Below are 52,208 nucleotides of genomic sequence, written 5' to 3' on the forward strand. Positions count from 1 at the left end.
TGGTGGATGTCCGGAAAGTGCGGGTGCTTGTGGACCAGCGCCTCGTGGCGGTGCCGATGTTCATGTGGATCGTCACTGTTCCAGGCGAAGTCGTGTTCGTGCTGGTGGTGTTCGTCATGGATGTGCCGATGGCCATGCTCCATCGGCTCATGCGTGTGCTCGTGCTCGTGGTGCTCGGTGAGGTGTAGCCACACCCCCCAGCCCATCAGGGCTGCCGCAATCCAGAATGAGATCGAGGTCGACTCGCCGAGCAGGACCAGCGACACCGCAGCGCCGATAAACGGCGCAGTCGAGAAGTAGGCGCCGGTGCGCGCCGTCCCCAGTCCGCGCAGCGCAAGCACGAAGAGCACCAGGCTGATGCCATAGCCGAACAACCCGACGACCATGGTGCCGAGCAGGACCGGGCCGTCCGGCAGACTCGCGCCGAGCGCAAACGCCAGCCCGACGTTGACCGTGCCCGCCACCGCACCTTTCGTGGCCGCAATGAAGAGCGCATCCGAGGCCGAGACCCGTCGCGTCAGGTTGTTGTCGATCGCCCAGCACAGATAGCCGGCGGCGATGGCGAGCGGGCCGACCCAATCGCTCGCGCCCCCTTCGCCACCCGGCCAGGACAGCACGACACCGCCTGCCACGATCGCGAGCATGCCGAGCACGATGCGGCGGTCGGCGTTCTCCTTGAAGACGACCCAGGCGATGACGGCGGTCAGGACCGCTTCGAGGTTGAGCAGCAGCGACGCTGCCGCGCCCGTGGTGCGCGTGAGGCCGAACATCAGCGCAAGCGGCCCGAGCACGCCGCCGAACACGATCGCGCCCAGCAGCCATGGCCATTCACCCTTGGCCAGGCCCGAAGGCGTCCAGCCGCGATCGCGGATCAGGCGCGCCGCAGCCAGCCCGAGCCCGCTTCCAAGATAGAGCAGCCCGGCCAAAAGCCAGGGTGACATCTCGCCGACGAGCAGCTTGGCGAACGGCGTGCTCGCGCCGAACAAGGCCGCAGCGAGCAGCGCATGGATCACATAGATGTTGTTCATTGCCCTTGCCAGAACGGTGTGGCCGCAATCCGCTGAGAACGAATGGTCGGAAACGCCCCCACCCCGGCGGGATGGGGGCGCTGCGCTTACAGCACGCGCTCGATTTTGGCGTAATCGTCTTGGGTCTTGAGCGTCACCGTGACGTCATAGCCGGAGCGGTTGCGCCAGAACCAGCCGTGCTTGCCGTCGAACGCCGCGACCAGTTCTCCCTTGCTGCCGAGCTCATTACGCCCCTTGCCGTAGCCGTGATAGAAGTTTTTCGGCGCGTCGTAGGGGTCGCCATGGGTATCGAAGTTCACCGGGCCACCGGCGCTCGCCCACTCATAGCGGACACGGCCGTCCTTGTTCATTGCGAGCTTGACCTCGGCGCCCTGGCCGGGCTTGAGCGTGACGGTCATCGTGTCCTGGCGTCCGGCGGCGGCCTCGGGCGCGACCGCTGCGGGCGTCGATGCGGCAACCGCGACCGGCGCAGGTGCCGGTGCGGGGACAGGCGCCGCTTCGGCACGAACCGAAGGTGCGACGGCTACAAGTTGTGCGGGCGCCGTTTCTGTGGCAACGCGCTCTTCTGCGCGGGCCTCGGCCGCGAGCGAGATCTTGATTTCGCCCATCGGCGTGAGTCCCAGGGCACGACCGATGCCCGAGGGGTCGATGCCGTACTCGGCGGGCAGTACAGTGGTGACGAGGAGCCCGCCGGCGATCAGTGCAGCCAGGGCGGTCGAGCGCAGCAGCTTGCCGGTGCTCGGCAGTTCGGCACGGCGGGGAAGATCGGTGTTGTACATGGTGGATGATTCCTTCAATCTCAGGATACGAACAGGCCGGTAAGCTGATAACCGATCAGCATGAAACCGGCGCACATCATGGCAACGTTGGCGGTATAGGCGTGCTGGAAAAAGCCGGCGGTACGGCGCCAGAAGCCCATCGCGATCAGGATCGCGCCGAGCGCGAGCAACTGGCCGATCTCCACGCCGACATTGAACGCCAGCAGGTTGGGCAGCAGGCCATCGCGGGCGATCTCGAACTCCTGGATCTTGGCCGCCAGGCCAAAGCCGTGGAACAGGCCGAAGACCAGGGTCGCCACCTTGGTGTTCGGCTGCACGCCGAACCAGCGCTGGAAGGCACCGAGGTTGTCGAGGGCCTTGTACACCACCGACAGGCCGATGATCGCGTCGATCAGGTAGGCATTGACGTTCACCCCGGCATAGACACCGTACAACATGGTGACCGAGTGCCCGATCGCGAACAGGCTGACGTAGAGCGCGATGTCCTTGAGCTTGTAGAGAAAGAAGATCACCCCTGCCAGGAACAGCAGATGGTCGTAACCGGTGACCATGTGCTTGGCGCCGAGGTAGGTGAAGGGCAGCAGGTGCGTGCCCGAGATCTCCTGGATGTAGCCCTTGTCGCCCTCGGCCACGCCATGGGCGTGCGCAAGCGCGGTAAAAAGCAGGTAGAGCAGCACGCCAGTGAAAGCGTGCAGCAGCGGCCCGGAGCGTGGCAGCACGGCTGCCCGCCCCTGGCTGGGGAAGGAATGGGTCATGGATGTCTTCCGATGAGGTTTGCTGGGTGATCCCGGCGCTTCAAGCGCGCGGGACTCGACAGGTCAAACGATCAGGAGACGTTTTGGCGGGCGCTCGAGCGTGGCGCAGGGCGCGGGATAGACGGAGCGACGGTCGTCGGCGACCCACTGGTCAGAAAGCGGTGGGATACCCATCGCGTGCGCCGGCGGGACGTTTGGCTTGTCGTGGCTGTGGTCGGCCGCGTTGTGACCGTGTTGGTGGGGGCCGCCCTCGTCCTCAAAGTCATCATGGCTGTGGCCATGATCGTCTTGACCCAAGTCTGCAGCGGCAAAGGCATGCACGTGCGTGGTTGCACGCAAGGGGTCGTGAGACAGGGAGATCGCGCTCGAGAACGCGAACAGCGCATGCGAGAGCATCAGCAGCCCGACCAAGCCCCTCGCCAACGCGCGGGCGATCTTTTGCGAGAAGAGGGAGGGGGCGGCAAACACGGTCATGTCGGGTCGGTTTCGCGAGGGCTGGGCGCCTTCGGCGATCCGTGGGCCGTTTTATACAGGAGTCCGGCTTGTTGCGGGAAATTCGAAACAATCGGAAACGTCGGGGCTGTGGCGAGAATTGCCCCGCCCACGCATGGGTGCAACGCCGCTGCCGCCACCGACCCTGGGGGCGAGGCAAGGCGCACAGCCAGTGGACCTGTGGCCCGATCGGCCATCATTCCGATGCGGTTTGCGAGGTCGCCCAGGAGGGATAGGCTGCGGATATTGGTAATAATTGAAACTGCGCGTTACAGTTCAAACATTCATTAGTTTGAGGAGCCCGGTATTGAGCTATCTCGCCCTTTTCGTCAGCCTGCCCACCAAGGCCTCGACCGGCCGCATGCGCGTCTGGCGCTCGGTCAAGGCCCTGGGCTGCGCGACGCTGCGCGACGGGGTGTATCTGCTACCGGACTCGGCCGACAGCGCTGCGGTGCTGGACGAGGTGGCCGGGCAAGCGGTGGAGGCCGGGGGGAGCGGCGAGATTTACCGTCTGTCGGGGTGCGACGAGGCAAGAGAAGACGCGCTGCGCGCCCTGTTCGACCGGGGCGAGGAGTACGCCAACATCGCCGGGGAGATCAAGGACCTCGGGCGGATCCAGGCATCGCTCGACGGCGCCGTCGCAGCGCGTAAGCTCCAGGCGCTCGTGCGCCGCTTCGAGCAATTGACGCACATCGATTTCTTCCCCGGCGAGGCGCAGCGGCAGACCCTGAGCCTGCTCGACGATCTGCGCGATACGCTCATCCGCCGCATGGCTCCCGACGAACCGACTGCCCGCCAGGCCGACATTCCAAGACGCGCACGCGCCGACTATCAGGGCCGCATCTGGGCCACGCGCGCACGTCCGTGGGTGGACCGGCTGGCCACGGCCTGGCTCATCCGCCGCTTCATCGACCCGAAGGCCCGCATCGTCTGGCTGGCGAGTCCCCGCGACTGCCAGGCCGACTGGCTCGGCTTCGATTTCGACGGTGCGACGTTCAGCCATGTTGGCGCCCGGGTCACCTTCGAGACCTTGCTGGCCAGCTTCGGGCTGGAGGCGGACCCCGCGCTGCTGCGGCTGGGCGAGCTGGTGCATTGCCTGGACGCGGGCGGGCTGCCGGTGCCGGAGGCGCCAGGCATCGAAGCGCTGCTCGCCGGCTTGCGGGCATCCGAGCCCGACGACGACGTGCTGCTCGGCCGTGCGTGCGAGGTCTTCGACTGGCTGCTGCAGAACTACAAGGACAAGACCACGTGAACACCTCGCCCCCAACCCAGGCGCGACCCGCCCACCCCTCTTTCCGCGAGGCCTTCCTCTACTGGCTCAAGCTCGGCTTCATCAGCTTCGGCGGTCCCGCCGGGCAGATCGCGATCATGCACCAAGAGCTGGTGGAAAAACGGCGCTGGATTTCCGAGCACCGTTTCCTGCATGCGCTCAATTACTGCATGCTGCTGCCCGGTCCCGAGGCGCAGCAGCTCGCCATCTACATCGGCTGGCTGCTGCATCGCACCTGGGGCGGCATCGTCGCCGGCGTCCTGTTCGTGCTGCCCTCGCTCTTCATCCTCGCGGCGCTCACCTACGTCTATCTGGCCTTCGGCAACCTGACCTTCGTGCAGGGGGTGTTCAACGGCATCAAGCCGGCGGTGGTGGCCATCGTCGTCTTCGCCGCCTGGCGCATCGGCTCGCGGGCATTGAAGAACAATGTGCTTTGGGCGCTGGCGGCAGCGTCCTTCGTCGCCATCTTTGTCTTCGGCGTCCCCTTCCCCTACATCGTGCTCGTGGCCGGCATCCTGGGCTACATCGGCGGCCGGGTGATGCCGGACAAGTTCCGGGTGGGCGGCGGGCACGGGGCCAGCGACAAGGACTACGGCCCGGCGCTCATCGACGACGACACCCCGCCGATGGCCCACACCCGGTTCCGCTGGTCCTACCTCGTCACGCTGCTGATCGCGGCCCTGGCACTCTGGGTCGGGGCCATGGCGATGCTGGAGGATCCCGTACTGCGCGACATGGGCGAGTTCTTCACCAAGGCGGCGCTGCTGACCTTCGGCGGCGCCTATGCCGTGCTGCCCTACGTCTATCAGGGCGGCGTGGAGACCTACGGCTGGCTGACCGGCACGCAGATGATCGACGGCCTGGCGCTCGGCGAGACCACGCCGGGACCGCTGATCATGGTGGTGTCCTTCGTCGGCTTCGTCGGCGCCTGGACCAAGGAAATCTTCGGGCCGGATGCGCTGGCGCTCGCCGGCATGGCGGGCGCCACGGTCGCCACCTTCTTCACCTTCCTGCCCAGTTTCGTGTTCATCCTGGCCGGGGCGCCGCTGGTGGAATCCACCCACGGCGACCTGAAGTTCACTGCGCCGCTCACCGGCATCACCGCCGCCGTGGTGGGCGTGGTGCTCAACCTGGCCCTGTTCTTCGGCTGGCACGTCATCTTGCCGAGGGCGACCGAAGCCGCGCCGTTCGCCGGTGGCTTCGAGTGGTTCTACGCGCTGATCTCCTTGGCGGCCTTCATCGCGCTGTGGAAGTACAAGCAGGACATCATGAAGGTGATTGCCGTCTGCGCCGCCATCGGCCTTGTCTTCACCTATCTGCGCTGACGGCTTCAGCGACTTCCCAAGGCTGGAGGACGGACAGTGATGCTGCTCCCCGCCAGCGCCGCGCCCGAGGCGCGCCTGTTACTGCTGGGGCGGGGGCTGCGGGCGTTCACCGACGGCTTCGTCGCCATCCTGCTGCCGGTCTATCTGCTCGCGCTCGGGCTCGGCAAGTGGGAAGTCGGGCTGATCAGTTCGGCCACCTTGCTCGGATCCGCGCTCGCGACCCTGGCGGTCGGGCACTGGGGCCATCGCTTCACCCAGCGCCGCTTGTTGCTGGCTGCTGCCGGACTGATGACGGCGACCGGTCTCCTTCTGGCCGGCCTCGGTGGCATGGATGGCATTGGTGCATTCTGGCCGCTGCTGATCGTTGCCTTCGTCGGCACGATGAACCCCAGCTCCGGCGACGTCAGCGTGTTCCTGCCGCTGGAGCACGCCCGGCTGGCGGCGTCGGCGCAGGGCGAGGCGCGCACCTTCCTCTTCGCACGCTACACCTTCGTTGGCGCATGCTGTGCGGCGCTGGGGTCGCTGGCGACGGCTTTCCCCGAGGTCCTGACGACGGCCGGCGTATCCCAGCTCGACGCGCTGCGCCTCATGTTCGTCGCCTACGGGCTCGCCGGCGTGGCGATCTTCTTCCTGTATCGCGCATTGCCGGATTCATCCGGACAAGACCAGGCTGGACCGCCCGCAGCCCTGGGGCCGTCGCGCGGCGTCGTGATTAAGCTGGCGGCACTGTTCTCGGTTGACGCCTTCGCCGGCGGCTTGATCGTCAATACCTTGCTCGCGCTCTGGCTGTTCGAGCGCTTCGAGCTTTCGCTCGCCGCCGCTGGCCAGTTCTTCTTCTGGGCGGGGCTGCTTTCGGCGGCCTCGCAACTGGCCGCGCCCTGGGTGGCACGCCACATCGGCCTGATCAACACGATGGTCTTCACCCACATCCCGTCGAGCGTCTGCCTGATTCTGGCGGCCTTCGCCGAGAGCCTGCCGACGGCGCTCGCGCTGCTGTTCGTGCGCAGCGCCCTGTCGCAGATGGACGTGCCGACGCGCTCGGCCTTCGTCATGGCTGTCGTCACACCGCAGGAGCGCGCTGCGGCCGCAAGCTTCACTGCCGTGCCCAGGAGTCTCGCGGCTGCGGCGAGCCCGGCGATCGGTGGCGCGCTTTTCGACGCCGGATGGCTTGCGACACCGCTGGTGGCCTGCGGGCTGCTCAAGATCGCCTATGACCTGATGCTGTGGCGTACGTTTCGGCGATCCGAGGCAGCGTCCCGCGAGGGCAAACACGACCAAGGAGCTCTCTAGCCTGTCGCAGCACGGACCGAACGACGGGCGTCGAGCTCAGTCATGCCCCAGACGGGTTGCGTCTCTTTCATCTGCGATATACCCTACCCCCCTATTGTATTTAGCGAAAAGCCATGAGCCATACCGTTCGTGACAAATCGAAGCTGCTCGCGCGGGTCCGCCGCATGAGCGGGCAGATGGAGGCGCTCGAGCGCGCGCTCCAGGCCGAGAAGGGGTGCGCCGAGATCCTGCACCAGATTGCTGCGGTACGCGGCGCCATCAACGGACTGATGGCGGAAGTCCTCGAGGAGCACGTCCGCACTCACGTCGCCGACCCCGCGATCACCAGCGACGCAGCGCGGATGCTGGGGGCCGAGGAACTGATCGCCGTGCTGCGCACCTACATCAAATGAGAACCGCCATGCATCTGGAGAACCTGTCCAACTGGACTCATGAGCACGTCTTCGATAACGGCAACGCTGCTGCCGAACGCAGTACGTGGCTCGTGATGTGGATCACTGCGGTGACGATGGTGATCGAGATCGGTGCGGGCTGGTGGTTCAACTCCATGGCCTTGCTGGCCGATGGTTGGCACATGAGTTCGCACGCCTTCGCGATCGGCGCCTCCGCGCTGGCCTACGCTGCCGCCCGGCGTTACGCGACCGATCCACGCTTCGCGTTCGGCACCTGGAAGATCGAGATCCTGGGCGGCTTCGCAAGCGCCATCTTCCTGCTCGGCGTCGCGGTGATGATGGTGGTCGGGTCGGTAGAGCGCATCTTCTCGCCGCAACCCATCCAGTACCGCGAGGCGATCCTGGTCGCCATCCTCGGGCTGGCGGTGAATGTGGTGTGCGCACTGATTCTCGGCAAGGCGCACCATCACGATCACGGTCATTCGCACGACCAGGGTCAGGACCACGCACATGATCACGACGATCATCACGATCTCAACCTGAAATCCGCCTATCTTCATGTCATCGCCGATGCGGCGACTTCGATACTGGCCATCGTCGCCCTGCTCGGCGGCTGGATGTACGGCTGGGGATGGCTGGATCCGGCCATGGGGATCGTCGGTGCGGTGCTGGTCGCCATCTGGGCCAAAGGCCTGATCATCGCCACCAGCAAGGTGCTGCTCGACCGCGAGATGGATCACCCGGTGGTCGACGAGATCCGTGACGTCGTCGAGGGCGCGAGCGCTTCAGGCGATACCCGGCTCGTCGACCTGCACGTCTGGCGGGTCGGCAAGCAGTCGTATTCGTGTGCGCTGTCGGTGGTGACTCGCGACCCGACGCTCACGCCAGAGCGCGTGCGGCGCCGTTTGTCGGTGCACGAGGAAATCGCCCATTCGACGATCGAGATCCATCTCTATCCCGACGAACCCGTTCCCTCGCGAGCGGACCCGCTATCTGGCTGACCCCGCGCTGTTGCCCGTTGGCTGCCGCAGGAGAATTTTCGCGACGGTAAGCGCGATAACCCGCAGATGGTCATTGGCCTATTGTGTGCGAGTGACGGGGCCCGATCGCAGTCGAGGTCCTTCCGAGCCACACGGCCGATCCAGCAGCGCCGTCGTCATCCTGGCGTCGCCCAATGCACTGCACCATTCCGAGCTTCGGGCTGCGCGAAAAATGCCTTCACGAATCCGAGCGGCTTGGGGACGAAGGCACGACCCCTGGCCAAAGTGGATCATCGGGCGGCCGGGGGGAACACCGAGCGCGCGTATTCGCTTACCGCCCGCGCCGCGGGATGCGACAGGCGCCGTTCGGCGGAGATCAGAAAGAAGCGCTCGCGAATCTCGGCCGTCTCGCCGACGTAATCAAGGCGATAGTGCTCAATCACATCGGCGACGCCGGAAGCAGGCACAGGGAAAACCCCTGCACCAGCCTCTCCAAAGGCCTTCATCAAGGCGCTGTCAGCGAACTCGCCGACGACATGAACGCGAAGCCCTTGCCGCTCGAGCCAGCGTGGCAAGGCCACGTGAAGCGCGCTGTCCCGCCCCGGAAGCAACAGAGGCGCGCCATCGAGGCTTTTCGGAAAGCCTGGGGCAAGTTCCGCCGCAAGGGCGGGTGCGGCGAGGAAGGCGACCCCCGACTCACCGAGCGGGTGACTGAAGCCCCGAATCTCCGTTCCCGGAGGCATCGGACGGTCGGCCAGCACGATATCGAGACGATGAATCGCCAACTCGGCCAGCAAGCGATCGAGCCGATCCTCCTCGCACACGAGTCGGACTGGCTCCGGCAGCGACAACACCGGAGACAGGAAGCGGTAAGCCGCGAACTTCGGCACCACATCAGAAATACCCACCCGAAAGGTGATGAAACGCTCCTCCGCACCACCCTTGAGCAAATCTTCGAGTTCACTGCCAGCCTGAAAAATCTCCTCCGCATAAGACAGGGCGAGACGCCCCGTCTTCGTCAGTTCTAAGCGGCGCCCAACCCGATTAAACAGGGTAATCCCGAGACGCGCCTCGAACTGCGAAAGCTGCCCGGAAAGTGTCTGCGGAGTCAAATGTAAGCGCTCGGCGGCACGAACGACACTTCCAGCGCGCGCAACGCACTGAAAATAATGAAGATGTTTGTAGTTAAGCACTCTTATGCCATATTCTAGATCGTAGATTTTTTCGATGATAAGCCAGATCTTTATCTGCTTGTCGCGATTATTTGCAGGCCTCACACTTGCTCTGACAATTTACCTGACGGAGGCTTCATGAACATTCAGATCCATGCCAAAGACTTCTCCCTGACCGAAGCGCTGCGCGCGCATGTGACTCGGCGTCTGGCGTACGCGTTGAATCACGGCCAAGATGTTGTATCGCGCACATCGGTACGCCTCACAGATGTGAATGGTTTGCGTGGAGGCGTAGACAAGAGTTGCGCGATTGAAGTACGAATGAAAGGTGCAGCAGACCTGATCGTCGAGGACGTGCAGGATGACATCTACGTCGCCATTGACCGCGCATCAGAGCGCATTGGCCGACTGTTGGACCGCAGGCTCGCCCAGCTACGTGAGCACGCGGGCGTGGCACGCCGCGACCGCGAGTCGCTCGTGGTTGGGGATTCTGACTGACGATTGGGGATCGATAATGCAAAAGATGCTCTGGCTTGAACTGCTTCAAAGCGGTGCATCCGGCTTGCTCCGAAGGCGACGCGGGTTGTTCATGGGCTTCGCCGGCGGGGGATTGATCGTCTTCGCCCTCCTGATCTGGGCGGGAATCGCGCTCTTGGGCTGGATGTGGGGAACGGTACAGCCACTGATAGGGTCCGCCCCGGAGCTTGCGCGGTCGGTCACGGCTCAGGTCGAGCAGGTGTCACCGCGGATCGGCGAGACCCTGCGTGAGGTGATCCCCGGCGCCACCGTTACACCAGCGCTTGACGTGTCGGGGAGCGATATCGGCCCGGTGATCCGCTTTCCCGGTCTCGTCCGCACAGAGTGGCAACGCGAAGGTGCGCGCATTACAGTGCGCTACGAAGGCCGTGCAGTCCATGCGTCCGTACTTGATCATTACCGCACCGGCTTTGTCGGGCAAGGTTTCACTCAAGAGGTGCTCTCGGCGTCAATGGAAGCGGAAAGGCATGTATTCACGAAGGATGACGAGAAAATTGAGTTCGCGATAGAGCGCCTCGAAGACGGAAGGATTGGAGTAACACTGACCACCGCAGACCTCTCACGTCCTGGTGCGCAGCGAAACACCCGGATGAGTTGAAGCTTGTGCCACCACATATTGCGACCGGCCGCTCCCCCTGTGATCGGCAGGCCGCGCAACCAGATGGAGCTAACCTGTGATTCTGGCAACCGAAAAACGCGTTCTGTTTACCGTGATCACCGAAGCGACGCTTGAACAGCCCTTGCTGCGCGAGCTAGATCGCTTGGGCGTTCGTGGCTACACCATTTCTGACGCCCGCGGCAAAGGCAACCGCGGCGTGCGTGATGCTGCTTGGGGGGAGACCGCGAACATCCGAATCGAAGTCATTTGCACTCGCGAACTTGCCGAACGCGTGCTCGAGTTCCTGCACAAACACTATTATGCCAACTACGCGATGGTCGCATTCGTGCAGGACGTAGAGGTCATTCGCCTCGACAAGTTCTGACCATGCCCCATCGGCACCGAATGTTCGGAGACGGGGTTGTCCAGACAACAGCATTCATGGGGGGGGGATCATGATGAGTGCGATAAAACGGATCCACGCAGCAACCGATTTTTCTGAGCTGGGTAACGAAGCAGTGCGTCGAGCAGCGATCATCGCAGCACGCGAGGATGCGGAATTGCTGGTGACCCACGCGTTCCCCCGGCAGAGTGCGTTTGACGCCGTCTTTGCCGGCGAACACGACCTTCAGGATCGGATGCGTGCCCTAGCCGAGGAAAATCTCGCTGCGCAGATCAAAGCGGCGCAAAGTTGCGGTGCGACTCGTGCTCGCGGTGAGATCTTGACCGGCTCCGCGCGTCGTGTGCTGGCGGAGACTTCTGACATCTTTCGCCCAGACCTTTGGGTGATCGGAGCGCACGGCAGCGGTCTGTTACAACAGTTCCTGCTCGGCGGTACAGCAGCGCACATTCTGAACAAGGCCTCGTGTCCGGTACTGGTCACGCGCAGGGCGGTCGAAGGAGACTATCGTCGTGCATTGGCTGCGGTGGACCTGGGCCCACGCTCAGAGGCGGTGTTGCGCGCGGCCTTGATCGTGGCGAAGCACGCCGGGGTCAAGTTGCTTCATGCCTACGCTGCGCCATTCGAGGCCAAGTTGCGGAACAAGCGCTTCCCAGAAACCGAAATCAAGCGTCTGGCGGAAAGGGAGTTCCTTGTTGCCCAGCGCAACCTCGATGCCCTCCTTGCTGACCCGGAGCTGGTCGGGATCGACATTGAGAGCGAACTCTCACACGGAAAACCCAATACGGTCGTGCCAGATGCGGCTCGCGCACTCGGCGCGGACGTGATCGTTGTTGGCAGACACGGGGGAGGCCGTATTCGCGAGTCCTTGATCGGGAGCGTTCCGCGCTTTCTTGCCTATTACGCCCCCTGCGACGTGCTGGTGGTCTAGTTATCAGTCATCAAGCTCGGCGCAGCCCATCCAGTTGCCCCTAAATCAGAACGTTGCCGACTGACTTCGAGCCAGATCGCTCTGAACACCGACTGTTCGACCTTCAGTCGCATTGCGACCGGGCAGGTTATACGGATGATGAGCATGAGATGCTCAGGATCAACAAAATCCCAGAGCACCTTGATCCGGCCTGACGAGTAGGAGATGAAGTCCTCGTTCGCGAGTTTACGGAAGTGCGCTTCAGCCTGCTCCTGCCATTCACGGGTCGCAAGTTCTGCAGCCGTTCTAGCGGTGTCTTCGATGCTGACAAGGTCGCACACCATCGCAGCCGGAACGGGAACCCTCATCAGGTGCAGCACGTATTCGCCGGTGGGCGATACATTCTTGACCGGTGTGGTCAGCAGCAGGCCGTTGGGAAACTCGACAACCTTCCCCGTGACTTGCCCTGCATGGCCATACTCGGCCAAGGTGGTCGCGAACATGTCGATATCGACGACTCGGCCGCTGAACAGGCTGGATTCAATAAGGTCTCCTACCTTGAAAGGCCGGACCAGTGTCAGATAGAGGTAGCCGAGCACACACATCAGCAGTTCCTTGCTGACGATCAGCATAGCACCCGCGACCGCAGCGAGTGACAAGGCAAAGCCCGCGATCGTTGACGCCCAGACCGAAATGATCACGAACAATACGACAAACCAGATGGTGTTGCGGACCCACACCAGGTGAACCCGACGCTTCTCGTTGGAGATGACCTCTCCGCGCGCCAGGTAGCGAGCCCAAAGATGTGTCAGCGTGGCGCCCACCAAAACCATAAGGACGGTTGCGATCGCCCTCTCCCATTGACCAGGAATGGCAATGAAGAGGCGCTCGAGGCTATCGATTGGCATGCGTCACCCTTCTCCGCAGACTACTTTGTGCTTTCTCGGTCTGATCACGATCAGGTAGTAGCCAACTGCGAGGGCGAATGTGATCGCCGCGGTACCGTAGAGATAGCTGGGTTCGACGTCGTTGAAGTCGAGAATGATCACCTTGCGTGAGATCGCCATCAGCGCAGTTCCAAGCACGATCTCCACCGCAAGGTGGTGGCTTTTGTCACTCTCGGCGTAAAGGATGATGTTGTGATAGATCTCTATCGCTATCAGAACCGCCATGAAGGCCCCGAAGGTCGCCAGTATGTCCTTGATCTCGAGCAGCATGAATGGCGGCGACATCAACCTCTGATACAAGACATAAAGAACGTCGGCGACTCCCCAGATGATCACCAGAACCATGATTACCGCCAGCACGCGGGCAACCCGCCCGATGATCCAGTTCAGTAAAGGGATCGTGCCCCCCATGGTCTCTTGCTTAACGCCCTTCTCGTTGCTTGTATTCATCTACGCCTGCGTGAAATAACTTGATTCCAAGGGGGTGCGCACCGTTACTCGGCCGGCCCGCGCGAGCCGCCGGTTTCAGTGCGTTACCGTGCTGCTTGCGCCACGTCTTCTCCAAGCCTTCTCGCCTTCGATCACCAGATAAATGGCGAGGCCGACGGCAACGATCAGCCCCCAGTCGATCCAGCCGATCGGCGCCGTGTGGAAAAGCTTGTTCATCAGCGGAATATAGGTGAACAGCAACTGCACAGCCATCATCGCCCCGATGCCTGCCCAGATCCAAGGATTACTGAACAGCCCGAGACGGAACATGGAGTACCGCAGCGAACGGCAGTTGAGCAGATAGAATGATTGCCCGACCGCGAAGACGTTCACTGCGATCGTCCTCGCCTCCTGCTCGCTGCGCCCGCTATACAACGCCCATTCGAACAGGCCGAAGCTACCCACGAGAAGCAGCAGGCCGACCAGCAGGATGCGTTTGATCAATTCGCCGTTGAGGATCGGTGCCGCGGACAACCTTGGCGGGCGACTCATTATGTCCCGCTCCCGTGGCTCGAAAGCCAGGGTGAGGCCAAGTAGCACGGCCGTGGTCATGTTGATCCACAGCGCCTGAACCGGCAGCACCGGCAGCGGCTGCGCCGCCATCACCGCAGCGATGATCACCAGTCCCTGACCGGCGTTGGTCGGCAAGATCCAGGTGATGAACTTGATCAGGTTGTCGAATACGCCGCGGCCCTCTTCTACAGCAGCTTCGATGGTGGCGAAATTGTCATCGGTGAGCACCATGTCCGCGGCCTCCTTCGAGACATCCGTGCCGGTGATGCCCATCGCGACACCAATGTCGGCCCTTCGCAGCGCCGGCGCGTCGTTTACGCCATCGCCGGTCATCGCGACCACCTCCCCGCGTGCCTGCAAGGCCTCGACCAAGCGCAGCTTCTGTTCGGGCGTCACGCGTGCAAACACCGCCGTGTGCGCGGCAACGTCGATCAAGTCGGCATCAGGGATCTCTTCGAGCGCGCGCCCAGTGAGTACCCCCGCATGTCCCGAGGTGTGCAACAAGCCTATCTGGCCGGCAATGGCAGCGGCGGTCGCGGCGTGATCGCCCGTGATCATCTTGACCTTGATCCCCGCTTCCTGGCAGGCTCGCACTGCGTGGATCGCCTCCTCGCGTGGCGGATCGATCATGCCCTGCAGACCCAGAAAGGTGAGGCCGTCGCAGACATCCTGATGATCGATGTCGGTAGTCCCGCGCGCTACGGCCATCCGGGCAAACGCCAGCACCCGTAGTCCGTGACCGGCCATTGCATTGACCTGACGAAGGACCTCATCAGCGTCGAGCGCGCCCACCGAACCGTCTACTCCGAGCATGACCGTGCAACGCTCGAGGATCTTTTCAACCGACCCCTTGAGATAGACGACCGGGTTGTCGCCGCCGTGCAGGGTGACCATGTATTGATGTTGCGATTCGAACGGAATCGTCTCCAGCCTGGCGGCACGAGCGTTTTCGGTCCTAGCATCGAGACCGGCCTTGCTGGCCGCGACCAGCAGCGCCCCCTCGGTGGGGTCACCCTCGATTCGCCAGGCATCACCGTCACGCTTGAGCACCGCGTCATTACAGAGGAGGCCGGCACGCAGCAACTCGCGCACAACCCCGTGCTCGGCGGCTGAGTGACGCTCGCCATCAAGTCGCAACTCGCCCTCCGGCGCGTAGCCGATGCCGCTGAGCTCGAACGACTGTCCGTCGACCCAGAGTCGCTGGACCGTCATCTCATTGCGAGTAATTGTTCCTGTCTTGTCCGAGCACACCACGGTAGTGCTGCCGAGCGTCTCGACCGCAGGCAGGCGACGGATGATCGCGTTGCGTTTTGCCATGCGCGCTACGCCAATGGCAAGTGTGATGGTGAGCACTGCGGGCAGCCCCTCCGGGATCATCGCAACCGACAAGGCAACGGCGGCCATGAAGAGGTCCACCCAATACTGCCCATGCCACAGGCCCACGGCAAAGGTCAGGCCAGCCAGCCCCAGGATCGCGTAGAGTAGCAGCCTGCTGAAGTGGGCGATCTTGCGCGTCAGCGGTGTGGCGATTACCTCGGCGCTGGCTATGAGCTCCGAAATGCGGCCGATCTCGGTGCTGTCCCCGGTGGCGACAACGACGCCGACCCCTGTACCGTAAGTGACCAGGGTTGAGGAATATGCCAGGTTCGTGCGGTCGGCGAGTGGCGTCTCGAGTTCCAGAATGCCAGGGAACTTGTCCACCGGCACTGATTCACCAGTCAGAGCCGACTCATCGATTTGCAGGCTGCGGCTGCGCAACAGAAACAGGTCTGCGGGCACCTTATCGCCGGAGGCGAGAAGGACGATGTCACCTGGTACGAGCCCGGCTGCGTCGATGCGCTGCTTTTCTCCGGCCCGCAATACGGTGGTCTCCATCTTCAAGGTGCGCGACAGCGCCTCGAGCGCATTGAGCGCCTTACCCTCCTGCACGAATCCGATGATCGAGTTGAGCAGCACCACGCCGAAGATCACCGCTGCATCGACGAAGGCCCCCAAAGAGAGCTTGATGATCACTGCAATAAGCAGAATGTAGACCAGCGCCTGATTGAACTGCAGCAGAAACCTCAACAAGGGTCCATCGCCAACTCGCCTGGCCAGCGAGTTTGGTCCATGTTGATGTTGTCGCTCTTCTACCGCAACCCGATCCAGGCCTGTCTGCCCATTCGTGGCAAGCAGTCTCAGCACCTGTTCGCCGGTCAGATGGTGCCAGTGCTTCTGCTTCGGGTCGCTCACTTGTGATCCTTCATTCGAATTGCGGCCGCAGGCAGATGGATGAGTGGGATTTTACCGCGTCACTCTGCGGGCCGGTCAAACTCATGCACTGGCCTGCGCTTGACGCGCCGCCAGCCCGTTGGCCGGCAAGGCGTCTGGGCGCTGCGCGACTCCCCAGCGGTGGGGGTGTCGCCGCCGCCCCCCTCCGCTGCGACTGCCGGCGCGCTGAGCGCTCAGCGCACGGTGAAACGCACGGTAATGGCCTTCTGGTCGGCGGTGTTGATTGCGGCCACCACCTTTGCCCCCTTGGCGATCGTGACGCCCCTGGCTTCGAGCTTGTCGCCGCTCACGACCAGCGGGGCTTCCGATTTCTCGGTGCCGTTGAGCACAGTCAGCTTGCCGCTCATGCCGGTCGGGACCATGGGCTTGCCGTGATCCTCGACATACAGCATGGCAGCCCCCTCGCCGGCAACGAGTTCGAACGACAGGTCGCTTGCGGTCTGCACGACGCCGCCGTGCTTGGGGGCGGCACCGCCATGCGCGAGTGCCGGGGCGGATGCAAGGGTGGAGCAGGCCAGGATGGCAGCTGCGAGGAACTTGGTGATCATGGGTGATCTCTCCTTGGAAACGCGGTGCGCTTGGCGCAGGCGGCACCGCGAGTGCCTGGTTCTTTAACGAGCGCGTGCTCAGAAAGCCTCGCGCGCGTCGGCCACTGCCGGCGTTTGCGCATCCTCGCCGAGCAGCCGCTCGGTCGGCTTGCGACCGAACATCCAATACATGACCGGGGTAAGCAGGGTATCGAGCAGCGTCGAGCTGACCAAGCCACCGAAGATCACGACCGCGACCGGGTGCAGGATCTCCTTGCCCGGGGCATCGGCGGCCAGCAGCAGCGGCGTCAGTGCGAAGGCTGCAACCAGGGCCGTCATCAGCACCGGCGTCAGCCGCTCGAGCGAGCCGCGCACGATCATGGCCTGGCTGAAAGTCTCGCCTTCGAACTTGCACAGGTTGATGTAGTGACTGATCTTGAGGATGCCGTTGCGCGTGGAGATACCCGCCAGCGTGATGAAGCCCACCATCGACGCCACCGACAGTTGTACCCCGGCGATCCACATCGCCAGCACAGAGCCGATCAGGGCCAGCGGGATGTTCGCCATCACGATGCCGGCCAGCACCGCCGACTGGTAGCGCGAGTACAGCACCAGAAAGATCATCACCAGCGACACCACCGACAGGCCCGCGATCAGGCGCGTGGCCTGCTCCTGGGCCTGGAACTGACCTTCCAGACTGATGAAGTAGCCGGTGGGCAACGCCTGCCCGGCGATCACGCCGCGCACGGCAGCGATCACCTCGCTCATGTTGCTGCCATCGGTGTTGCCATAGACGACGATGCGGCGACGACCGTTCTCGCGTCCGACCTGGTTGGGCCCATCGGTCTCCTCGACGCTGGCGATGGCCGACACCGGCACGCGGCCGGCAGGGGTGTCGATCAGCATCCGCGCCAGATCCTGCGGGCCGCGCCGCTCATCGGGCAGACGCAGCACCAGCTCGTAGCGGCGCGGACCGTCCACGATCTGCGCGCCGTGAGCGCCATCGGTCAGCGCCTGCAGCACGCGGATCGCCTCGCCGGGCGACAGCCCGAGCTGGGCGGCCTTGCGATGGTCCAGCCGCACGGTGATCTGCGGAATCAGCACCTGCTTTTCGACCGTCAGGTCGACCAGGCCGGGCACCCCGCTCAGCCCGGATCGCATCTGTTCGGCCAGGCCGCGCAGCGTGTCGATGTCGTCGCCGAATATCTTCACGGCCACCTGGGCGCGCACGCCCGACAGCAGGTGATCGAGGCGGTGGCTGATCGGTTGGCCGATGGCCACCTGCGCCGGCAGCACCGAGAGCCGGTCCCGGATGTCGGCCATGATGGCCTCGCGGTCGCGCCCGCTGCGCTTGAGGTCCACGTCGATCTCGGCCGAGTGCACGCCTTCGGCATGCTCGTCGAGCTCGGCACGGCCGGTGCGGCGGCCGACCTGGGTCACCTCGGGAACCTGGCCGATCAGCAGTTCGGCCTCACGCCCCATCCGGTTGGCTTCGGCCAGCGAGGTGCCGGGCTGCATCACCAGGCCCAGTACCAGCGAACCCTCGTTGAAGGCCGGCAGGAAGGCGCGCGGGAAGAACGGCACCGTCGCGGCCGCGCCCGCCACCGCCAGCATCGCCACCACGATCAAGAGCTTCGCGCGCCCGAAGGACCAGTGCAGCAGCTTCGTGTCCTGACGCTTGAGCCAGGCGACCAGCGGGCTGTCGCCGTGATCGAGGCGTTTCATCGTCGGCAGCATGTAGTAGCACATCACCGGCGTGACGGTCATCGATACCAGCATCGACGCGCCGATCGACACGATGTAGGCGATGCCCAGCGGCGTGAACAGCCGTCCCTCGATGCCCGGCAGCGCGAACAGGGGCACGAAGACCAGCACGACGATCACCGTCGCATAGACGATGCCCGAGCGCACCTCGACGCTGGCGCTGCGGACGACCTCGAGAACGGGCAGCCGGTCTTGCGCGGCGCGGTTCTGCTTCAGTCGCCGCAGGATGTTCTCGACATCGACCACCGCGTCGTCGACCAGCTCACCGATCGCGATCGCCAGCCCGCCCAGCGTCATCACGTTGATCGACTGCCCGAGCCACTGGAACACCAGTGCCGTGACCGCGAGCGACAGCGGGATCGCGGTCAGCGAGATCACCGTCGTGCGCGCCGAAAGCAAAAAGGCGAACAGCACGATCGCCACCATGATGGCCCCGTCGCGCAGCGCCTCGGCCACGTTGCCGATCGAGGCCTGGATGAAGTCGGCCTGACGGAAGAGCACCCTGGGCGCGGCGAGGCCTGCGGGCAGGCCGGGCCTGAGCTCGGCCAGCGCCGACTCGATCTGCGCGGAGAGCGCCACCGTGTCGGCCTGCGGCTGCTTCTGCACGCTGATCACGACCGCCGGCAAACCACCGTAACCCGCATCACCGCGCTTGAGTCCGGGCGCGAACGAGACGGCTGCCACCTGCTCGAGCAGGATGGAACGCCCGTCCTTCCAGGCCACCGCGATGCCGGCCAGGTCCTCGATGCGGTTGCTGCGCCCCAGGTGACGGATCAGGTACTCGCGACTGTTGAGGTCGATGAACCCACCCCCGGCGTTCCCGGCGTAGCCCTCGAGCGCCTTCTCGAGCTGGTTCAGCGACACGTCGAATTGCGCCATGCGCGCCGTGTCGGGCGCCACGCGCAGCGTGCGCACCTCGCCCCCGATCGGGATCACCTGCGACACACCGGGAATCGACAGCAGGCGCGGGCGCAGCACGAAGTCGGCATACTCGCGCGCCGCCATCGGGCTGACGGCTGGCGTCTGGCCGTCACCGGCGCCCAGCGGCAGCGCGATCAGCATGACCTCGCCCATGATCGACGACACAGGGCCCATGACGGGCGTGATGTCGCCGGGCAACTGCTCGCGCACCAGTGCCAGCCGTTCGGCCACCAGTTGGCGGTTGCGGTAGATGTCGGTGCCCCAATCGAACTCGGCGTAGAGGATGGACAGACCCACGCCCGAGGTGCTGCGTACTCGGGTGACGCCGGGCATGCCGTTGAGTGCGGTCTCGAGCGGGAAGGTGACCAGTTGCTCCACCTCCTCGGGCGCCATCCCGCCCGCCTCGGTCAGCACCGTGACCAGGGGTTTGTTGAGGTCGGGGAAGACGTCGACCGGCGTGCGCCAGGCGGTCATCGCGCCGTACACCATCAGCAGCGCGGCCACGGCAAGCACGAACAGCCGGTTATGCAGGCTGTAGCGAACGATCCAGTTGAACATGAAGGTGACTCCCGTTCAACGGATCTGGGCGATCAGCGCTGCGCCCTGGACGACGACGCGGTTATCCGCGCCGAGCCCCTGGGTGATCACCACCGTGCTCGCATCCAGCGCCTGGAGCCGGACGGGCTGCGCGATGAAGCGCTCGGCCCCCGACTTGATCCACACGATCGGCTCGTTGGTCGCGTTGCGCACCACGGCCTGGGCCGGCAGCACGATGCCCTTGACGCGCTGGTTCGACTGCGCGATCACGGTCACCGGCTGGCCGATCGCCAGCGGGAGTGGCGCACCCGGTGCCACGGTGAAGATCAGCGGCAGCACACCGTCGCGCAACATCTGCGCGCCGCCGACGAACTGCAGGCTCGCCTCGGGCACGCCCTGCAGCGACGCCGCACCGACGCTGGCGGCCAGCGCCGGATCGGCGGTGACCGCCTCGACCAGCATGCGCGACGGGTCGACCACGTCGAACAGCACGTCGTTCGGTGCGACGACCTGGCCGACCGTGACGTCGGCGCGAGCGATCACGCCGGAGACCGACGCGACCAGTGACTCGCGCGCCTCCAGGCTGGCGCCGATGCTGCGCTCGCGCTCGGCGAGCATGCGGGCTTCGGTGCGCGCGGCGTCGATGTCCTTGCGTGGCACCGTACCCTCGAGGCCTTCGAGGCGCCGGACGCGCTGCTCGGCGATCTGGCGCTGGGCGCGCAGCTCGGCGAGCTGGGCCTTCTGCCCCGCCTGGGCATACGGGTCGGCGTGATGGCGGACATGGGCCAGCAACTCGCCCTGCGCCACCCGCTGCCCGACGAGCGGCAGCCCCCTGGGGCCGGGCTCGATGCGGCCGCCATGCACGGTCTGCACGCGGCCGCTGGCGTTGGGGTCGGCGATCACCCGTCCTGGCAGCTCGACCGTGGCCGCAGCCTCGGACTCCGCTGCCAGCAGCGTGCGGATCGCCATGCGGCGTTGCGCGGCCTTCGGCACATTGACGCTGCCGTCGGGCAAGCGCGCCAGCCCGGATGGGCTGGCCGTGGCAGCGGGCGCGTCCAGGTGTTCGCCGTTGGGACCATGCGCGCCCGGCGCCGCGTGGACGGCCGGCGTGAACAGGATCCAGGCCGGCAAGGCCGCCACCGCGAGCCAGGCGGACCGCAGCCGATGAAGGGGGGCGATGGCGTTCATCACTTCACCCCCGTGGCGAGGTTCGAGGTGCGCCGGCGGCGCCAGGCGGCAGCCGCAAGCGCCCCGAGCACGAGAACGCCACCGCCGATCAGGGCTGCACGCTCGAGCGCATGACCATGCGCATGGCCGTGGTCGTCGACGCCGCGACCGCCTCCCGCACGGGCAGTGCCGGCAAGCGGCCCGGTGACCAACGTGCCATCCAGCAGGTCGGCATCGTTGTAGGTGGCCAGCGTGAAGACGAGGGCATGCTCGCCCGGCGCGGCGAGCGCCTCGAGCAGTGCCGTATCGGTGGCGGCGTAGTCGCCACTGTCAGGGCGGAAGGCGGCCACTGACTTGTGCGGGCCGGACTCGACCTCAAGTCGGGCGCCGAGCACGGGCTCGTTGGTTTCGTAGCGATCGACCAGGATGACGAGCTGGTCAGCCTCGAGGCTGGCGACCAGCTCATAGCTTTCCGACTTTGCCTCGAGACGTGGCAGGCCCGCGCTGCCGGCGACGACCGGCTGTTGGTCGAGATGTTCGCCGTTGGGACCGTGCGCCCCGGGGGCGGCCAGGCTGGTCATGGGCGACAGGGCCGCCACGGTCAGCACGGCCAGCAGCCGGCGGCGCAGGTTGAGGATGGATGGGTTCATGGGAGCAATCCGAGCGCTTGTTGGAGACGGGCGCGGGCGAGGCCCAGCGCGGCGGTATGGCGGGCGAGCGCAGCATCGGCCTCGGCAGCGGCGGCCAGCGCGCGCAGCAGGTCCGGCAGCGGTGTTTCGCCGACATCGAAGGATGTGCCGATCAGGTCGGCACGTTCGCGCAACAGACGGGCACGGGTGGTCCCGGCCTCGCGCTGCACCTCTGCGGCGCGGACGGCCTCGCGCGCCAGGGCGACGTCGCTTTCCAGGCGCTCGCGCAGCCGCTGCAAGCGTGTTTGTGCGACATCCAGTTCGGCCAGTGCAGCCGATTCGAGCGGTCGATTTCGTGCGTCGCCGCCAAAGGGCAGGCGCAGACCGACCACGACGCTGCCTTCGGAAGACGCACCGGACCCGGCATGGTCCTGGCGGACGCCGACCGTCAGCTCCGGCGCGTCGCGGCGCGAGTGGCGCATCAGCTCGACCCGCCGCTGCGCCAGCTCGGTGGCCTGGGTCGCCGACTGCAGTTCGGGATGCGAAGACAGCGCAGGTTCGGCCGTCGGCGCGGGCACGGCGTCGGCGACAAGGTCCGGCGCCGCCGTGAGGCCGGTCAGTTGCACCCAGCGTGCGCGAGCAGCGTCCAGGCGCTGCCGAGCATCGCTCAGGGCGGCCGCGGCCGCCAGGTGCTCGGCCTGTGCGGCCAGCGCATCGGCGCGGGCCAGTTCGCCGGCGCGCACCCGGCGCCCGACGTCGTCCGCGAGCCGCTGCATGGACTGGACCTGGCCCTCGGCCTGCGCGACCTCGGCCGCCAGGCTGGCCCATGCCCAGGCCTGCTCGCGCAACTCGCCCGCCAGTTGCAGTCGCGCCGCCTGCTCGGCAGAGGCCGCCTGCGCCGAGGCCGCAGCGGTCACGCCCTGGTGCGCATCACGCTGGCCGGGGAGCCACAGTGGCAAAGCGACGCCCAGCTCGGTCTCGCGGGCGCCATCATTGCTTTGGAGCCGATCGTCGCGATGGCTCAAGGTGAGCGACGGCGGGGCTGCCCACATGGACTGGGATGCGAGGCGCTCGGCGTCGGTGCGACGCAGCTGACCCTCGGCTTCCCGGGCCACGACGGCGCGCTGCCAGGCAGCATCCAGTGCGACACGCAGCGGCACGCGCTCGGCCGCGAGGGAAGGTTTGGGGGATGTGGCCGCCACGGGGCGGTCCTGCACGGAAGAGCTCGGCTGGGCCCAGCACGGCCCACCGACCATGCTGCCGGCGACGACGCAGGCAGATAGCCAGAAAGATGGTCTCACGATGATCCTGAAAGTTGCGTGGGGGTCAGCCGAGCACGCGGACGCGTCCGCAGCGAAGGAACGCGGGACGGAGCGAGCTGGCTGGTTCAGGGGCAGGGTCCGTGGGGGGACGCCTGCCACGCAGGGATTCAGGAGCGCAGACTAGGCGGCCTGAGCAGGCCGTCCGGGAAGGGGTCGGGAACGGCGGCATCGTGCCACTCGGACGGCAGGACCGAGCCTGCTGGCGGGAGCGCGTGCGAGATCGAACCCAGCAACTCGAGGTGACCGCCAACGTGGTCGCCGGAGACGTGCTGCAGCGATTCGTCCGATTGATCCTGGTGGAACGAACCGTCGTGGTGGTGATGGTGACCCGTCGCCTGCCAGTGCAGCGAGCTGTGCTCCAGATCGGAGGGCGAACTATTGGCCGAGTCCACGCGCGCCACTGCCATCGACTGGCAAAGCAGGGAAATCAGCGTGACGAAAAGGACAATAAGCCGGCGCATGGCCGCGAATCCTAACACGGCCGATTTCGCACTCGCACTCACTTCTCTTCACTCACAGGAGGCATGTGACGATCCAAAGCGCGTCCGGGGTACTGCACATCTCTCGGAACACTACCAACGGCGACGTAGGCAAGGTTCGTGGGTCCCCGCTGTATGGGTTTGGTCGTAGCGGCAGCTTGCCGGGCCAACCCGACGCTCGAATGACCGAGGAACGCAAAGATTGACAGACGGCTGATGGCCGGGTGCGTGAGGTCACGAACGGCAGCTTCGGAGCAGCGAAACTCGTGGAATCCCTGGGTACCTGACCGGCAGCTTTGCGGAAGTCGCAACGACCGCTCGGGGTCGTTAGGGTGAGTTGGGAATTTCGGCAACCGGTAATTTCTCTCGCATATCGCAGAGCGGAATAGAGCGACACCATTGGCCGACTTGCTGTCAGCCGCCAGATGCCTTGATTGGCCGCTGATCTCTGGAAACGAGCGCCAAGCATCATGCGGATACGATCGACTGCGTGGTTGATAGTCGCCAGCCGAGCTGCTCAATAGCTGCAGCCGCGCTGTCCGCGCAGGTTGGCCGCACGCTGCAACGTCCAGCGCGGCAGTACACGCCGCTCCAGCAGTCAGCCCCCGAACTTCACGGAACCGCCCTTCTCCCCCCGGGAAACCGGCGATAATCGCGCCCACCTCACTCAGCCCGCCGCTCCAGCCTCCCCCCATGGAAATCAAGGTCAACTTCCTCGACAAGCTTCGTCTCGAAGCCAAGTTCGACGACTTCACGGTCATTGCCGATCAGCCCATCCGCTACAAGGGCGATGGCTCGGCGCCCGGCCCGTTCGATTACTTCCTGGCGTCGTCGGCGCTGTGCGCGGCCTACTTCGTGAAGCTGTACTGCGAAACGCGCAACATCCCCACCGACAACATCCGCCTGTCGCAGAACAACATCGTCGATCCGGAGAACCGCTACAAGCAGATCTTCAAGATCCAGATCGAGCTGCCGACGGATCTCTCCGACAAGGACCGCCAGGGCATCCTGCGCTCGGTCGAGCGCTGCACCGTGAAGAAGGTGGTGCAGACCGGGCCGGAGTTCGTGATCGAGGAGGTGGAGAACCTGGACGCCGATGCCCAGGCCCTGCTGGCGCTGAATCCGGATCCGGACGCCCACACCTACATCCTCGGCAAGGATCTGCCGCTGGAGCAGACGATCGCCAACATGTCGAAGGTGCTGGCGGACCTGGGCATCAAGATCGAGATCGCGTCGTGGCGCAATCTGGTGCCCAACGTGTGGTCGCTGCATATCCGCGATGCGCATTCGCCGATGTGCTTCACCAACGGCAAGGGCGCGAGCAAGGAGAGCGCGCTGGCGTCGGCCCTGGGCGAATACATCGAGCGGCTCAATTTCAACCACTTCTACAACGACCAGTTCTGGGGCGAGGACATCGCCAACGCGCCGTTCGTGCATTACCCGAACGAGCGCTGGTTCAAGCCCGGCCGCAAGGATGCGCTGCCGGCCGGACTGCTCGACGAATACTGCCTGCCGATCTACGACCCCGAGGGCGAGCTGCGCGCCTCGCATCTGTACGACGCCAACTCGGGCAACATCGCGCGCGGCATCTGCGCCCTGCCCTATGTGCGCCAGTCCGACGGCGCGGTGGTGTACTTCCCGACCAACCTCACCGACAACCTGTTCCTCAGCAATGGCATGAGCGCCGGCAACACGCTGGTCGAGGCGCAGGTGCAGTGCCTGTCGGAGATTTTCGAGCGCGCGGTGAAGCGCGAGATCATCGAAGGCGAGATCGCGCTGCCCGATGTGCCGCAGGACGTGCTGGCGAAGTATCCCGGCATCGTCGCCGGCATCGAGGAGCTGGAGCGCCAGGGTTTCCCGGTGCTGGTGAAGGATGCGTCGCTGGGCGGGGTGTATCCGGTGATGTGCGTCACCCTGATGAACCCGCGCACGGGCGGGGTGTTTGTGTCGTTTGGCGCGCACCCGAGCCTGGAAGTGGCGCTCGAGCGCAGCCTGACCGAACTGCTGCAGGGGCGCAGCTTCGAAGGGCTGAACGACCTGCCGCCGCCGACTTTCGAGACCGCCGTCGTCACCGACCCGCACAACTACGTCGAGCACTTCATCGACTCCAGCGGCGTGGTGTCGTGGCGCTTCTTCAGCGCGCGCGCCGATCACGACTTCGTCGAGTGGGATTTCTCCGGCCACGGCCACGACACCAAAATGAGTTCCAACGCCGCCGAAGCCGCGACCCTGTTCGGCATCCTCGCGGACATGGGCAAGGAGGCGTACATGGCGGTGCACGACCAGCTCGGCGCCATCGCCTGCCGCATCCTGGTGCCGGGTTATTCCGAGGTCTATCCGGTGGAGGACCTGGTCTGGGACAACACCAACAAGGCGCTGCGCTTCCGCGACGACATCCTCAACCTTCACCGCCTCGACGACGACGCGCTGGAAGCCTTGCTCGATCGCCTGGAAGAGAGCGAGCTCGACGATTACACCGACATCATCACGCTGATCGGCATCGAGTTCGACGAGAACACGGTGTGGGGCCAGCTCACGATTGGGGAATTGAAGCTGCTGATCCACCTCGCCCTGCAGCAGTTCGAAGAGGCGAAGGAGCGCGTCGAGGCCTTGCTGCAATACAACGAGAACACGGTCGAGCGCGTGCTGTTCTATCAGGCCCTGAACGTGGTGCTGGAGGTGGTGCTGGACGACGAGCTGGAACTGGACGATTACGTCGCCAATTTCCGCCGCATGTTCGGCAATGAACGGATGGATGCGGTGCTGGGATCGGTGGACGGCAGCGTGCGCTTCTACGGCCTGACGCCGACGAGCATCAAGCTCGAAGGGCTGGATCGCCATCAGCGGCTGATCGACAGCTACCGGAAGCTGCACGCGGCGCGGGCGAAGATGGCGGGCTGAGCTGGGCGGTCGGGCGTCGTCGGCAGCGCGTATTCCGCAGGCAAGGTGAGGCCGGCTTTCCGCCGGTCAATTCGGGGCGAACGCCTCCACGCCCGCGGCCTGCGCTGCCTTCTTGAGATCTGCGTCCAGGGTCGCGAGCGGCAGGCCGGTTCGCAGGGCCAGCTCCAGATACGCCGCATCGTACGCAGATAGCTTGTAACGGCGGGCCAGGTGCAGGGTGTCGCCCAAGGCGTGCGCTGCCGTGGCCGGATCGGTCGCGATGTTCAGTCGTTGCAGTAGGACGAGGAAGGCCTGTGAGCGCGCCTCGGTGAGCAGTCCTTTGGCCTCGGCCCGGGCGATGACGTTGCTGGCCTCGAGCGCCCACAGCGAAGGGACCAGCGCCTGTTGCTCCCGCAACGCATCCAGCACGGTCTCGGCGTAAGCCACATCGGCAGGCTTGCCATCGGCCAGCAGCCAGCACATCGCAACCGAGTTATCGAGCACGAAGCTCATGCCCGCCCCTCGTTGATCAGCGCCTTGAGATCGATCCCCTCGACGGGCGGCGCCGCACGCATGAACTGACGCATCGCATCGACGGCCACCGCGGCATCCGCTTGCTTGGCGTCTTCAGCCGGCACCAGGTCGGCGATGGGCTCCCCACGCAGGGTGATCGTGTAGCGCTTGCCCGCCTGCACGCCACGTAGCAGCTCGGGCAGTTTGGTCTTGGCCTCGTAAGAGCCGATTTCAAGGTTCATGGCGATCTCCGATTGGTATAGACCAGTTTATAGACCAGTCCCCGCAGAAATCAAGAACTGCACCACCGGCCGCAGCTGCCGACCTCGCGCCATCCTCGCCTTCCACCGACGCGACCCGCATGCAGTCGCCGCGTCGGCGAGTGACGGACGGCGCGTGCAGCCCGTCGTCTAGAACCCGGCTTCTCTTTGGTGCCTTATCGTCAATATCGTGACCTGGTCGCCATCGAATCGGTAGCGAACCACATAACCAGAATCACCGAACTGTATCGGCCAGTCGCGGAACGCTTCCTCCATATCCTCGACCACCCGCCCCACCTGCGGATGACCCGCCAGGATACTCACGCCCTCACGAATCGCCCTCACCGCGCGTTGGGCTGCGGCAGGGTTCTTCGTCACCAGAAAACGATACAAGCGCTGGACATTGGCCAGCGCCGGTTCCGACCAGACCAGGCGAGGCATCAGATATGCGCTCGGGGTGGCTCGACGTCGTTACCGGCCTCGAGTTCGGCAAGCCAGGCATCCGCCTCGGCGCCGGTCACATGCAGGCCAGTGCTCTGAAAATGCTCCCAGGCGTCGAGCGCTTCCTGGCGGAGGGCCTCGCGCTGCTCCTCACGCGTCACGTATTGCTCGATAGCCTCGCGCATCAACCAGTGGACCGGGCGGCGGCGCTGATCGGCCAGGCTGCGAACGCGTGCCTTGAGGGGTTCATCAAGACGAACCGAAACAGGGGTCGTAGCCATGAGTAATCTCCTGTATTACACCTGACTGCAGTATAGCCCGGGTTTTGCGCATCGACCTTGTCCGGTGGGCATCCTACGGAAACCGCCCGCCCTCACCGAAGTACTCCACCAGCCGGTCGAACACCAGCCGGATGCGCGCCGCCACCGGGCCGCGCTGCGGGCGGTACACCGACAGGCTCCAGGGCTCCGGCGCCAGCTCGGGAAGGACCTCGACCAGCCGCCCCGCGCGCAGGTGCGGTGCGGCGAGGTAGGCGGTGAGCTGGCCGAAGCCGACGCCGGCGAGCACCGCCTCGGCCTCGGCGCCGGTGTCGTCGGTGGCGAAGGTGGGCGTGCGCGGCAGCCACTGCTGGCCGCCGGCCAGGAACCACGCCCACGGCCGCCCGGTGTTGGGGTCGATGGCGACCGTGGTCGGGCGCTCGGCCAGGTCCTGCAGCGTCTGCGGTGCGCCGCAGCGCGCAAGCAGCTCGGGCGCGGCGACGATGTGGAAGGACACGCTCGACACCGCGCGCGCGACGAAGCGGCTGTCGCGCAGCACGCCGACGCGGATGCCGATGTCGATCTGCTCATCGACCACGTCGGCGAACTGGTCGGACGAACGCAGGTCGAGCTGCAGCCCCGGATGCTGCGCGCACAGCTCGGCGAGCACCCGCATCAGCCCGTGACGGCCGAGCGCGCGCGGCGCGGTGATGCGCACCAGGCCGGCGAGCTCGCTGTCGCGCGCCTGCTCGGCGCCCTGGAAGATCGCATCCACGCCCTGCAGGCTGTGGCGCGCGCGCGCGGCGAGCTGCTCGCCGAACTCGGTGATGCGGTTGTGGCGGGTGTTGCGGTGGAAGAGCAGCTCGCCGACGTGGTCTTCCAGCTCCTTCACCGCGCGCGTGACCGCCTGCGGAGACACGCCCAGTCGGGTGGCGGCTTCCTTGAAGTTGCGCGACTCGGCGGCGGTGCAGAAGATGCGCAGCATTTCGAGGCGGTTCAGAATTGAGCACTCCTGACAAGACGGAAAGGGGATGGACGACTATTCCAGTATCAGGAAGACTGAAATCTGAAATTATCCATTTATCGGCTTTAGCGGCGTGAGGATACTTCAGGAGTCGCGGGCCGTGCGCCCGCTTGCCTCCAGGATTCCCCCCATGACCATCAAATCGCGCGCCGCCGTGGCCTTCGGCCCCAACCAGCCCCTGCAGATCGTCGAAGTGGATGTCGAACCGCCGAAGAAGGGCGAGGTGCTTGTGCGTATCGTCGCCACCGGCGTGTGCCACACCGACGCCTTCACGCTGTCGGGCGACGACCCCGAGGGCATCTTCCCGTCCATCCTCGGCCACGAGGGCGGCGGCATCGTCGAGGCGGTGGGCGAAGGCGTGACCTCGCTCGAGGTCGGCGACCACGTGATCCCGCTGTACACCGCCGAATGCCGCGAGTGCAAGTTCTGCAAGTCGGGCAAGACCAACCTGTGCCAGGCCGTGCGCGCCACCCAGGGCAAGGGCCTGATGCCCGACGGCACCACCCGCTTCTCGTACCAGGGCCAGCCGATCTACCACTACATGGGCACCTCGACCTTCTCGGAATACACCGTGGTGCCCGAGATCTCGCTCGCCAAGATCCCCAAGGACGCGCCGCTCGACAAGGTCTGCCTGCTCGGCTGCGGCGTCACCACCGGCATCGGCGCGGTGCTCAACACCGCCAAGGTGGAAGAAGGCGCCAGCGTCGCCATCTTCGGCCTCGGCGGCATCGGCCTGGCGGCGATTATCGGCGCCAAGATGGCCAAGGCCGGGCGCATCATCGTGGTCGACATCAACCCGGCCAAGTTCGACATCGCCCGCGAGCTCGGCGCGACCGACTTCGTCAATCCGAAGGACTACGACAAGCCGATCCAGGACGTCATCGTCGAGCTGACCGACGGCGGCGTGGATTACTCCTTCGAGTGCGTCGGCAACGTCAAGCTGATGCGCGCCGCACTCGAGTGCTGCCACAAGGGCTGGGGCGAATCGACCATCATCGGCGTGGCCGGCGCGGGCCAGGAGATCAGCACCCGCCCGTTCCAGCTCGTCACCGGCCGCGTGTGGCGCGGCAGCGCCTTCGGCGGCGTCAAGGGCCGCACCGAACTGCCGAGCTACGTGCAGAAGGCGCAGAGGGGCGAGATCCCGCTCGACGCCTTCATCACCCATAACATGCCGCTCGAGGACATCAACGAGGCCTTCGATTTGATGCACGAGGGCAAGAGTATCCGCACGGTGATTCACTTCTGATCGCCGCAAGCGCATGAACCGACAGTCCCGTGGGAGCGGGCTTGCCCGCGAATAGGGCGCTCGAGCAGGCACCATTCGCGGGCAAGCCCGCTCCCACAAGATCTGCTCCCACGAGGCCAGCACGGGTTGTCCCGCGCCTGGCTGGGAGAGATCGATCACGCCGCATTCCCGCCCCCTCGAACATCCTGGAGACACACACGTGAGCCTGGAAATCCTCAGCACCCAGAAGAGCTTCGGCGGCTGGCACCAGCGCGTCCGCCACCACTCGAACGTGCTCGACTGCGACATGGTGTTCGCGGTCTACCTGCCGCCGCAGGCCGAGCAACCCGGCGCCCGCCTGCCGGTGTTGTACTGGCTGTCGGGACTCACCTGCACCGACGAGAACTTCATGCAGAAGGCGGGCGCGCAGCGCATGGCGGCCGAACTCGGCATGATCATCGTCGCCCCCGACACCAGCCCGCGCGGCGCCGACGTGCCGGGCGACCCTGACGGCGCCTGGGACTTCGGCCACGGCGCCGGCTTCTATGTGAACGCCATCCAGGCCCCGTGGTCGCGCCACTACCGCATGTACGACTATGTGGTCGAGGAGCTGCCGGCGCTGATCGAGGCGAACTTCCCCGCCTCCGACCGCCGCGGCATCAGCGGCCACTCCATGGGCGGCCACGGCGCGCTGGTGTGCGCGCTGCGCAACCCGGGGCGCTACCGCTCGGTGTCGGCCTTCGCGCCGATCACCAACCCGATGCACTGCCCCTGGGGCGAAAAGGCCTTCTCGCGCTTTCTCGGCGAAGACCGCGCGCAGTGGCGCGAGTGGGATACGTGCGCGCTGATCGCGCAGGCCACCGAGCGCCTGCCGCTGCTGGTCGACCAGGGCGAGGCCGACGGCTTCCTCGCCGAGCAGCTCAAGCCCGAAGCCCTGCAAGCCGCCGCTGCAGCCGCCGGCCACCCGCTGACGCTGCGCCTGCAGCCGGGCTACGACCACAGCTATTACTTCATCGCCAGCTTCATCGAGGATCATCTTCGGCATCACGCAAGGGCGCTGGCGGGGTAAGTTCCAGCGCCTGAAGCAGGCGTCCAAATACGCATCTCCTGGTGCTGTATTCGATGCACACCTACAGGCGCTTCACATGCGTACCCCCCTCGCGCTCGACGACGACTTGCTCGCCAAGGCACAGGCTCTCACCGGCATGACGGAGAAGACCCAGCTGGTTCGCGAAGCATTGCGCGCGCTGATACAGCGCGAAAGCGCAAAACGCCTCAGCCTGCTCTGGGCTTCGAACCGCAGCGCCGGGATGTCCCGCGGCGCCAATCTCTGGACGCGGGAGACGCGGCTGCTGGCTGCAAGCAGTCGCCTCGATATGGCCTACTTGCCCGCACATTGATCAAGGCCTGCGCAGTCGCACCCGACTCCCCCTCACCCCCTGCACCACCTCGATCGCCACATCGATCTGCTGCTTCATCTCCTCCACGTGCGAGATCACGCCGACCGTGCGCCCACGCTGCTGCAGGTCGATCAGCGCCTTCATCGCCATGTCGAGCGATTCGGGGTCGAGGCTGCCGAAGCCTTCGTCGATGAAGAGCGTGTCGAGCTGCACGCCGCCCGCGTAGGCCTGGACCACGTCCGACAACCCGAGCGCGAGCGACAGCGAGGCCATGAAGCCTTCGCCGCCGGATAGCGTGCTCGCGGGGCGGCTGCGGCCGGTGTATTCGTCGAAGACTTCCAGATCGAGGCCGCCGGCGCGGCGCGCGTCGGCGAGGTCTTCGCGGCGCTGGAGCTGGTAGCGGCCGCGGCTCATCGCCGCCAGGCGCAGCGAGGCCGCGAGCAGCACGTCGTCGAGCAGCGCGGCGAGCACGTAGCGCTGGAAGGTGAGGTTGCGCCCGTTGTTGCCGTTGGCGATGTCGGCGAGGTGGCCGACGACGCGGTATTCGGCCTCGATGGCACCGGATTGGCGGGCGATGTCGTCGAGGCGGGCGAGGGTTTCGGCGAGCGTGGCGAGCGCGCTGCGGGCGTGGGCGAGGCGGTCGAGCGCGGCTTCGACGGCGGCGCGCGCGGAGGCGGCGCGGGTGTCAAGGGCGACGAGGTCGGGGCGGGTCAGGCCGGCGATGGCGAGGGTGGCGCGCTCGGCGCGTTCGCGGGCGGCGGCGCGGCGGTGATCGGCGTCGCGGAGTGCGGCTTCGAGGGCAGCGATGCGCTCGGCGGGGATCAGCGCGGCACGCCAGCACGCTTCGGCCTGGGCGAGCACGAGGTCCTCTCCACCAGGCTCCCCGGAAGGCACTTCGTCTCCACCGGGAGCAAACCCGCCCCCGGTGGGAGCGGGCTTGCCCGCGAACAGGGGCGGACTCCCAACTGCAGCGTCGGAGGCACCCAAGGCCTCACGGCTGATGAGTGCATCAACGCCAACCGGCAAGAAGCCCGCTGCCTGCAGCGCAATCCCGAACTGAGCAAGCGCCTCCTCGACCCGCGCCCCGGCCGCCTGCACCGCCTCGCCGAGCGTGGCGTGCTGTGCGCGTAGGGCAGCCGCGCGGCTGGCGGCTTCGCCGTGGGCGGATTGCGCCTGCTGCAGGGCGTGGTCCAGCCGCTGCCGCGTCGCCTGCGCGCCGGCAAGCGCGGCTTGCAGCGCGGCGGGCGTGCGCAAGCTCTCCGGCACGCCGGCGCGACGCTCGTCGGCGACATGCTGCGCGGAGCGCGCCGCGCTGGCCGCCTCGGCAGATTGAGCGCGCGCCTGCTCGCACGCGGCGGCGGCACGGGAGAGGTCGGCGTCGAGTGTAGGCACCTGCGCACGCAGCGGCGCGAGTTCCGCCGCAGCAGCACGGGCGGCGTCGAGCTGGCGGCGCAAGTGGGCCGGTTCATCCGCATCGGCAGCCGGCATGTCTGCGGGTTGAAGCGCGGCTGCGCGGGTGTCGACTTCGGCCGCAGCGGTGGCGCGCGTCAGCTCGGCGGCGTTGAGCGCCTGGCGTGCGACATCGAGCGCGGTTTCGGCTTCGCGCGCGCCGTCCGCCGCCGTCTGCAGCGCCTGCTCGGTGGGCAGCTCGCCCTCGTGCCTGGCGGGCATGGGGTGTTCGCCGCTGCCGCACACCGGGCAGGGGGCGCCGTCGTGCAGGTGGCGGGCGAGGATGGCGGCCTGGGCCTGGCGCCAGCGGGTGTCGAGCGCGCTGAAGGCAGCGCGGGCTTCATTCGCGGCGCGCTGCGCGGCATCGCAGGCCTGGCGGGCCTTGGCCTCGGTGGCCTCATGCCGGACGAGCTGCTTGCGCGCAGCGGCCAGTGCGACGAACGCGTGCGCACGCTGCTCGGCCTGCTGCAGGCGCAGTTCGAGCGCGGCGACGTCGGCGGCGATCGGTTGCAGGGCCTCGATGCGGGCGCCAAGTTCGGTGCGGCGGGTGGCGAGGGTCTGCTGCTGCGCGGTGGCAGTGGCGAGCATCTTGTCGGCGGCGATGCGGGCGACTTCGCAGCGCATTGCCTCCGCGTCGGCCTGGGCCAGGCGGCTGACCGCCTCGCCGAGCGCCTCCAGGCGCAGCAGCTCGCGCTGCGCTGCCTCGCGCTCGGGGGCGCGGGCCGCTTCCGTTTGAAGCGCAGCTTCGGCTGCGCTCAGGCGGCGAGCGGCCTCGGCGGCTTCGTTCGCGACGCGCGCTTCGCGCGCGCGGGCCTCGTCGGCGCTGCGGCGCGCGGCGGCCAGCGCGCCCTCGGCCGGCACCACCTGCAGCGCGCGCCGCGCCTGCTCCAGGCGCAGGCGCTGGGCGTCGAGCTCGGCCTTGCCGGCTTCCAGCGCGTCGAGCGCAGCGGTGGCGGTGGCCGCTTCGGCAAACCGTGCCTCGACGGCCTGGCCCTGCTGCAGTGCGGCGCGCGCTGCAACGTCCTCGGCGCGCGCCTGCTGCTCGGTCGCGGTCAGCGTCGCCAGCTCGGTGTGCAGCGCATCGCGGCGGGTCACCAGCGCCTCGACGGCATCCGCTCCGGCTTGCTCGAGCAGGGTCCGGCGCTGCAGCGCCGCCTTTTCACCACGCTCACGCAGCACGGCGGCCTCGGCCTTGAGCGCGTCCTGCAGGCGCTTGTAGGTGGCGGTGCCGAACAGCGTCTCGAGGATCTTCTCGCGCTCTGCCGAGCTTGCGGCGAGCAGCTTGCGGAACTGGCCCTGCGGCAGCAGCACGACCTGGCGGAACTGCTCGGCCTTGAAGCCGAGGATCTCCTCGACCAGCGCGGTGACCTCGGTGGTCTTCTGTGCCAGCGGCGTCCACGTCTCGCCGTCCGCCTCCAGGCGGTAGAGCTCGGCCTTGGCGAGCACCTTGACCAGCTTGTCGCCGCGCAGCGCGGCGCGCTCCTGCTCGGGGATGCGCTTGACGCGATAGCGACGCTCGCCGAGCGCGAAGTCGAACTCGACCTCGGTCTGCACGCTGGCGTCGGCGTGGTGGCTGCGCATCTCGCGCGCGCTGCGCTCGCCGCCGGAGGTGTCGCCGTAGAGCGCGTAGGTGATGCCGTCGAGGATGGAGGTCTTGCCCGCGCCGGTGGGCCCGGAGATCAGGAACAGCGCGCCGGACGGCAGCAGGGTGAAATCCACCTCCTCGCGGGCAGCGAAGGGGCCGAAGGCCTGCAGGCTGAGTTTGAGCGGTTTCATTCGGCGCGCGCCTCCTGTTCCAGGCGATCGACCACGCGATCGAGCGCGGCTTGCGCGGCGGGCTCCAGCGCCACGCCGGTGGTCTCCTCGTGAAAGCTGGCGAAGAGGTCCTGGATGCGGGTGCGGCGATGGTCGGCCGTGGCGCGTCCGGGGCCGTCGCCGACCAGGGTCGGACGCTCGATGGCGAGCGCGTTCGGGTACGCGCTGCGCAGCTTGCCCATGGCGTCGAGCAGCGCGCCATGGTCGGTGAGGCGGGCGAGCACGTAGTCGTCGCGCGCCGGATCGGCAGGCGCCGCGGCGACCAGCGCGGCGAGCTCGCCTTCGAGGATGCGCAGGTCGCGGCGCGGCACCAGCGCGATGCGCTCGACCGTGCAGTTACCCTCGGCGTCCATCTCGACCAGGTTCACCGACTTGGCGTGGTCGGCCTCGGCAAACGAATACTTGAGCAGCGAGCCGGAATACTGGATGCGGCCTCCCGCCATCGCCTGCGGCCGGTGCAGGTGGCCGAGCGCGACGTAATCGAAGCCGTCGAACACCCCGGCCCCGACCGCGCCGGTGCCGCCCACCGACAGCGGGCGCTCGGATTCGCTCTCCGTGCCGCCCTGCACGAAGGCGTGCGCCACCACCACCGAGCGCCGCCCCGGCACATGCGCGGCGCGCACCGCAGCGGTCTGCGCGGCGAGCGCGGCGTGGTGGTCGGCGATCGTGTCGTCGCCGCAGGCGCTGCGCACCAGCGCGGGCTCGGCATAGGGCAGCGCATGCACGGCGACCTCGCCATGCGCATCGCGCAGCACCAGCGGCGCGGCGTCCAGTTCCACCGGGCCGCGCACGGTGAGGCCCGCGCGCTGCAGCAGGCCGGAGCCGAAGGCGAGACGGTCGGGGCCGTCGTGGTTGCCGGCGATCATCACCACCGGGATCTTCAGCTCGAGGATCAGCTCGCTCAGCACCAGGTCGAGCAGGCGCACCGCCTCGGCCGGCGGCACCGAGCGGTCGTAGATGTCGCCGGCGAGCAGGACCGCGTCGGGCCGGGTGTCGGCGGCGACGCGCACGAACTGCTGCAGCACGTGGGCCTGGTCTTCGAGCAGGGAGACGCCGTGATAGACACGGCCGAGATGCCAGTCGGCGGAGTGGAGGAAGCGCATCGGGACTCGGTATATGGGTACCGCAGGCAGGCGGGGGGTCGGGGCAGCCGGCAAGGATACGGCAGTTCGGCGGCCGGCTCGACCCGCTGCGGACTTGCGCCGCGGGCCGTGCGCGAGCAGTCGTCGCGGCGAAACCTCGCCCTCGCCGGTCGGTGGCGTCCTGCAACGCGCGTGGGCTTTGTCCGACATGCGGATCGGCAAACGGAGGACATCTTTGCCGTCGCGAAATCCATAGCATGGGCTCCACAGTCAGACGCAACGACTGAAGTACCACGGCTCCAGTACCGCAGAAGTCCGGAGCGAAAACCACCCAAAGGAGATCGAACAATGAACATCCTCAATACCCGCAAGCTCGCCATCGCTGCCGTCGTCGGCAGCCTCTCGATCGCTCCTGCCGCGTTCGCCGCCGACACCGCGGCCGAAGCACAGCAGAAGCGCCTGACCGCAGCCGAGAAAGCCGAACTCAAGAAGCGCTGGCAGATGACGTCGGACGAGCTCGAGAAGACGCTCGGCGTCGGTCACGACAAGGCCTACTACCGCCAGCAGCTCGAGAAGCTGGGCTACGCGATCACCGCCAAGAACTACGACGAGCCTGACTACCTCGAGTACGAGATCGTCAAGAACGGCGACTCCTACGAGGTGCAGGTGGACTTCGACAACGGCAAGTCTGACAAGGTCGACGTGACGTTCAACATGTGGCGCGCCGATTCGACCGTCGCCGCGCTGCGCGACAAGGACTACAAATATGCCTATCCCGCCGCGCTGACCGCTTCCGCCGAGAAGTACAGTGACCGCGCGCGCGCCAGGCTCGGGGCCGACGAGAAGGACAAGCTCGAGAACGCGCTGGGCATCGGGCAGGACCGCAACTACTACGGCGCGGCACTCGAGAAGCTCGGCTGGAAGGTCACCTCGGTCAATGACAACGACCCGAACCACCTCGAATACGAGATCGTCAAGGGCGACCAGAGCTACGAAGTGATGATCGACTTCGACTCGAACACCAAGAAGGCCACTGAGGTCGACGTCGAGACCAACATCTGGGAAGCCGAGCGCACCGAGAAGGCGAAGGGCGACGAGTAAGCTTCTCCGCAGTCTCCTCCCATCGGCGCGCACAGAGCTCCCCCTCTCCAGCGCGCCTTCAACGGCCGGGTCGGCAACGACCCGGTTTTTTTCGTGCTTTCGTGCCCGATCAGGCGCCCCGGGCGGCCGCGCACCGCGGCGATGACGGAATCGTCCTACACGGCATTCCGCGTTGTCGGACAGCACGTGTGCGGGATGCGATCTACATTGGAACTGCATCTCGCGCACGGGCACCGCCCGCCACAACAAGCAAACCATCAGGAGACCACCATGAAACACACCGCCGCCAGCCTCGCCCTTTCCGGCCTGCTCGCCTTCACCGCCGTCGGCTGCGCCGTCACCCGCGACCAATCCACCGTCGGCGAATACGTCGACGACGCCACCATCACCACCCGCGTCAAGGCCAAGTTCGCCGAGGACCCGACCGTGAGCGCCATGTCGATCAGCGTCGAGACGCTCAAGGGCACGGTGCAGTTGTCCGGCTTCGCCAAGAGCACCGCCGAGCGCAACCGCGCCGCCGAGATCGCCCGCAGCACGCCGGGCGTGAAGGCGGTTAAGAACGACATCGTGATCCGTCCCTGAGCACACGCGCCGCGGCCCCCGCATGAAGCGGGGGCTGGATCTTGCGCCGGACATTCATCCAGGCGTGGACTAGGATAGGACAGGTTCATGAACGCTCATCCGGAGCCCCTGCCCTTGCCCGCTGCACCGTCCCGCCTGCCGCGCCCGCGTGCGGGCCTGCTGATCGCCGTGCTGTTGCTGAGCTTCGTGCTCGGCCTGGCGTGGCTGGTCGCCGGCCAGTGGCAGTCCGAATCGAGCCGTGCCGCGCTCGAAGACCTGCGCGCACGCACGACCCGCCTGCACCACCTCGATACCCTGCTGCTGCAGATGCTCGACGCCGAGTCGAGCGTGCGCGGCTACCTGCTGACCCAGAACCCGGTGTACCTGACCCCGTATCAGGACGGTCAGGCGGATCTCGAGCACACGCTGGCTGCGCTGCGTGCCGACAACTGGGCGAACGAAGACCAGCACCGGGCGGTGGACCACCTGGCGATGCTGGTCGACATGCGCTGGAGCCTGCTCACCCAGGCCATCGAGCGCGGCGCGCCGCCCAGTGCCGACCAGGCCGACGGCGGCACCGGCAAGCAGGTCACCGACGACCTCCGTGCCCGCATCCTCAAGCTGCGCGCCGACACCCAGGCCGAAATCGATGCCACCCAGGACGGCGCCTTCGCGCGCTTTGCCGACGCGCGCACGATGAACCGCGTGCTCGGTGCCAGCGTGCTGGCGCTGCTGCTGGTGCTGGTCGTGGTGCTCTACCGCCAGGACCGCCTGCGCGAACGCATGGCCCAGCTGCTGCGCTCGGAAAACGAGCGCCTGCACACCGAGGTCGCCCACCGCACGCAGGAACTCAGCAGCCTCGCCACCTACCTGACCAACGCGCGCGAGACCGAGCAGGCGCGACTGGCGCGCGAGCTGCACGACGAACTCGGCGCCCTGCTCACCGCCGCCAAGCTCGACGCGGGCTGGATCGTGCGCAAGCTGCCGACCGAGACCATGACGCCCTTGCGCAGCCGCTTCGACCGCCTGCTCGACACGCTGAACCAGGGCATCGCGCTCAAGCGCAAGGTGGTGGCCGACCTGCGCCCGCCGCTGCTGTCCGAACTCGGCCTGGTCGAGGCGCTACGCGCCCTGCCCGATAGCGGCGACATCGGCGAGCACGGCGGGCGGCTGGAGATCGACCTGCCCGACGACCTGCCGGACGTGCCGGCGCAGACCGCGCTCGCGCTCTACCGCATCGCCCAGGAGGCGCTGACCAACGTGCGCCGGTATGCGCAGGCCAGCCGGGTGCAGCTACGCCTGCGTGTCGAAGGCGACGAGCTGGTGCTGGCGGTGGAAGACGACGGCGTGGGCTTCGATCCGGCGGCGCGCGACCACAACCGCCACGGGCTGGCGGGCATGGCGCACCGGGTGCAGATGCTCGCTGGGCGCCTGGACATCGACAGCGCGCCAGGCAAGGGCACGCGCATCACCGCGCGCGTGCCCTTTGCGCGCATGCACTGAAGCCGATCAGCGCGGAACAGCCGCCTGGACGAAGTCGATCAGCTCGTCGAGCTGGAAGGATTTGTCGAAGAAGCGCTCGACGCCGAGCTGTTCGCAGCGCGCGCGCACCGGTGCGTGGCCGTAGTTGGAAAACACCACTGCGCGCGGGCGGCCGTAGCGTTCGGGCTCGGCCTGCAGTTGGCGCAGCACGCCAAGCCCGCTGCCCGTGCGCAACTCGAGGTCGATGATCGCCAGGTCCGGGCGCTGGGCCTCGAGCGCAGCCAGCGCGCCCGCCTCGTCCTCGGCCTCGGCCACCACGCCGACGCCGTCGAGCTCGGCGAGCATCTCGCACAGCATGCCGCGCAGCATCGCGGAATCCTCCACGAGCACGACGCGCAGCGCGGGCGCGCTGGCAGGTTCGGGATGAAGGGGCGCAGTCATCGACCCGGCGTCCTCAGTCCACGATCAGCCCGTGGCGCAGCGCGTAGGTGGCCAGCTCGGCATTGCTGGCGACGCCGAGCTTTTCCAGCAGGCGGGTGCGGTAGGTGCTGACCGTCTTCACGCTCAGGTTGAGCATGGCGGCGATGTCCGAAACCGACTCGCCGCGCGCCAGGCGCAGGAAGACCTGCAGCTCGCGGTCGGACAGCTTCTCGTGCGGCGCCGCGCTACCGCCGCCGCCGAGTTCGTCAGCGAGCAGCTCGGCGGTGCGCGCCGACACGTAGCGCCGGCCCTGGGCCACGGTGCGGATGGCCTGCAGCAACTCCTCGCGCGAGCAGTCCTTGCACAGGTAGCCGTCGGCGCCGTTGCGGATCATCGCCAGCGCGTAGCGCTCTTCCGGGAAGCCCGACAGCATCAGCACGCGCACGCCGTCAAAACGCTGGCGCACCGCGCGCAGCACGTCGACGCCGCTCTGGCCGGGAAGCGACAGATCGAGCAGCAGCACGTCGACCGGCTGTTCGCGCAGCGATTCGAGCGCCGCCTCACCCGAGGCGGCCTCAAAGACGATGCCGAGGCCGAGCTCGTCGGCCAGCAGCTCGCGAAAGCCGGCCCGCACGATCTGATGGTCGTCGACGATTGCGATACGCAGCATGGGCGAAGGTCCGGGATGCGGTGTAGGGGCGCCAGCATAGCCGAAGCGGGCCGGCGAGGCCGGCGCCGCCTGCGACGCGGGGCATGGGCTCACCGTCCCTTGACGAGGTTGATGACGAAGCTGGCGATCGCCATTACCAGGAACACCACGAACAGCACCTTGGCGATGCCGGCCGCACCCGCGGCGATGCCGCTGAAACCGAGCACGGCGGCAATGAGGGCGATGACGAAGAAGACGACGGCGTAGTGCAGCATGATGTTCTCCTTGAAGGGCGCCGGGCGGTGCAGCCCCGGATCACGTCTCCACTTTAAGCGCCGCGCCCGCCCCGCCCCATCGGCCCGGTCCGAAACCGGTGTCGGACGATTCCGACACGCGGAGCAAGGCGGCAGCACACGGCCACGGGCCCGCATGGCGCGGATCGGCACGCACTGCCCGCGCATCGGCGCCGACTTGCAGCGCACGCCGCAGCATCGCTGCGCTATAATCCAAGGCTTTGTTTTATCTGAAAATCAGGACGCTTCCGTGCTCGTCGCAGCCAACATCACCATGCAGTTCGGGGCCAAGCCCCTGTTCGAGAACGTCTCCGTCAAGTTCGGCGACGGCAACCGCTACGGCCTGATCGGTGCCAACGGCGCCGGCAAGTCGACGTTCATGAAGATCCTGTGCGGCGCGCTGGAGGCGTCTGCCGGCAACGTCTCCAAGGATCCGCACGAGCGCATGGCCTACCTGCGCCAGGACCAGTTCGCCTACGAAGACATGCGCGTGCTCGACGTGGTGATGATGGGCCACGAGGAGCTGTGGGCGGCGATCAAGGAGCGCGACGCGATCTACGCCAACCCGGACGCCACCGAGGACGACTACATGCACGCCGCCGAGCTCGAGGGCAAGGTCGGCGAGTACGACGGCTACACCGCCGAGGCGCGCGCCGGCGAACTGCTGCTCGGCGTGGGCATCCCCACCGAGCTGCACAACGGCCCGATGAGCGAGGTCGCCCCGGGCTGGAAGCTGCGCGTGCTGCTGATCCAGGCGCTGTTCGCCAACCCCGACATCCTGCTGCTCGACGAGCCGACCAACAACCTCGACATCAACACCATCCGCTGGCTCGAGGACGTGCTCAACAACCGCGACTGCACGATGGTCATCATCTCGCACGACCGCCACTTCCTGAACCAGGTCTGCACCCACATGGCCGACCTGGACTACGGCACGATCACGATCTACCCGGGCAACTACGACGACTACATGGAAGCGTCGACGATGGCGCGCGAGCGCCAGTCGTCGGCCAACGCCCGCGCCAAGGACAAGATCCAGGAGCTGCAGGCCTTCGTGCGCCGCTTCTCGGCCAACAAGTCCAAGGCCAAGCAGGCCACCAGCCGCATGAAGCTGATCGACAAGCTGAAGCCCGAAGACGTGAAGCCTTCGTCGCGCCAGTACCCGTGGATCCGCTTCGACTACGACGAGAAGGACAAGCTGCACCGCCTGGCCTGCGAGGTGGACAACATCTCGTTCGCCTATCCGGGCATGGAGAAGCCGCTGATCAACAAGTTCTCGATCGCCATCGAGGCGGGCGAGAAGGTGGCGATCATCGGCGAGAACGGCGTCGGCAAGACCACGCTGCTCAAGCTCCTGATCGGCGAACTGCAACCGCAGAAGGGCGCCATCAAGTGGGCCGAGAAGGCCAAGCCGGGCTATTACGCGCAGGATCACTCGAGCGACTTCGCCGAGGACATCAGCCTCACCGACTGGATCGCGCCCTATTCGCGCATCACCGCCGCCGCCACCGGCGAGGACAACGAGACCCTGCTGCGCGGCACGCTCGGCCGCCTGCTGTTCTCGGGCGACGAGGTGAAGAAGTCGGTGAAGGTGATCTCCGGCGGCGAGCAGGGCCGCATGCTGTTCGGCAAGCTGATGCTGTCGCGCCCCAACGTGCTACTGATGGACGAGCCCACCAACCACCTCGACATGGAATCGATCGAGTCGCTCAACACGGGCCTGGACAAGTTCAACGGCACGCTGGTGTTCATCTCGCACGACCGTGAGTTCGTCAGCTCGGTGGCCACGCGCATCATCGAGATCAAGCTCGATCACAAGATCATCGATTACCGCGGCACGTACGAAGAGTACCTTTCTTCGCAAGGTCTGGACTGAACCGAAGGCAACCGTGGGAGCGGGCTTGCCCGCGAATGGATGGCGCCAATGCCTGGTTTTCGCGGGCAAGCCCGCTCCCACAGGAGTCGGTTCAGCGCCACAGCTCGCGCAGCGGCGTCTCCGGCGCGAACCGGTGCGCCACCTGCGCCTGCAGCAGCTCGGCGGTGGCCAGCGCGTCGGTCAGCGCGTGATGGGCGCGGTAGCGCGGCAGGGCGTAGCGATCGCGGCTGTCGGCGAGGCGGATCGACACCGGCGCCGGCTTGCGGGCGAAGAGGCGCGCGAAGAAGCCCGGCGGCGGCTGGCGGTGCAGACGGGCCTCGAGTTCCATGGTGTCGATGACCGGAAACTCGATGCCCTCGCCCAGGCGCGCCTTCAGCGCCACATCGAGAAAGCGTCGCTCGATCTCGCGGCAGTGCACCACCACCACCCGCCCGGCGAGCGCCGGCAGCAGCTCGTCGAGGATGGCGCCGAAGTCCGGCGCAGCGGCGATCTGCGCGTGGGTGATGGCGTGGATCGCCACCGACTCGGGGTGCAGCTCGGCGCGCGGGCGCACCACCCAGTAGCGCGAGGCGCTCGAGCGGATGCAGGCGGTGTCCATCGGCACCACGCCGATGCTGACGATCTCGTCGCGCGCCGGATCCAGCCCGGTGGTCTCGACGTCGATCGCGACCATCGGCACATCCTTCAGCGCGGTGTCGCCGGCCACCGCACCGGCGGCGTAGAAGGCCTGCAGGCGCGGATCGCGCGTCGCTGCGGCGAGCTCGGCGAAGCGCGCCGGCCAGTCCGGCACGGCATCCGCACCGCGCCGCCTGCTGCGCGCGGGCGCGGCGGCCGCATCCTTCTTCAGATCGCCCAGATGCAGCATTGCCCGCGCCTCAGTTCGCCCGCCCGGGCTGGTAGCGGTACTTGAGGAATTTCTGCGCGTTGCCGAGGATCAGGAAGGCGTCGCGCAGGCTCTTGCGCTCGAATTCGGACAGCTTCTCGGGGTCGATGCTGTTGTCCGGCTCGAGCCCGCTGGCCATGTCCTCGGCCTGGTGGCGGGCGCGCACCATGGAGATGAATTCGAGCGCGTCGTACAGATCCTGACCACGGCCCAGCGGCAGGATGGCGGCGTCGATGATGTCCTTCAGGCGCTCGAAGGAATTGATCGACTGCGCACCGATCGCCAGCGCATGCACCCGCACCAGGTCGGCCAGCGGCGCGGTGCCGCGGCGCTTGATGTTGATCGCGCGCGTGTGGCGGCCGTCGGATTCGACGACGAAATCCTTGAAGAAGCCCAGCGGCGGCGTGCGCAGCAGCGCGTTGCGCGCCATGCAGGCGAGAAAGCGCGAGTTGCCCTTCGCCTTGCGCGCGATCAGCTCGCGCAGGCGCGCCGCCCATTCCACCCGTCCCCACACGCCGTCGAGGTCGAAGAAGATGCCGGCGTTGAGCAGCGACTCGGGCGTCGGGCGCTCGATCCAGTCGGTGAAGGTGCGCTCCCACACCCGCAAAGGCTGGCGCCACTTCTCGTTGGTCGCCATCACCCCGCCCGTGCAGTAGCTGTAGCCGCAGCGCGCCAGGCCGTCGCTGACGAAGGTGGCGAGCGCCTTGAAGTAGGCGTCGTGCTGCGCCGGGTCGAAGCGGTTGTCGAGCACCAGCGCGTTGTCCTGGTCGGTGACGATGAGCTGCTCCTGGCGCGCCATCGAACCGAGCGCGAGGAAGCAGTACGGCACCGGCGGCGCGCCGAGCTCGGCCTCGGCGAGTTCCAGCAGGCGCTGCTTGAAGCTGCGCCCGATCGCGGCCATCGCGCTGCCCACCATGTTGGAGCTGGCGTCCTCGCCGACCATGCGCACGAAGCAGGCGCGCACCTCGGGCACCAGCGCGGCGAGCTCGTCCACCGAGGTCTGGCGGAAGATGCGCCCGACCAGGAACAGGCTGTTGCGCGACTCGTAGCGGATGATGTCCGACAGCGCGATCACGCCCAGCGGGCGCTGGTTCTTGAGCACCGGCAGGTGATGCACGTTGTGGCGCAGCATCGCGAGCATGGCCTCGAACACGAGCTGGTTGTGGTTCACCGCGACCACGCCGCGCGACATGATCTCGGCCGCGGGCGTGTCGTAGGACAGGCCGGGGGCCACCAGCCGGGTGCGCAGGTCGCGGTCGGTGACGATGCCGGAGAGCACGGGGAGCTCGGGCACCTCGGGGTTGTCGTCGAGGATCAGCAGCGAGGACACGCCCTCCTCGCTCATGCGCTGCGCCAGCTCGCGCGCGCTGGCGGTGCTGGGCAAGGTCACCGCGGCGCGCCCGACCAGGGTGTCGACGGTGGCCGACAGCAGGTCGTTGGCGTCCTCGCGCTTGGACATCACCTGGCGCAGCCGGGTGCGGTCCTCGACCTCGACCAGGTCGGCGAAGCTTTCATGCTGGTCGAAGAGCTCGGCGAAGAGCTCGCGCGGGATCAGGTAGAGCAGCGTGTCTTCCAGCGCCGTCACCGGAAAGCGCACCCGGCCATTGCGTAGCAGGCCGAATTCGCCGAAGTAACCGCCGGCGGTCAGGCGGTTGTAGAGCGTGCCGTTGCGGCGGAAGACCTCCACCGCGCCGCTGCGCACCACATGCCAGAACTCGGCCACCTGGCCGAACTCGACGATCGACTCGCCCGCCTTGTAGTAGCGCACATCGACCGCCCCCGCCACGCGCTGCAGCACCTCTTCGGGCAGTTCGCCGAAGGGCGGGTGGGCGCGCAGGAAGTCGAGGATCTCGAGTTGTTCGATCTGCATGAAGGCCTGGATCGCTGGTGTGGGGTGGAATCGCGGCTGCTTTCGCGGGCAAGCCCGCTCCTACGGCTTTCCTCAAGAGGAGGCTGCCCGCCACGGGAGCGTGGCTTGCCCGCGAACATCGTATCGCGCAAGCGCTCAGCGCACGCGCGGCTCCGACATCAGGCCCTTGATCACCGCCACGGTCGACATCAGCAGCACGATCGTGAAGGGCAGTCCGGTCGACACCGCCATCGCCTGCAACGCCACCAGGCCACCGCCGAGGATGAGCGCGATCGCCACCAGACCCTCGAACACGCACCAGAACACGCGCTGCGGCGTCGGCGCATCGACTTTGCCGCCGGCGGCGATGACGTCGATCACCAGCGAGCCCGAGTCGGACGAGGTCACGAAGAACACCACCACCAGGATGATGGCGATGAAGGACGTGATCTGCGCCAGCGGCAGCGCATCGAGCATGGAGAACAGCTGCAGCGGCAGCTCGGCCTGGGTGGCGGCTTCGTAGCCGTCACGCACGAACTGGATGATCGCGGTCTCGCCGAACACCGTCATCCACAGCACGCAGGCCAGCGAGGGCACGATCAGCACCGAGATGATGAACTCGCGCACCGTACGCCCACGCGACACGCGCGCGATGAACATGCCGACGAAGGGCGACCACGAGATCCACCACGCCCAGTAGAAGGCGGTCCAGCCCTGCGAGAAGTTGGCATCGTCACGCCCGACCGGGTTGGACAGCGCCGGCAGGTGCTGGAAATACGCCCCGAGGTTGCCGAAGAAGCCGGAGAGGATGTCCAGCGTCGGACCGACCGCGATCACGAACACCAACAGCAGCACGGCCAGCACCATGTTGATCTGGGACAGGCGCTTGACCCCGGCGTCCAGGCCGGCCACCACCGAGAACAGCGCGATCGCGGTGATGCCGATCACCAGCACGATCTGCGTGGTGTTGCCGAGCGGCACGTCGAACAGGAAGTTGAGGCCCGAGCTGGCCTGCGCCGCACCGTAGCCGAGCGAGGTCGCCAGGCCGAACAGCGTGGCCAGCACGGCGAGGATGTCGATGACGTGGCCGGGCCAGCCCCACACACGTTCGCCGAGCAGCGGGTAGAACACCGAGCGCACCGTCAGCGGCAGGCCCTTGTTGAACGAGAACAGCGCCAGGCCGAGCGCGAGGATGGCGTAGATCGCCCACGGATGCAGCGCCCAGTGATAGATCGTCGCCGCCATCGCCAGGCGGGTGGCCGCTTCCGCATCGCCAGCCGCCCCACCGAGCGGCGCCCAGTCGGTGCGCACGCCGTTTTCCATCGCGGTGCCGCCGAAGGCGCTGCCAAAGTGCGACAGCGGCTCGGACACGCCGAAGAACATCAGCCCGATGCCCATGCCGGCGGCGAACAGCATCGAGAACCAGCCGAGGTAGGTGTAGTCGGGCGTGGCCTCGGTGCCGCCCAGGCGCACCTTGCCCAGCGGTGAGACCACCAGCCCCAGGCAAACCAGCACGAAGATGTTGCCGGCGATGATGAAGAACCAGTCGAGGCTCGAGGTCAGCCAGCCGCGCATGGCGGTAAACAGCGGTTCGACCTGGTTCTGGAAGGCCAGGGTCAGCACCACGAAGGCGACCACCAGCAGGCCGGAGATCGCGAACACGCGGTTGTGGATGTCGAGGCCGAAGGGCCCCACGTTGACGATGATGTTGTCCTGGCCGACCTTGTAGTCGGTGTCGATGGGGTTGACGTCCCCATCCGGGGCCATCGGGTCCCTGGTTTCGGTCATCCTGTTTCCTTGTCGTTATTGCCATCGCTGCGCACGAGCGGCGCAGCGGAACTGTATCTGGAGGGCGCGAATTCTATCACTTTTTTACAGTTTGCTTTTGCACAAATGTTCTTGGGCAGAATCCCGCCCCTGGAAAGGCACCGCGACCGCACCCTCGCCAACCGGCACGGCTCATGGGGTCTGGGCTAGAATCGGGGGCCTGCGGAGAAGCAATATGATCGGCATTTTTCTCGTCACCCACGCCACCCTTGGCGAATCCCTCATCCAGTGCGCGTGCCACGTGCTCAACAAGCGCCCGGCCCAGATTGCGCAGCTCGGTGTGTCGGCGCAGGACGACCCGCTCGACATCCTGCCGCTGGCGCGCAGCATGCTCGGCTGGGTCGATAGCGGCGACGGCGTGTTGCTGCTCACCGATATCTACGGCGCCACGCCGAGCAACATCGCCGCCAAGCTGGCCGTGCCGGACAAGGCGGAGCTCGTCGCCGGCGTCAACCTGCCCATGCTGCTGCGCGTGCTCACCTATCGCGACCGCGACATGCAGACCCTGGTCAAGCGCGCCGTCGCCGGGGCATGCGACGGCGTGCTGCACGTCGCCCACGACTGACCGCCCCCTGCAACAACGACACCGACAAGAACACGGAGACAGCCCCACCATGCCGCGAGGAGACGCCGCAATCATCAACAAGCTCGGGCTGCATGCGCGCGCCTCGGCCAAGCTCACCCAGCTCGCCAGCGGCTTCCCGTGCGAGGTCTGGCTCGAGCGCAACGGCCGCCGCGTCAACGCCAAGAGCATCATGGGGGTGATGATGCTGGCCGCCGCCAAGGGCAGCACGATCAGCATCGACACCGAGGGTGAGCAGGCCGACGAAGCCCTGCAGGCGATCCAGGACCTGGTCGCCGACCGCTTCGGCGAGGGGGAGTGAGATGCCCTTCGTCCTCCATGGCCTGCCGGTCTCCCAGGGCATCGCGATCGGGCACGTGCATCTCATCTCGCACGCGCTGCTCGAGGTCAACCACTACCACGTCGCCCCCAAGTATCTGGAGGAGGAGACCGCCCGCCTCGACGAGGCCGTCGCCAGCGTGCAGGGCGAGCTCCTCGGCCTGAAGGCGATCACCACCTCGGGACAGACGCACAGCGAGGTCGGCGCCTTCGTCGACCTGCAGTTGATGATGCTGGCCGATCCGATGCTGATCGACGCCGCGCGCAAACTCATCACCGAACGCCGCTGCAACGCCGAATGGGCGCTGGTGCAGCAGATGGAACACGTCGTCGAACAGTTCCGCCAGATCGAAGACCCCTACCTGCGCGAGCGCCAGGCCGACGTGGTGCAGGTGGTCGAGCGCCTGGTCAAGGTGCTGCTCGGCCACCCCGGCCGCCTGCCGCCCAAGCGCCGTGACGGGCTGGGCACCATCGTCGTCGCCCACGACCTGTCGCCGGCCGACACCATCAGCTTCCGCGACCACAACATCGCCGGCTTCGTCACCGACGTCGGCGGCCCCACCAGCCACACCGCGATCGTGGCGCGCAGCCTCAAGATCCCCGCGGTGGTCGGCCTGCATCACGTGCGCGACCTCGTCGAGGATGACGAGCTGATCATTGTCGACGGCACGCGCGGGGTCATCATCGTTGCCCCCGACGAGCAGATCGTCGAGGAATATCGCCTGCGCCGCAGCGAGCTCGAGATCGAGCGCTCCAAGCTCAACCGCCTGCGCGACACACGCGCCGCCACGCTCGATGGCGAGACGATCAACCTGCTCGCCAACATCGAAGGCCCCAAGGATCTGCCCGCGGTCAAGACCGCCAACGCCGACGGCATCGGCCTGTACCGCACCGAGTTCCTGTTCATCGGCCGCGACAACCTGCCCGACGAGGAAGAGCAGTACGAAGCCTACCGCGCGGTGGTCAAGGCGCTGCCGAACAAGCCGGTCACCATCCGCACCTTCGACGTCGGCAACGACAAGGCGCTCAACGGCGCACACACGCGCGTGGAACCCAATCCGGCGCTCGGCTTGCGTGCGGTGCGCTATTCGCTGTCCGAGCCGAAGATGTTCATGACCCAGCTGCGTGCGCTGCTGCGGGCCTCGGCGTACGGCAAGCTGCAGATCATGATCCCGATGCTCGCGCACGCGCAGGAGATCGACCAGTGCCTCGTCCTGGTGGAAAAGGCCAAGACCGAGCTGCGCGCCGAAAAGATCAAGTTCGACGAAGGCGTGCACATCGGCGGCATGATCGAGATCCCCGCCGCCGCGCTGTCGCTGGGCATGTTCATCCGCCGCCTGGCCTTCCTGTCGATCGGCACCAACGACCTGATCCAGTACACGCTCGCCATCGACCGCTCGGACGAGGCCGTGGTGCATCTGTACGACCCGCTGCATCCGGCCGTGCTCAAGCTCATCGCCGGCACCATTTCCACCGGCGCGCGCTTCGGGCTGCCGGTGTCGGTGTGCGGCGAGATGGCGGGCGACCCGCTCTACACCGAGCTGCTGCTCGGCATGGGCCTGCGCAACTTCTCGATGCACCCGGGCAACATCCTCGAGATCAAGCAGCAGGTGCTGCGCGCCGACCTCGGCGATCTCGCGCCCAAGGTACAGCGCATCCTCAAGATGGACGAGCCGGCGCGCATCCGCGAGGCGGTGGAACGCCTGGTCGCCTGAGCGCCGCCGGCGGGGCCGCTGGGCTTGAGCGTGTTTTCGCCCAAGCCTCGGGCTGGGTCGACGCGATCCAGCCCACCCCTCGCAGCGTTCCCTTGCCGCGCCTGATTGGACACGATCTGCGACACTACTTGCCTGAAAGCGGGTAGGCGGGTAGACGGGCGCTCGACGCGGCAAATGACGAGATCGACGAATGAGGTTCCACATGAAGTACATGGCGGGAGTATTGATCAATCTTGGTCTTTACCTTTCGAGCGCTACGGCCATGGCCGCAGCGCCTCAGGACGACAATCGCGCTTCACTGTTTTCCATCATCCTGGTGGCCGGCGTGATGATCGTGCTTGTGAAGCTCGTCATCGCTTTCGCAAAAAAGAAGATGGAAGAAGAGATCCAAGCCACCCAGGCAAAGCCTGGTCCGCAGGCACGCGACGATGACTGGCAATCGAATGAGTGATGCCGCCGGGCAGATCCCCTGCTTTCGACATCGCAGGCCCATGGCGACCTGAAGAATGACTTCATACCTTGCGAGATTTTCTGCAGGCTGTGCAATGCCCTTCGCCCATTGTGCCCATCGCGCCCTGCGCCGCCTGGTGCTGCCCTGGCTGCTGCTGGCACTGCACGCAACCGCCGCGAGCGCGGCCGCCCTGGCCGGCGGCCCGATGGCGGGGCCGGCGACCGCCGAGCGCGTCGGCGTGTGGCTGATGACCGACGCCCCGGCGCAGGTGCAGCTCGAGTACTGGCCGCATGAGCAACCCGGCGCGGTGCAGCGCAGCGCGCCGGTCGCCGCCAGCCCCGATCGCGGCCACACCGCGCGCGTCGACCTCGACGGCTTGCAGCCCGCCACCCGCTACGCCTACCGCGTGCTGCTCGACGGCACCCCGGTCGAACTCGACGAGGCGCCCGCGTTCACCACCGCGCCGGCGGAACCGGCGGCGCCGCGAGAGTTCGTCATCGCCACCGCCTCGTGCAACTACGTCCCCGACCCGCCTTACGAGGTCACGAAGGACTCGTTCGGCGCCGGCTTCGAGATCTTCGACACCGTCGCCGCACGGCGACCCGACGTCATGCTGTGGCTCGGCGACAACATCTACTACCGCGACAGCGACTTCGAGCCCGCGGACGAGGCCGCCGCGCGCATGCACCGGCGCTGGGCGGCCACGCGCAGCTTCGCGCCGCTGCAGCGGCTGCTGCGCACCGGCCAGCACGTCGCCATCTGGGACGACCACGACTACGGCCCGAACAACGCAAACCGCGACTTCGCGCTCAAGGCGACGGCGCTGGCGCATTTCAAGGACTACTGGGCGAACCCCAGCCACGGCCTGCCCGACGTGGCCGGCACCTTCACCCGGGTACCGCTCGGCGACGTCGAACTCTTCCTGCTCGACGACCGCTACCACCGCGACGACGACGCCAGCACAGACCCGGCGCGCACAATGCTCGGCGCGCCGCAGCTCGAGTGGCTCAAACGCGCGCTGCGCGACTCGCGCGCCACCTTCAAGCTGGTCGCCAACGGCAGCCGCATGCTCAGCGACCGCCCGTCGCCGGATGAGCGCGGCGGCGAAGGCTGGCACAACTTCCCGGGCGAGCGCCAGGCCTTCCTCGACTGGCTCACGGCGCAGCGCATCGACGGCGTGTTCTTCGTCTCCGGCGACATCCACTACACCCACCTCACCGAGCGCGAGCGCCCCGGCACCTACCCGCTGACCGAGCTGACCTGCTCACCGCTGACTGCGCGCGTGCATCCCCGCCCGTTCCCGGTGCGCGAGGTGCCCGGGACGCTGATCACCCAGCGCAACTTCTGCACGCTGCAATTTTCCGGACCGGCCGGCGCACGCGAACTGCGCGTCGCCGCATGGGATGCCGCGGGCACGCGCCTGTGGGAGGCAGCGTTTCCCGCCGCGCGACTGCGCACGCCGTGAGCGCCCCGGGTAGCCCGCGCGGCGCTTGGCAAAACGCCTCTACTCGATGACGCAGGGCTGCACCTGGTCCTGCTCTGCCGGATGGTTGCGCGCGACCACGGCACGGGCCGCTTCAGTGGTGCTCAGATTGACCGCTTCGTGGGGCACCCCTGCCGGAATGAACAGGAACTCCCCGGCCTCGCTGACCACCTCATTCTCGAGCCTCGTGCCCCAGCGCGTCAGAACCTTACCTGCCAGCACATAGATTCCGGTTTCGTACCCCACGTGGTAGTGCGGCTCTGACCTGGCGCCAGGCGGGATCGTCACCAGGTGCATGCTCAGCCCGCTCGCCCCGACCGTCTGCCCCGAGATGCCGACGAAATACGGAAGTCGCTGACGCGTCAGGACTTCGCGGTCTGGGCGGATCGCTTGAACTTGCTGCATATCGACCTCCTCCTCGATCAGCGGTTTGTGGCTGGAATGAGGCTTCTACCTCCGGACCAGCGCAGAAGTTCCGGGAGAAGTTGTAGCGAATGCGGTTCTGCGGCTACAATCGCCAGCCTTGTCGGACGGCGTCCTCTGCGCCCCGGACCGGCCATGCGGGTGTCGTATAACGGCTATTACCTCAGCTTCCCAAGCTGATGACGAGGGTTCGACTCCCTTCACCCGCTCCACCGCATCAATCTGCGGAGTTCCGCAGAAGTCCAGGAGAATCTGCAAGTCGTTGGCGCACAACGACTTTTCTCTCCTTGACGTTCTGCTGTGTTCCACCGCGATCCGCCGACAGCCGGGACTTTTAAGTCCACAAACAAGTCCATTTTTGAGGGCACGGCGGTTTCCGGATTGTTGATCGAGGGGCGAGGTCGATGTGACCAGCATCTGGTTCCTGACTCATGTTCAGGAGCAAGAGCATGGC

At 66.7% G+C, this 52,208-nt stretch carries 50 protein-coding genes and 1 tRNA gene; 23 read left to right on the plus strand and 28 right to left on the minus strand.

Going from position 1 to position 52,208, the window contains the following annotated elements; all coding sequences use genetic code 11:
* The 4 genes from RBT54_RS14320 to RBT54_RS14335 all read right to left on the minus strand — a co-directional run.
* Positions 1–1,028, minus strand: a 1,028-nt coding sequence (locus RBT54_RS14320) for a DMT family transporter (RefSeq protein WP_320367752.1), incomplete at its 3' end; no start/stop codon positions are given.
* A gap of 86 nt (positions 1,029–1,114) precedes the next feature.
* Positions 1,115–1,807, minus strand: coding sequence for a transmembrane anchor protein (locus RBT54_RS14325; RefSeq protein WP_320367753.1), 693 nt, complete (start codon positions 1,805–1,807; stop codon positions 1,115–1,117).
* Positions 1,808–1,827: 20 nt separating this feature from the next.
* On the minus strand, positions 1,828–2,562 hold the full coding sequence (locus RBT54_RS14330) for a HupE/UreJ family protein (RefSeq protein ID WP_021250630.1): 735 nt from the start codon (positions 2,560–2,562) through the stop codon (positions 1,828–1,830).
* A 63-nt stretch (positions 2,563–2,625) separates the two neighbouring features.
* The gene (locus RBT54_RS14335; protein WP_021250629.1) at positions 2,626–3,036 is read right to left on the minus strand and encodes a hypothetical protein; all 411 of its coding nucleotides are present in this window, start codon (positions 3,034–3,036) and stop codon (positions 2,626–2,628) included.
* 325 nt (positions 3,037–3,361) lie between these two features.
* Here RBT54_RS14335 and RBT54_RS14340 point away from each other — a divergent pair, with 325 nt between their 5' ends.
* From RBT54_RS14340 to dmeF, 5 genes are all read left to right on the plus strand, one after another.
* Complete coding sequence (locus RBT54_RS14340) at positions 3,362–4,306, plus strand: chromate resistance protein ChrB domain-containing protein (RefSeq protein ID WP_021250628.1); 945 nt, start codon at positions 3,362–3,364, stop codon at positions 4,304–4,306.
* Positions 4,303–5,649, plus strand: coding sequence for a chromate efflux transporter (gene chrA, locus RBT54_RS14345; RefSeq protein ID WP_021250627.1), 1,347 nt, complete (start codon positions 4,303–4,305; stop codon positions 5,647–5,649). Before RBT54_RS14340 ends, chrA begins: the two co-directional genes overlap by 4 nt.
* 39 nt (positions 5,650–5,688) lie before the next feature.
* Complete coding sequence (locus RBT54_RS14350) at positions 5,689–6,939, plus strand: MFS transporter (RefSeq protein WP_002931371.1); 1,251 nt, start codon at positions 5,689–5,691, stop codon at positions 6,937–6,939.
* Between the two features lie 113 nt (positions 6,940–7,052).
* Positions 7,053–7,331 carry a metal/formaldehyde-sensitive transcriptional repressor gene (locus RBT54_RS14355; protein WP_002931374.1) on the plus strand — a complete coding sequence of 93 codons (279 nt, stop codon included), beginning with the start codon at positions 7,053–7,055 and terminating at the stop codon, positions 7,329–7,331.
* Between the two features lie 8 nt (positions 7,332–7,339).
* The gene (gene dmeF, locus RBT54_RS14360; RefSeq protein WP_002937760.1) at positions 7,340–8,332 is read left to right on the plus strand and encodes a CDF family Co(II)/Ni(II) efflux transporter DmeF; all 993 of its coding nucleotides are present in this window, start codon (positions 7,340–7,342) and stop codon (positions 8,330–8,332) included.
* Positions 8,333–8,601: 269 nt separating this feature from the next.
* Here dmeF and nhaR read toward each other — a convergent pair whose 3' ends face one another.
* The gene (nhaR, locus tag RBT54_RS14365) at positions 8,602–9,588 is read right to left on the minus strand and encodes a transcriptional activator NhaR (RefSeq protein WP_002937762.1); all 987 of its coding nucleotides are present in this window, start codon (positions 9,586–9,588) and stop codon (positions 8,602–8,604) included.
* A gap of 33 nt (positions 9,589–9,621) precedes the next feature.
* On the opposite strand from nhaR, the gene hpf reads away from it, so the two are divergent.
* From hpf to RBT54_RS14385, 4 genes are all read left to right on the plus strand, one after another.
* The gene (gene hpf, locus RBT54_RS14370; RefSeq protein WP_075146744.1) at positions 9,622–9,981 is read left to right on the plus strand and encodes a ribosome hibernation-promoting factor, HPF/YfiA family; all 360 of its coding nucleotides are present in this window, start codon (positions 9,622–9,624) and stop codon (positions 9,979–9,981) included.
* Between the two features lie 16 nt (positions 9,982–9,997).
* Complete coding sequence (locus tag RBT54_RS14375; protein ID WP_002937764.1) at positions 9,998–10,618, plus strand: hypothetical protein; 621 nt, start codon at positions 9,998–10,000, stop codon at positions 10,616–10,618.
* Between the two features lie 76 nt (positions 10,619–10,694).
* Positions 10,695–11,003 carry a P-II family nitrogen regulator gene (locus RBT54_RS14380; protein ID WP_002931382.1) on the plus strand — a complete coding sequence of 103 codons (309 nt, stop codon included), beginning with the start codon at positions 10,695–10,697 and terminating at the stop codon, positions 11,001–11,003.
* Positions 11,004–11,073: 70 nt separating this feature from the next.
* Positions 11,074–11,949, plus strand: a complete 876-nt coding sequence (locus RBT54_RS14385; RefSeq protein WP_031347445.1) for a universal stress protein — start codon at positions 11,074–11,076, stop codon at positions 11,947–11,949.
* Here RBT54_RS14385 and RBT54_RS14390 read toward each other — a convergent pair.
* From RBT54_RS14390 to RBT54_RS14430, 9 genes are all read right to left on the minus strand, one after another.
* Entirely contained in the window at positions 11,946–12,836 is an 891-nt protein-coding gene (locus tag RBT54_RS14390; protein ID WP_002937768.1) for a mechanosensitive ion channel family protein, read from the minus strand. The two genes, RBT54_RS14385 and RBT54_RS14390, sit on opposite strands and share 4 nt — an antisense overlap.
* 3 nt (positions 12,837–12,839) lie before the next feature.
* Positions 12,840–13,325, minus strand: coding sequence for a phosphate-starvation-inducible PsiE family protein (locus tag RBT54_RS14395; RefSeq protein ID WP_002931390.1), 486 nt, complete (start codon positions 13,323–13,325; stop codon positions 12,840–12,842).
* A 75-nt stretch (positions 13,326–13,400) separates the two neighbouring features.
* On the minus strand, positions 13,401–16,109 hold the full coding sequence (locus RBT54_RS14400) for a cation-transporting P-type ATPase (protein ID WP_031347444.1): 2,709 nt from the start codon (positions 16,107–16,109) through the stop codon (positions 13,401–13,403).
* Positions 16,110–16,321: 212 nt separating this feature from the next.
* Positions 16,322–16,696 (minus strand): hypothetical protein, encoded by a 375-nt coding sequence (locus tag RBT54_RS14405; protein ID WP_002937770.1) that lies wholly within the window; start codon positions 16,694–16,696, stop codon positions 16,322–16,324.
* A gap of 78 nt (positions 16,697–16,774) precedes the next feature.
* Positions 16,775–19,918 carry an efflux RND transporter permease subunit gene (locus RBT54_RS14410; protein WP_021250623.1) on the minus strand — a complete coding sequence of 1,048 codons (3,144 nt, stop codon included), beginning with the start codon at positions 19,916–19,918 and terminating at the stop codon, positions 16,775–16,777.
* A gap of 15 nt (positions 19,919–19,933) precedes the next feature.
* A complete protein-coding gene (locus tag RBT54_RS14415) occupies positions 19,934–21,085 on the minus strand; it encodes an efflux RND transporter periplasmic adaptor subunit (protein WP_320367754.1) in 1,152 nt (383 codons plus the stop codon).
* Complete coding sequence (locus tag RBT54_RS14420; RefSeq protein ID WP_021250621.1) at positions 21,085–21,714, minus strand: hypothetical protein; 630 nt, start codon at positions 21,712–21,714, stop codon at positions 21,085–21,087. Before RBT54_RS14420 ends, RBT54_RS14415 begins: the two co-directional genes overlap by 1 nt.
* Positions 21,711–22,895, minus strand: coding sequence for a TolC family protein (locus RBT54_RS14425; RefSeq protein WP_021250620.1), 1,185 nt, complete (start codon positions 22,893–22,895; stop codon positions 21,711–21,713). The genes RBT54_RS14420 and RBT54_RS14425 overlap by 4 nt, the downstream gene beginning before the upstream one ends.
* Positions 22,896–23,122: 227 nt before the next feature.
* The gene (locus RBT54_RS14430; protein ID WP_021250618.1) at positions 23,123–23,476 is read right to left on the minus strand and encodes a hypothetical protein; all 354 of its coding nucleotides are present in this window, start codon (positions 23,474–23,476) and stop codon (positions 23,123–23,125) included.
* A 711-nt stretch (positions 23,477–24,187) separates the two neighbouring features.
* Between RBT54_RS14430 and RBT54_RS14435 the strand changes: the two genes are divergently transcribed.
* Entirely contained in the window at positions 24,188–26,395 is a 2,208-nt protein-coding gene (locus tag RBT54_RS14435) for an OsmC domain/YcaO domain-containing protein (RefSeq protein ID WP_320367755.1), read from the plus strand.
* A gap of 66 nt (positions 26,396–26,461) precedes the next feature.
* Here RBT54_RS14435 and RBT54_RS14440 read toward each other — a convergent pair whose 3' ends face one another.
* The 5 genes from RBT54_RS14440 to RBT54_RS14460 all read right to left on the minus strand — a co-directional run bounded on the left by RBT54_RS14440 (position 26,462) and on the right by RBT54_RS14460 (position 28,830).
* The gene (locus tag RBT54_RS14440) at positions 26,462–26,887 is read right to left on the minus strand and encodes a type II toxin-antitoxin system VapC family toxin (protein WP_320367756.1); all 426 of its coding nucleotides are present in this window, start codon (positions 26,885–26,887) and stop codon (positions 26,462–26,464) included.
* Positions 26,884–27,129, minus strand: a complete 246-nt coding sequence (locus RBT54_RS14445; protein WP_320367757.1) for a type II toxin-antitoxin system prevent-host-death family antitoxin — start codon at positions 27,127–27,129, stop codon at positions 26,884–26,886. The genes RBT54_RS14440 and RBT54_RS14445 overlap by 4 nt, the downstream gene beginning before the upstream one ends.
* Before the next feature lie 168 nt (positions 27,130–27,297).
* On the minus strand, positions 27,298–27,588 hold the full coding sequence (locus RBT54_RS14450) for a type II toxin-antitoxin system RelE/ParE family toxin (protein ID WP_320367758.1): 291 nt from the start codon (positions 27,586–27,588) through the stop codon (positions 27,298–27,300).
* Positions 27,588–27,869: a CopG family ribbon-helix-helix protein gene (locus tag RBT54_RS14455; RefSeq protein ID WP_320367759.1), complete on the minus strand. Its 282-nt coding sequence runs from the start codon at positions 27,867–27,869 to the stop codon at positions 27,588–27,590. Before RBT54_RS14455 ends, RBT54_RS14450 begins: the two co-directional genes overlap by 1 nt.
* Positions 27,870–27,942: 73 nt before the next feature.
* Positions 27,943–28,830 (minus strand): LysR family transcriptional regulator, encoded by an 888-nt coding sequence (locus RBT54_RS14460; protein ID WP_320367760.1) that lies wholly within the window; start codon positions 28,828–28,830, stop codon positions 27,943–27,945.
* A 169-nt stretch (positions 28,831–28,999) separates the two neighbouring features.
* Between RBT54_RS14460 and RBT54_RS14465 the strand changes: the two genes are divergently transcribed.
* From RBT54_RS14465 to RBT54_RS14475, 3 genes are all read left to right on the plus strand, one after another.
* On the plus strand, positions 29,000–30,115 hold the full coding sequence (locus tag RBT54_RS14465; RefSeq protein ID WP_413788460.1) for an S-(hydroxymethyl)glutathione dehydrogenase/class III alcohol dehydrogenase: 1,116 nt from the start codon (positions 29,000–29,002) through the stop codon (positions 30,113–30,115).
* A 199-nt stretch (positions 30,116–30,314) separates the two neighbouring features.
* Entirely contained in the window at positions 30,315–31,163 is an 849-nt protein-coding gene (fghA, locus tag RBT54_RS14470) for an S-formylglutathione hydrolase (protein WP_320367761.1), read from the plus strand.
* A gap of 76 nt (positions 31,164–31,239) precedes the next feature.
* Complete coding sequence (locus RBT54_RS14475; RefSeq protein WP_320367762.1) at positions 31,240–31,494, plus strand: type II toxin-antitoxin system VapB family antitoxin; 255 nt, start codon at positions 31,240–31,242, stop codon at positions 31,492–31,494.
* Here RBT54_RS14475 and RBT54_RS14480 read toward each other — a convergent pair whose 3' ends face one another.
* Together RBT54_RS14480 and RBT54_RS14485 are read right to left on the minus strand one after the other, a co-directional pair.
* The gene (locus RBT54_RS14480) at positions 31,495–34,719 is read right to left on the minus strand and encodes an SMC family ATPase (protein WP_320367763.1); all 3,225 of its coding nucleotides are present in this window, start codon (positions 34,717–34,719) and stop codon (positions 31,495–31,497) included.
* Entirely contained in the window at positions 34,716–35,861 is a 1,146-nt protein-coding gene (locus RBT54_RS14485) for an exonuclease SbcCD subunit D (RefSeq protein ID WP_320367764.1), read from the minus strand. The genes RBT54_RS14480 and RBT54_RS14485 overlap by 4 nt, the downstream gene beginning before the upstream one ends.
* Positions 35,862–36,188: 327 nt before the next feature.
* Here RBT54_RS14485 and RBT54_RS14490 point away from each other — a divergent pair, with 327 nt between their 5' ends.
* The 3 genes from RBT54_RS14490 to RBT54_RS14500 all read left to right on the plus strand — a co-directional run bounded on the left by RBT54_RS14490 (position 36,189) and on the right by RBT54_RS14500 (position 39,005).
* Positions 36,189–36,941, plus strand: coding sequence for a hypothetical protein (locus tag RBT54_RS14490; protein WP_320367765.1), 753 nt, complete (start codon positions 36,189–36,191; stop codon positions 36,939–36,941).
* A gap of 270 nt (positions 36,942–37,211) precedes the next feature.
* Complete coding sequence (locus RBT54_RS14495; RefSeq protein ID WP_320367766.1) at positions 37,212–37,523, plus strand: BON domain-containing protein; 312 nt, start codon at positions 37,212–37,214, stop codon at positions 37,521–37,523.
* A gap of 87 nt (positions 37,524–37,610) precedes the next feature.
* The gene (locus RBT54_RS14500) at positions 37,611–39,005 is read left to right on the plus strand and encodes a CHASE3 domain-containing protein (RefSeq protein ID WP_320367767.1); all 1,395 of its coding nucleotides are present in this window, start codon (positions 37,611–37,613) and stop codon (positions 39,003–39,005) included.
* Positions 39,006–39,011: 6 nt separating this feature from the next.
* On the opposite strand, the gene RBT54_RS14505 is transcribed toward RBT54_RS14500, so the two are convergent.
* The 3 genes from RBT54_RS14505 to RBT54_RS14515 all read right to left on the minus strand — a co-directional run bounded on the left by RBT54_RS14505 (position 39,012) and on the right by RBT54_RS14515 (position 40,328).
* The gene (locus RBT54_RS14505; protein WP_320367768.1) at positions 39,012–39,425 is read right to left on the minus strand and encodes a response regulator; all 414 of its coding nucleotides are present in this window, start codon (positions 39,423–39,425) and stop codon (positions 39,012–39,014) included.
* 13 nt (positions 39,426–39,438) lie between these two features.
* The gene (locus RBT54_RS14510; protein ID WP_320367769.1) at positions 39,439–40,074 is read right to left on the minus strand and encodes a response regulator transcription factor; all 636 of its coding nucleotides are present in this window, start codon (positions 40,072–40,074) and stop codon (positions 39,439–39,441) included.
* Positions 40,075–40,163: 89 nt separating this feature from the next.
* Positions 40,164–40,328 carry a DUF1328 domain-containing protein gene (locus RBT54_RS14515; protein WP_320367770.1) on the minus strand — a complete coding sequence of 55 codons (165 nt, stop codon included), beginning with the start codon at positions 40,326–40,328 and terminating at the stop codon, positions 40,164–40,166.
* 268 nt (positions 40,329–40,596) lie between these two features.
* On the opposite strand from RBT54_RS14515, the gene RBT54_RS14520 reads away from it, so the two are divergent.
* Complete coding sequence (locus RBT54_RS14520) at positions 40,597–42,222, plus strand: ABC-F family ATPase (RefSeq protein WP_320367771.1); 1,626 nt, start codon at positions 40,597–40,599, stop codon at positions 42,220–42,222.
* A 91-nt stretch (positions 42,223–42,313) separates the two neighbouring features.
* Here the strand turns inward: RBT54_RS14520 and RBT54_RS14525 are convergent, their stop codons facing one another.
* The 3 genes from RBT54_RS14525 to RBT54_RS14535 form a co-directional block, all read right to left on the minus strand.
* Positions 42,314–43,087: a 3'-5' exonuclease gene (locus tag RBT54_RS14525; protein ID WP_320367772.1), complete on the minus strand. Its 774-nt coding sequence runs from the start codon at positions 43,085–43,087 to the stop codon at positions 42,314–42,316.
* A 10-nt stretch (positions 43,088–43,097) separates the two neighbouring features.
* On the minus strand, positions 43,098–44,975 hold the full coding sequence (locus RBT54_RS14530; protein ID WP_320367773.1) for a DUF294 nucleotidyltransferase-like domain-containing protein: 1,878 nt from the start codon (positions 44,973–44,975) through the stop codon (positions 43,098–43,100).
* Positions 44,976–45,110: 135 nt separating this feature from the next.
* Positions 45,111–46,742: a BCCT family transporter gene (locus RBT54_RS14535; protein ID WP_320367774.1), complete on the minus strand. Its 1,632-nt coding sequence runs from the start codon at positions 46,740–46,742 to the stop codon at positions 45,111–45,113.
* Positions 46,743–46,956: 214 nt separating this feature from the next.
* On the opposite strand from RBT54_RS14535, the gene RBT54_RS14540 reads away from it, so the two are divergent.
* From RBT54_RS14540 to RBT54_RS14560, 5 genes are all read left to right on the plus strand, one after another.
* Entirely contained in the window at positions 46,957–47,346 is a 390-nt protein-coding gene (locus tag RBT54_RS14540) for a PTS fructose transporter subunit IIA (protein WP_320367775.1), read from the plus strand.
* 49 nt (positions 47,347–47,395) lie between these two features.
* Positions 47,396–47,665: an HPr family phosphocarrier protein gene (locus RBT54_RS14545; RefSeq protein ID WP_320367776.1), complete on the plus strand. Its 270-nt coding sequence runs from the start codon at positions 47,396–47,398 to the stop codon at positions 47,663–47,665.
* 1 nt (position 47,666) lies between these two features.
* Positions 47,667–49,397, plus strand: coding sequence for a phosphoenolpyruvate--protein phosphotransferase (ptsP, locus tag RBT54_RS14550; protein ID WP_320367777.1), 1,731 nt, complete (start codon positions 47,667–47,669; stop codon positions 49,395–49,397).
* A 202-nt stretch (positions 49,398–49,599) separates the two neighbouring features.
* The gene (locus tag RBT54_RS14555; RefSeq protein ID WP_320367778.1) at positions 49,600–49,848 is read left to right on the plus strand and encodes a hypothetical protein; all 249 of its coding nucleotides are present in this window, start codon (positions 49,600–49,602) and stop codon (positions 49,846–49,848) included.
* 94 nt (positions 49,849–49,942) lie between these two features.
* Positions 49,943–51,313, plus strand: a complete 1,371-nt coding sequence (locus RBT54_RS14560; RefSeq protein WP_320367779.1) for an alkaline phosphatase D family protein — start codon at positions 49,943–49,945, stop codon at positions 51,311–51,313.
* A 39-nt stretch (positions 51,314–51,352) separates the two neighbouring features.
* Here the strand turns inward: RBT54_RS14560 and RBT54_RS14565 are convergent, their stop codons facing one another.
* A complete protein-coding gene (locus RBT54_RS14565) occupies positions 51,353–51,736 on the minus strand; it encodes a cupin domain-containing protein (protein ID WP_320367780.1) in 384 nt (127 codons plus the stop codon).
* 155 nt (positions 51,737–51,891) lie between these two features.
* Between RBT54_RS14565 and RBT54_RS14570 the strand changes: the two genes are divergently transcribed.
* A tRNA-Gly gene (locus RBT54_RS14570) sits at positions 51,892–51,966 on the plus strand.
* The last annotated feature ends 242 nt before the right edge of the window (positions 51,967–52,208 follow it).

The sequence above is a fragment of the Thauera sp. genome (genome assembly GCF_034003485.1).
Taxonomy (GTDB): Bacteria; Pseudomonadota; Gammaproteobacteria; order Burkholderiales; family Rhodocyclaceae; genus Thauera.

Coding starts and splice junctions, on each gene's coding strand:
- RBT54_RS14325 (WP_320367753.1), bottom strand. CDS start 1,807: ATGTACAACACCGATCTTCCCCGCCGTGCCGAACTGCCGAGCACCGGC.
- RBT54_RS14330 (WP_021250630.1), bottom strand. CDS start 2,562: ATGACCCATTCCTTCCCCAGCCAGGGGCGGGCAGCCGTGCTGCCACGC.
- RBT54_RS14335 (WP_021250629.1), bottom strand. CDS start 3,036: ATGACCGTGTTTGCCGCCCCCTCCCTCTTCTCGCAAAAGATCGCCCGC.
- RBT54_RS14350 (WP_002931371.1), top strand. CDS start 5,689: ATGCTGCTCCCCGCCAGCGCCGCGCCCGAGGCGCGCCTGTTACTGCTG.
- RBT54_RS14355 (WP_002931374.1), top strand. CDS start 7,053: ATGAGCCATACCGTTCGTGACAAATCGAAGCTGCTCGCGCGGGTCCGC.
- dmeF (WP_002937760.1), top strand. CDS start 7,340: ATGCATCTGGAGAACCTGTCCAACTGGACTCATGAGCACGTCTTCGAT.
- hpf (WP_075146744.1), top strand. CDS start 9,622: ATGAACATTCAGATCCATGCCAAAGACTTCTCCCTGACCGAAGCGCTG.
- RBT54_RS14375 (WP_002937764.1), top strand. CDS start 9,998: ATGCAAAAGATGCTCTGGCTTGAACTGCTTCAAAGCGGTGCATCCGGC.
- RBT54_RS14385 (WP_031347445.1), top strand. CDS start 11,074: ATGATGAGTGCGATAAAACGGATCCACGCAGCAACCGATTTTTCTGAG.
- RBT54_RS14390 (WP_002937768.1), bottom strand. CDS start 12,836: ATGCCAATCGATAGCCTCGAGCGCCTCTTCATTGCCATTCCTGGTCAA.
- RBT54_RS14395 (WP_002931390.1), bottom strand. CDS start 13,325: ATGAATACAAGCAACGAGAAGGGCGTTAAGCAAGAGACCATGGGGGGC.
- RBT54_RS14405 (WP_002937770.1), bottom strand. CDS start 16,696: ATGATCACCAAGTTCCTCGCAGCTGCCATCCTGGCCTGCTCCACCCTT.
- RBT54_RS14410 (WP_021250623.1), bottom strand. CDS start 19,918: ATGTTCAACTGGATCGTTCGCTACAGCCTGCATAACCGGCTGTTCGTG.
- RBT54_RS14415 (WP_320367754.1), bottom strand. CDS start 21,085: ATGAACGCCATCGCCCCCCTTCATCGGCTGCGGTCCGCCTGGCTCGCG.
- RBT54_RS14420 (WP_021250621.1), bottom strand. CDS start 21,714: ATGAACCCATCCATCCTCAACCTGCGCCGCCGGCTGCTGGCCGTGCTG.
- RBT54_RS14430 (WP_021250618.1), bottom strand. CDS start 23,476: ATGCGCCGGCTTATTGTCCTTTTCGTCACGCTGATTTCCCTGCTTTGC.
- RBT54_RS14435 (WP_320367755.1), top strand. CDS start 24,188: ATGGAAATCAAGGTCAACTTCCTCGACAAGCTTCGTCTCGAAGCCAAG.
- RBT54_RS14440 (WP_320367756.1), bottom strand. CDS start 26,887: ATGAGCTTCGTGCTCGATAACTCGGTTGCGATGTGCTGGCTGCTGGCC.
- RBT54_RS14445 (WP_320367757.1), bottom strand. CDS start 27,129: ATGAACCTTGAAATCGGCTCTTACGAGGCCAAGACCAAACTGCCCGAG.
- RBT54_RS14450 (WP_320367758.1), bottom strand. CDS start 27,588: ATGCCTCGCCTGGTCTGGTCGGAACCGGCGCTGGCCAATGTCCAGCGC.
- RBT54_RS14455 (WP_320367759.1), bottom strand. CDS start 27,869: ATGGCTACGACCCCTGTTTCGGTTCGTCTTGATGAACCCCTCAAGGCA.
- RBT54_RS14460 (WP_320367760.1), bottom strand. CDS start 28,830: ATGCTGCGCATCTTCTGCACCGCCGCCGAGTCGCGCAACTTCAAGGAA.
- RBT54_RS14465 (WP_413788460.1), top strand. CDS start 29,000: ATGACCATCAAATCGCGCGCCGCCGTGGCCTTCGGCCCCAACCAGCCC.
- RBT54_RS14475 (WP_320367762.1), top strand. CDS start 31,240: ATGCGTACCCCCCTCGCGCTCGACGACGACTTGCTCGCCAAGGCACAG.
- RBT54_RS14480 (WP_320367763.1), bottom strand. CDS start 34,719: ATGAAACCGCTCAAACTCAGCCTGCAGGCCTTCGGCCCCTTCGCTGCC.
- RBT54_RS14485 (WP_320367764.1), bottom strand. CDS start 35,861: ATGCGCTTCCTCCACTCCGCCGACTGGCATCTCGGCCGTGTCTATCAC.
- RBT54_RS14490 (WP_320367765.1), top strand. CDS start 36,189: ATGAACATCCTCAATACCCGCAAGCTCGCCATCGCTGCCGTCGTCGGC.
- RBT54_RS14495 (WP_320367766.1), top strand. CDS start 37,212: ATGAAACACACCGCCGCCAGCCTCGCCCTTTCCGGCCTGCTCGCCTTC.
- RBT54_RS14500 (WP_320367767.1), top strand. CDS start 37,611: ATGAACGCTCATCCGGAGCCCCTGCCCTTGCCCGCTGCACCGTCCCGC.
- RBT54_RS14505 (WP_320367768.1), bottom strand. CDS start 39,425: ATGACTGCGCCCCTTCATCCCGAACCTGCCAGCGCGCCCGCGCTGCGC.
- RBT54_RS14510 (WP_320367769.1), bottom strand. CDS start 40,074: ATGCTGCGTATCGCAATCGTCGACGACCATCAGATCGTGCGGGCCGGC.
- RBT54_RS14515 (WP_320367770.1), bottom strand. CDS start 40,328: ATGCTGCACTACGCCGTCGTCTTCTTCGTCATCGCCCTCATTGCCGCC.
- RBT54_RS14525 (WP_320367772.1), bottom strand. CDS start 43,087: ATGCTGCATCTGGGCGATCTGAAGAAGGATGCGGCCGCCGCGCCCGCG.
- RBT54_RS14530 (WP_320367773.1), bottom strand. CDS start 44,975: ATGCAGATCGAACAACTCGAGATCCTCGACTTCCTGCGCGCCCACCCG.
- RBT54_RS14535 (WP_320367774.1), bottom strand. CDS start 46,742: ATGACCGAAACCAGGGACCCGATGGCCCCGGATGGGGACGTCAACCCC.
- RBT54_RS14540 (WP_320367775.1), top strand. CDS start 46,957: ATGATCGGCATTTTTCTCGTCACCCACGCCACCCTTGGCGAATCCCTC.
- RBT54_RS14545 (WP_320367776.1), top strand. CDS start 47,396: ATGCCGCGAGGAGACGCCGCAATCATCAACAAGCTCGGGCTGCATGCG.
- ptsP (WP_320367777.1), top strand. CDS start 47,667: ATGCCCTTCGTCCTCCATGGCCTGCCGGTCTCCCAGGGCATCGCGATC.
- RBT54_RS14555 (WP_320367778.1), top strand. CDS start 49,600: ATGAAGTACATGGCGGGAGTATTGATCAATCTTGGTCTTTACCTTTCG.
- RBT54_RS14560 (WP_320367779.1), top strand. CDS start 49,943: ATGCCCTTCGCCCATTGTGCCCATCGCGCCCTGCGCCGCCTGGTGCTG.
- RBT54_RS14565 (WP_320367780.1), bottom strand. CDS start 51,736: ATGCAGCAAGTTCAAGCGATCCGCCCAGACCGCGAAGTCCTGACGCGT.